Below are 55522 nucleotides of genomic sequence, written 5' to 3'. Positions count from 1 at the left end.
GCCTGCTGCGGATCGGGGCCGGAGTGTCGGGAGAGACGACGGGACGCGAGGGAGCGCTCCTCGTCACCGTGCACCGGCTGCTGACTGAGAGAGGGATCGCCTGCCTCTCGGAGGGAGCCTGCCCGGTGCCGCCGGAGCTGGGAGCGATGCTGCGCCTTCTCGCGCCGCGAGACACGCCGGTCGTCGTGATCGCGGCAGACGCGCAGCTGGCCGGCTGCGCATACTACCGGCTCGGGCTGGCGCTCGCCCCTCTGCGCGGGCGGGACGTGCTCATTGTGGGCGGGGCGCCGGCCGCCCCGGTGCACGGCACCGACGCGGCGGAAGCGGCCGCTTACGGCAGCACGGCGGCCAGGCTCGCGGGAGCGGCGCTGCCGACAGGCGGCTGGCTGCGGGAGCAGCTCGCGGGCTGGCGCCTGCAAGCGCTGTTCGACGGCTGCCGGCCCGTCTGCGCGGACACCGACCGTAGCGCCGACCCGCTCGCCTCCGCCGGGAGCGTTCACGACGCCGACCCGCACGCTTGCGCGGATAGCGTCCGCGGCACCGACACACTCGCCTCCGCTGGGAGCACAAGCAGCTCTGCCTCGCCCGCCTTTCCCGGTTTCACGCCGGCCGGCGTCTTCCTGCCGCCGCTCCTCTTCGCGATGGGAGCGGCGGACGACGCCCGGACGGCGACCCGGCATGGGCCGGAGAGGGAAGAGACGGAGGAGGCTGCCGAGCCGGCATGCTGGACGTTCGGCTGACGCAGCGACGGCCCATAGGACGAAAAAACGCCAACGCCACGGTCCCTTCCTGGACTCGCGGCGTTGGCGTAACGGAGCCAATGCCTTGGTGTATGCGGTTAGGCGGCACTTTATTTCTTGCTTACGGTGGAGGCGTGCTTCAGCATGCCGCAGGCAAGCCCCGCAAGCACGCCCAGCAGGGAAGTGAAGATCAGGGAAGGCCAGAAGCGATCCGGGAACACGTATAGCGCTAGGAAAATCCCTCCCACGATCCCGAGCACCAGCCCTAGCATGAGAAAGCCGGCGTAGTACAGGCCGATCGTTTCGTCGACGGCCGGATCCCGGTCCAGGTAATAGCGCATGTACTTATCCTGCAGATCGGCGGCCTGGTCGCTCTGGCTGTCGGAGGCCAGTGCTTGCTTGGCCAGACGCAGCGCTTCCTTCTCCGTATGCCCTTGCTCCATCAGATCGGCTACGTAATCGCTCATGTAAAGCGTCAGATCGTCTCTTGCTTCCATGGTCTGGTCGGACGTCAGCTTGAATTTGGCCATCTGTTTGAGGAGTTTCTCCTTCGTCTGCCCGCTTTTCCGGCCGAGCTGCTCGAAGTAGCTGAGCTCCGCGCTGCTGAGATGCCGACCCGCCTGCTCCCGGGCGAACCGGCGGATGCTGTCCTTCGTTTCTTCGCTAAAGTTCATTTTTCCCGCTCCCATCTTGTTTAAGATATTCAATGCGCTCTGAGAGAAACGCCCACTTCTCCCAGAAGAGCGCGAGCTCTTCCCTGCCTCTTTCGTTCAACGTATAGAATTTGCGCGGCGGTCCAAGCGCCGAGGGCTTCTTGGTGATTGTCACGAGCTTATTCTTCTCGATCCGCACCAGCACTGTATAGACGGTTCCTTCCACGATGCCGGTCAGCCCCAGGCCGTTCAGCCTCTTCACGATTTCATATCCGTAAATTTCTTCCTTGCTTATGATTTGCAGAATCATGCCCTCGAGGACACCCTTCAGCATCTCGCTTAGATTGTCGATTCCACTCACCGCCTGACTACTTAGCATAACTGAGTACAACTACATTGTATTACGAAGTACCGGAACATGCAAGCAGGCAAAAGGCTTTTTTTCGGGTTGTTGTCTTGAGCCTATAAAGCTATTTTCTCCGTCCCCCCGCGCCTTCCGCTTCCGACGGGCGGGCGGTTCGTATTACCTCCGGAGCAAGAATTTTTTCCCTTGTCAAGCACGAAGCCCCATGTTAGAATTTGACAAATTAGATGGAAGGGACTCTAGGGAGCCGACGGCGCATCCGCGTGATTCGCCGGTCGAACCGAGCGAGTCCGGGCGTTTGGCCTTGGGAGGCCGCCGTCACACCGTAGGGATAAAAGACCTGTGGCAAGTTCCGCCTTCACTGGGGAGCTCGCGGCAGGTCTTTTTCGCTTTAGCGGAATAACGGACGCCCGCTACTTTCGCTCCCGCCCATCCGACAACGAACCCGAAGGAGGAGAGACCATGACGGCGCTGACCGTGGAAGGATTGGCCAAACGCTTCGTGACGAAGCACAAGCAGGAAGGGCTGGCGGGGAGCATGAGAGCCCTCCTCCGCCCGCAAACGAAGGAGAAGATCGCGGTACATCCGATCGCCTTCACCGTGCAGGAAGGCGAGTCGGTCGCGTTCCTCGGTCCGAACGGAGCGGGCAAATCGACGACGATCAAGATGCTGACCGGCATCCTGCATCCTTCAGAGGGCTATGCCGAGGTGCTCGGCCTATGCCCGTGGAAGGAGCGCCAACGTCTCGCCTACGGGATCGGCTCCGTCTTCGGCCAGAAATCACAGCTGTGGTACCATCTGCCGGCGTCCGATTCGTTCGAGCTGATGAGCCGCATCTACGAGATGGGCCGCGAGGATTACCGCCGCCGCCGGAGCGAGCTCGTCGAGCGGTTCGGCATCGGCCCGTACCTGCACATGCCGGTCCGCCGGCTGTCGCTCGGCGAGCGGATGCGGTGCGAGATCGCGGCGGCGCTCCTTCACCGGCCGCGGGTCGTCTTCCTCGACGAGCCGACGATCGGCCTCGACGTCATCGCCAAGCAGACGATCCGCGAGGCGATTCTGGAGATGAACCGCGAGGAGGGGACGACGCTGTTCATCACGTCCCACGACTCGGGAGACGTCGAGCAGCTGTGCGACCGGGCGATCGTCATCAATTACGGCCGGATTATCCTCGACGACCCCGTGCCGGAGATGAAGCGGAAGTATCTCACCTACAAGCGCATCCGGCTCGAGCTCGAGGAACCGGCGGAGGAGATCGAGCTGCCGGGAGTCGAGGTACTGCGCGCAGGAGGCACGGCGCTTGAGCTCGGCGTCCGGACCGAGGAGGTCCGGATCGAAGAGGTGCTGGGCGCCATCGTCGGACGCTTCCGGGTGAAGGACGTGACGATCGAAGATCCGCCGATGGAGGAAGTCATCTCCTTCATCTACGGCAAGCTCGGAAAGGAGGGGGGCTAAGATGAGGGCGGACACATTCGGAGAGAGCCTGCTCTCCCGCAAATGGCACAAGTACGCGGCCGTCGGGCGTATAACGGTGAGCAGCCAGCTCGCCTATCTGGCGGATTTTTTCATCCGCACGCTGTTTCTGGTCGTCATTATCTACATCTTCATGCAGTTGTGGAAGGTGACGTATGAAGGCGTCGGAGAGACGACGATCGCCGGCTACGCCTACCGGGATCTCATCTGGTACCTGATCTTCGCCGAAGCGATCATCCTGGCTTCCCCTCGCGTCAATCTGACGGTGGAGGAGGAAGTGAAGAGCGGGGCCGTCGCCTACCGGCTGACCCGCCCGCTCAGCTATATCGGGTACCATTATGTCGCTTACCTCGGTGAGGCGGCGCTTCGGCTCGCGGTCAACCTCATCGTCGGCGGGCTGCTCGGGGTTCTCGCCTTCGGCGTCCCGTCGTTCGGCTGGGGATGGGGAGCGTTCGCAGCGATGCTGCTCGGCGCGCTCACGGTCAATTTTCTATTGCGAATGGCGCTGTCTCTATGCGCGTTTTGGGTGGAGGAAACGCAGGGTCTCGTGTTCGTCTACGACAAGCTGCTGTTCACGATCGGCGGCATGATGCTGCCGCTGGAGCTGTTCCCGGACCTTTTGCGCCGCGTCTGCGCCTGGCTGCCGTTCCAGACGGTTGTCTACTTCCCGAGCAAGACGATCGTCGCCTTCGACGCTGCGCAGTTTCCGCAGATGCTGCTTCTGCAGTGGGTATGGGTCATCCCTCTCGCGGCTCTCGTCGGCTGGATTTATGCGAAAGGAGTGAAGAAGCTCAATGTTAACGGAGGCTAACCAATCCCGCCTTCTCCCGCCTGCGGAGAGGCCGGTTCTCGCCCGAGCCACCGCGCTGGCCAGATTCGTCTGGACGTGCTGGAAGCTGAACCTGGCGGGAGCGATGGAATTCCGGATGAGCTTCCTGCTCACCGCCGGCATGATGATGGTCAACAATACGGTATGGATGTTCTTCTGGGCCGTGTACTTCCACCGCTTCCCGATCGTGAACGGCTGGGGACTGGAGGATGTCATGATGATGTGGGCCGTCAGCACGACGGGATTCGGCCTGTCGGCGACGCTGTTCGGCAACTGCTACCGGATCGCCGGGCTCGTCGCTTCCGGCCAGCTGGACGTGTACGCTGCCCAGCCCAAGCCCGTCCTGCTGCACGTGCTCATCACGCGCATGTCCGTCTCCGCAATCGGAGACGTGTTGTACGGGCTGCTGCTGTACGCCATATTTGGCGAGCATACGCTGCTCGGTGCCTGCAAATTTATCGCCGCGCTGCTTCTGGCAACCGCCATATTCGTATTCTACAACACACTGGTCCAGTCGCTCGCGTTCTACATCGGCAACGCCGAGGGGCTCGGGCTTCAGATGTTCAACATCGTGCTGACCTTCTCCACTTACCCGACGGACATCTTCCGAGGGTTCTCCAAGCTGCTGCTGTTCACGGTCGTGCCGGCTGCGTTCATCAGCTACCTGCCGATCGGCCTGCTGCGTGAGACGAACGGCCTGTTCCTGGCCGGTGCGCTCCTCATGGCGCTGGCGCTTGCGGCGGGAGGGACGCTGCTCTTTTACCGGGGACTGGCACGCTACACATCGGGCAACCAGATCGGCCTGCGGATGTAGCGGCGGCAAGCACGAATGCTGCCGGCAGCAACCACGAACCGAATCGCCTGGTCTTTGCCGACAACCGCCTTCGGGCGGTTTTTTTTTTCATTCTTGGGGCACTGCGTCGAGAGAATCATCTTCACAATCGGTTGCCGGAAGCCGATAAGTAAAAAGACAGTGTCCGCAGGACCAAAGACCGAGAAGCAAGCTGGGAAGAATTGTAGAATAATAGGTATCTTGTTCTACCGGTTTCGATTATAATACTCATAAAGTGCCAAAAAAAGGTAAAGTCAAGAGCGAAGGAAGGGTTCACAATGAAAGCCGAATACATAAATCCGTTCCTCGAGTCGGCGCGGTCCGTCATCGAGCAGCTGATTCAGGTGAAGCCGACGACCGGGAGCCTGGGAATCAAGGACATCAAATTCGTGGAAAGCTACCTGTGGATTCAGATCGGTCTCCGGGGAGAGATGAAGGGCGACATCGTGTTCGGCCTGCACGAGGATGTGGCGCTCAAGCTGGTGTCGGCGATGATGGGCGGTTTCGTGCTGACCGAGCTTGACGAAATCGGCAGAAGCGCCATCTCGGAGCTCGGCAACATGATCAGCGGCAATGCAAGCACGATGCTGTTCAACCAGGGCATTACGGTCGACATAACCCCTCCTGTCGTCCTGCATTCCGCCGAATCGGCCGGATTCGATCCGAAGCGGGCGCTCTCTATCCCGCTCAGCATGGACGGCATCGGGGAGCTGGACATCCAGGTGATCATCCAGTAGACTTCTCTCTCCATTCGCGGTATCGTACGGGTACAGTCCCTTCACGGACAAGTGCGGCGGAAGGAAGGCGATAAGCGATGCGGCTCGCCGGCAAGGTAGTGATCGTCACGGGAGCGTCCAGCGGAATCGGCGCCCTGCTGGCGGAGGAATTGGCGAAGCGGGAGGCGGTTCCCATCCTGTTCGCCCGATCGGAGGAGAAGCTGCGCCGGATCGCCGAGCGGGCGTCTGCTCCGATGGATTGGTACGCGGTCGACGTGACCTCGGACGAACAGGTAGAGGACGCGGTTCGGGCAGTGCTGCAGAAGCATGGACGGATCGATATTCTGGTGAACAACGCCGGCTTCGGCCTGTTCGAGCGCGTGGCCGCCACCCCGATGGACGCGTTCCGGGAGATGATGGACGTCAACTACTTCGGCACGGTCCGCTGCACGAAGGCAGTGCTTCCGGCCATGCTCGAGGCGGGCTCCGGCCAGATCGTCAATGTCGCCTCGATGGCGGGCAAGGTCGGCTCTGCGAAGTCGGCCGGCTACGCCGCGACGAAGCATGCGGTGCTCGGCTTTACGAACAGCCTGCGGCCGGAGCTTGCCGGAACGGGAATTCGCGTCTCGGCAGTCAACCCCGGTCCGGTGGATACGCCCTTCTTTGACCGCGCGGACCCGACAGGCCATTACGTGAAGAACGTCGGCTGGTTCCTGCTGCAGCCGGAGCGGGTCGTCCGGACGATAATCCGGGTGATCGAGAAGAGCAAGGCGGAGGCCGATCTGCCCTTCGCCGCCGCGTTCGCGACCAAGCTGTACCAGCTGTTCCCGCGGCTGCTCGACCGGATCGCCAACCGGCTGCTCAGCCGCAAGTAAGCGGGCGGGTGAGCAGGGAATTTTATTTAAATTGTTGAAAAATGATAGGCAAAATCGGCCATTTCCCGTATAATGAGAAAGGATTCACAAAAGAGAGAAAGGTGAGGGAACACGAACGACGCAGTATTCGAACAGGCCGTCGAGCGGCTGCTGGCGAAGTCCGGCAGCGGGGTGGAAGTGCTGGTGGAACCGAGATTTCCGGACGGACGGCTCGTTGGCGGCAAATATCATATGGCTACGCACACTGTTTACTTGTACAAGGAACCTTTGCAGCAGCAATGCTTCCAGCTGTTCGGCTCGACGGATCGCCTCGCCGACTATATCGAGCTGGTGCTGGCCCATGAGCTGGGTCACGCGCAGGACACGGAGCTCAGCCGGCTGTCCGACCTGCTGGACGAGGAGCTGCCGGAACGGGAGCGCCGGATGATCCAGCTCGAGATCGAAGAGAATGCCTGGCGGTACGCGGAAGCGCTGCTGCCTGAGATGGACCCATGGTTCAAGTCGGCGATCATCGACGAGTCGCTCGCGGCCTATCGGCGGGAGCAAGATGTGGAGCCGGTCAGTGCATAGGAACCGCATCAGAGGCTTGTCTCTCGTGCGAACATAGGAAGATGGCTGGGACAGAAGATGTCCTTACACATAGCAGGTACGGCGGCGGCCGTTCCTTGGCAGCAGGCCGGGGAGCGGCCGCTTTCGTCTGTCTCCGACCGGCTGCGGACGGCTAGGCATAAGCGGCGGTCGGGCGGCTAAGCACGGACTGCGGGCTTGTCTTTTCCCGGCGGCCGGGTAGGATAAGAGAGAGTAGAGACATTCGGCGGCTTATGCCGGCGAACGACCATAAGGAGGAGAACGATGAATACGACGTTTTTAGTGCTCGGCAGCCTGAACGCCTTCCTCGCCGTGGCGCTCGGCGCGTTCGGCGCCCACGGGCTCAAGGCGAAGCTGTCCGCGGACAAGCTGCAGGTTTACCAGACCGGCGTACAGTACCACAGCATGCACGCGCTGGGTCTGCTGCTCGTCGGGATGCTGGCGGGCGGGCTCGAGGCCGATTCTCTGCTGAACGCCGCAGGCTGGATATTGCAGATTGGCATCGTGCTGTTTTCGGGCAGCCTGTACGCGCTCAGCATCACCGGAATTCGCAAGCTGGGAGCCATCACGCCCATCGGCGGCGTCTGCTTCCTGGCTGCCTGGGTGCTGATTGGTCTGGCGGCCTGGCAGGGTTGAAGCGCCGGCAAGCCGAATCGCGGATTGACAGGACGGTCGGCTTGTAGTAGAGTTCATACAGGAGAGAGGCACAACATATTGTGTCTGATTTTCTCAAGTCAACTACATATCGTAGGAACAGGTGCTTGCGGGCTTACGCCCCAAGCTTAATAGGGAAGTTCGGTTCGAATCCGACGCGGTCCCGCCACTGTAGCAGAGGAGCCCCGATTCATACGCCACTGGTCATCTCGACCGGGAAGGCGGATCGGCGGCGAGGAGTCTGCGAGCCAGGAGACCTGCCTGTTCTGACGACACGGTTGGAAGCCCTACGGGAGATAGGGAGGTGTCGCATCCTCGAATGAATTGAGGCTTGTTTGTTCGTGTGAATGCAGAGCATGTCTACCCGTATGCGGTAGAGATGCTTTTTTTATTGCCTTCTTGTCGCCTTGAGGGGAAGAGGACGGCCTGGGCCGCGTGGATGCGGCCCGGACCGATAGGAGCGCTCGGGCGGCGAAGCCGGGAAATGGAGCGCTTCGCCGGAGGACGGGATATCCATCATGAGGGAGGAAGAGATCGATGCTGGTAACCAAACGGAACGGGAAGACGGAAGAGCTGGTCTTCGCCAAGCTGAAGAAAGTGATCGACTATGCATGTGCAGATTATCCGGCGTGCAAGCCGCTGGAGCTGGAGACGGCGCTGCTGCCGCTATTCCGCGACGGAATCGAGACGAAGGAGGTGCAGCGGGCGCTGATCCGCGTCGCCGCCGAGAAGACGACCGCCGAGGAGCCGGACTGGCAGTATGTGGCGGCCCGTCTTTTGGCCTACGACCTGTACAAGGAGGCGGGGCTGCACCGGCAGTACGAGTCGTTTGGCTACGGGGATTTTTACGGGCTCGTCGTTCGCCTGACCGGCCAGGGGCAGTACGGCCGCTATATCCTGGAGCATTACACTGAGCAAGAGGTTCGGGAGCTGGGCGCTTATCTGAAGACGGAGCGGGACAAGCTGTTCCATTATCTCGGCCTGCAGACCCTGGTCGACCGTTACCTGATCAAAGGCCCGAGCCATGAGGTACTTGAACTGCCGCAGGAGATGTTTATGGGCGTAGCGATGCACCTGGCGATGAAGGAGCAGGACCGGGTGCATTGGGCCAAGCAGTTTTACGATGTGCTGAGCCGGCTGGAGATGACGGTCGCGACGCCGACGCTGTCGAACGCCCGCAAGCCGTTCCATCAGCTGTCGAGCTGCTTCATCGACACGGTGCCGGACACGCTGTGGGGCATCTATAACAGCGACCAGAGCTTCGCCCAGGTATCCAAATTCGGCGGCGGCATGGGCATCTATCTCGGCAAGGTGCGCAGCCGGGGATCGTCGATCCGGGGCTACAAAGGGGCGGCAGGCGGCGTCATCCCGTGGATCAAGCAGTTCAACAACACCGCGGTGGCGGTGGATCAGCTCGGCGTCCGCTCGGGCGCGGTGGCCGTCTATCTGGACGTATGGCACCGCGACATTCTCGATTTCCTCAATGTGAAGACGAACAATGGGGACGACCGGATGAAGGCGCACGACATCTTCCCGGGCGTCTGCGTGCCGGACCTGTTCATGCGGCGGGTCGAAGAACGGGGCGTCTGGTATCTGTTCGACCCGCACGAGGTCCGGCAGGTCAAGGGCTACAGCCTGGAGGACAGCTGGGGCGAGGAGTGGGAGCGCCGGTATGAGGAGTGCGTCGCCGACCCGGCCCTCACCAAGCAGGAGCTGCCGGCCATCGACATCATGAAGCGGATACTCGCCAGCTCGTTCGAGACCGGCACCCCCTTCCTGTTCTTCCGCGATACGGTGAACCGCGCGAATCCGAACAAGCACGAAGGCATGATCTACTGCTCCAACCTGTGTACGGAAATTTGCCAGAACATGAGCCCGACCGAACTGATCACGACCGAGCATGAGGACGGGGTTATCACGACCCGGCAGCGCAGCGGCGACTTCGTCGTCTGCAACTTGTCGTCGCTCAATCTGGGGCGGGTCTCCACCAAGGAGGACATCGCGCGCGTCGTGCCCATCCAGATGCGGATGATGGACAATGTCATCGACCTCAACTACTATCCGGTACCGCAGGCGGCGATCACGAACCGGAAGTACCGGGCGGTCGGCCTCGGCACGAGCGGCTATCACCAGATGCTGGCGCAGGAAGGCGTCGCCTGGGAATCCGAGGAGCATCTGAAGCGTGCGGATGAGCTGTACGAATGGATCAACTACTGCGCGGTGAAGGCTTCGATGGAGCTGGCCCGGGAGAAGGGGGCCTATTCCCGGTTCGCGGGCAGCGAGTGGGAGAGCGGAGCCTACTTCGACAAGCGGGGCTACACGGGAGAGGACTGGCAGGCGCTTAAGGCGGATGTTGCCCAGCACGGCGTCCGCAACGGCTGGATGTTCGCGGTCGCGCCGACGGCGACGACCTCGCTCATCTCGGGCTCGACGGCGGGCATCGACCCGGTGTTCAGCCGGATGTATGTCGAGGAGAAGAAGAACCGGATCATTCCGCAGACGGTACCGAATCTGAATGAGCGGACGTACTGGTACTACAAGGAAGCCCACCAGATCGACCAGGCGTGGAGCATCCGGGCGGCGGGCTTGCGGCAGCGGCACGTCGACCAGGGGCAGTCGTTCAACCTCTACATTACGCCACAGATTTCGGCCAAGGAATTTATGGAGCTGTACTTGCAGGCATGGCGCGAAGGGCTGAAGACGATCTACTACTGCCGTAACCGGAGCCTGGACGTCGAGGAATGCGCCGCCTGCTCGGCGTAAGAAGCGGACCCGTAAGGCGTTAGGGATAGTAGAGCAAGGAAATCAAGCTGACTGGATAGATAACAGGTAGCGTGAAGGGACGGACGGCGGGAAAGATGGCGGGCTGCAGGCACATGAGCCGCCGCCCGGCAGTCGCAGCCGTCATCAGTCAAACGGCGAAAGCCTTCATGCACACGAGGAGGACAAGCCATTATGGAATTGACGAAGAAGAAACTGTTTAACGAGCACGGAGACCGCGATTGGGGAAAACGCCGGATGATCGGCGGCAATACCACGAATCTGATCGAGCTGAACAACGTGAAGTACGAGTGGGCGACCAAGCTGTACCGGACGATGATGAACAATTTCTGGATTCCGGAGGAGATCCCGCTCGCCCAGGATGCCAAAGGCTACCGGGAGCTGAACGAGCACGAGAGGCAGAGCTACGACAAGATCATCAGCTTCCTGATCTTCCTCGATTCGCTTCAGACCGCGAATTTGCCCAACATCAACGAGTACATCACTGCGCCCGAGGTGAATCTGTGCCTGACGGTTCAGACGTTCCAGGAGGCCGTTCACAGCCAGAGCTACTCTTACATCCTCGACAGTGTCTGCGCGGCGGAGGTCCGGGACCGGATCTACAACGAATGGCGAGACGATAAGCATCTGCTAACCCGCAACCGGTTCATCACCGACCTGTATGAGCGGTTCGTCGAGAACCCGTCCCCAGACAATCTGGTGCGGACGGTTATGGCCAACTATATTCTCGAGGGGCTGTATTTTTACAGCGGCTTCAGCTTCTTCTATGCGCTCGGACGGCAGGGCAAAATGCTTGGTACCGTCTCGGAGATCAAGTACATTCAGCGGGACGAGCTGACTCATCTGGCGCTGTTCCAGGGCATCTTCCGGGAGATTTGGCGCGAGAATCCCGAGCTGTTCACCGACGCCTTCGTAGAGGAGCTGCGGGAGATGATGCGGACCGCCGTCGAGCACGAGATCGCCTGGGGCCAGTACATCACGGCCAACCGGATCGCCGGACTCAGCAACGAGCTGATCGACCAGTACATCAAATATTTGAGCAACGAGCGGCTCAAGAAGCTCGGGCTCACCGTACTCTATCCCGAGATTGTCGAGCATCCGATGCGCTGGGTCGAGAGCTTCAGCAACATGAACGGAATGAAGACGGACTTCTTCGAGCAAAAGGTGACGAACTACAGCAAGTCCAGCAATCTGAACTGGGACGAGTTGTAAGAGCTTGACCCCCGGTCGACGGCAGTTGGAGGCGGGCCCCTTATCCGCGGCTGCACAAACGCCTCTTCCGGCGGCGCATTCCTCGCGGGGCCCGCTGATGCAGGCCGGACCGCCGTTCCAGTCCGGCCTGCGGTCCTCACCCTATCCAATTTATCCCATCCGGTTAAAGGACTTGCCCTTCGGGTATATCACTAGTGATAGATCCTTGATGCAGATCGGGGAACCGAGGAGGGACGGCGGATGAAATGGAAGGGTAGACAGGGAAGCTCGAACGTCGAGGATCGCAGAGGAATGAGCGGCAAGGGCATCGCGGGAATAGGCGGGGGCTTCGGCCTTATTCTCGTGCTGGTCGTGATGCTGCTCGGCGGAAATCCGTCCGATCTGCTGGGCGGCCTTCAAAATATGGGCGGGAGCAGCGCTCCCTACGAGGAAACGCAGCAGGAAAAGGAGCTCTCCGACTTCGTCTCGGTCGTGCTTGCGGATACGGAGAAGGTGTGGGGGGACGTCTTCCGGAAGGAAGGGAAGACCTACAAAAATCCGACGATGGTGCTCTATTCGGGGAGTGTGCAGTCCGCTTGCGGAACGGCCGGCTCCTCAGTCGGTCCCTTCTATTGTCCGGGCGACGCCAAGCTCTACATCGACCTGAGCTTCTATCAGGAGCTGCAGGACCGGTTCAAGGCGCCGGGCGATTTTGCGATGGCCTATGTCATCGCCCACGAGGTCGGCCATCACGTGCAGACGCTGCTCGGCACGACCGACAAGCTGGATTCGCTGCGGTCGAAGCTCAGCCAGAAGGAATACAACCAATACCAGGTCAGGTTTGAGCTGCAGGCAGACTATTTGGCCGGCGTATGGGCGCATTATGCGCAGGGTATGGACCTTCTGGAGGAGGGGGACCTGGAGGAGGCTCTGACTGCGGCCAGCGCTGTCGGCGACGACAAGATCCAGATGGAGGCGCAGGGCTACGTCGTGCCCGACAGCTTCACGCACGGGACGAGCGAGCAGCGGAAGCGCTGGTTCTACAAAGGGTTCGAGTCCGGCAACCTGCAGGATGGCGATACGTTCAGCGCGAATGCCCCGTGACCCCGCTCTGCCGTAGGGTAGCACTTTGCGGGACAAGCGGGAAGCCGGCAGGGCATAGGCCGTTTGCACCCGATGCGGAGGTCCGCGCAATCGGAAGCCGGTGGGCCGAAGCCTGGAGGCGTCCGAGGCGCAGAGTGGGAGGCCATCGCAATAGATCCGCAGCCGGAAGACCGAAGGAACGCGCTACGTCGAGCAAGCAAAAGAACCGCACCCGGAAGGGGCGGTTCTTTTGCGTGGTTCGAGCAGGCGCCGGCTCGCTGCTCGTATATAGGAGCTTCGTTTCCGAAAGAAAATGAGAACATTTGTTTTTAAGGATTGATTGTTAATAAATGGTATTTTAGTATAAGGTAAGCAACTAATGCATAAGGGGGTTAAAAGTTGTATCTACCATTCCTTAATAGAACAGAAACATTCGAACCTCTAATTTCGCACATTGAACAAACTCGAAGCGAAATTAACGCAACTGCGGCAGCCGTTGTTATTATTCAAAACGACCATATTGTTACGGAATGGTATTCTGGATTCCATCATGCTAAGTCAGGGGCATGCCCGGTGACTTCCGATTCTCAGTTTAATGTTTATTCGATTAGGAAAACACATATTGCACTTGCTCTAGCTTTCGCTGTTATAGAGGCAGGGCTCGAACTTGATTCCCCAATTCATCCTTACATTGACGATGTTCCATTTGAGGAAATAAGCACGGTTACGATAAGAAACGTCCTGACTAAAACAAAGCCTAAGTTTTTCGGACCGGAAAAAGTAGAAGGGGAAGGATTAGCAGCCAGAATCGTTAAGAAAGTTACAGGAAAAACAATTGCGCAAGTGATAACAGAGAAAATTCTTGATCCGCTTCAAATTACTAACACAGAATGGGCTGCTATACCTAAAAAAAGATTGGTATGTGATTTTACTGCTGGTGACGGATACGCGTCCGTTAGAATAGAGTCTGATGAGGGCCATGAGCGTAATTTGTATATGAGTGCAAAAGATCTTGCTTACTGGGGCTATATTTTTCTGAACAACGGAGTTGTAAACGGACAGCGGGTCATCCCGGAACCTGTGTTTGAACTGTTGGGGAGGCTAAGGACTTCGACTGGTCATGCTGCCAGTAGGTTTATGGGATGGTATTTCAGTGACGATTTATTTGAGGCATTTGGCGCTACTGGCTGCCATATAGCTGTTATCCCGAAACAGAATCTTGTTGCAGTCCGAATGTATAACAGATATGCGACAGAACATACGGAAACTCTCCTTAAATGTTTTTCTTAGTGCTTAGATTAGCAATCCATGAGAAAACGGGCCTGCTTTTGGATGATAAAATGCAGACAAAAGGAGGCTGCATATGGGACGTGTAATCCTGATGATGAATGTGACACTGGACGGTTGCTGTGACCACACGCAGGTGATTGCGGATGAGGAGCTCCACCAGTATACGGCGGACCTGATGGACCAGTCCGACGGTCTGCTTTTCGGACGTAAAATCTACCAGCTGATGGAAAGCGCTTGGCCAGCCATTGCCAGCAGCGGCGACGGACCTCCATTCTTGGTCGACTTCGCACGCAAGCTCGATCGGAAACCCAAGTACGTCTTCTCGCGGACGCTGAATCACGTGTCGTGGCAGAACTCTTTCTTGTTGAAGGGGCCTGTTTCCGAGGAGGTGCCACGGCTTACGGCAGAAGGGAAGAGTCTAGTCGTTAACGGCGGCCCCGGCCTCGGTTCCACCCTGGCACAACTAGGCTTGGTGGATGAGTATCATTTCCTGGTACAGCCAATCGTTGCCGGACGCGGCCCCCAATTATTGGGGGGAGTTCGTGATCGCCTGAATCTGAAGCTGACCGAGACCAAACCCTTCGGCTCCGGCGTCGTGGCGCTCCGCTACACGCCCGTTCGTTAACTGCTCGGCTGATCACGGCGGCTTGGCACTGCCAGACAAATGCATACGAGCACAAGATGCAGCCGGCAAACATTTGCCGGCTGCTTCTTTTCTATCACAAGGAGCCTCTCTGTCCAAACCAGGTAGGGTATAGGTAAGGTGGCGACAGCGCTACGACAAATAAACAGATTAAGCGAGATTTCCGGGAAACGCGAAGGGAGGACCCTGTGCACTAGGCTGCACTGGGCCCTCCCTATTCTTTATGGAAGCAATGCTTCCCACCCGCACCAGGTATGTTAAAATTTGTACGAGTTCGATTTGTTCGTCAGCTTTTGGTTCAGATCGCGTACTTCTTCGAACAGCTTGCGGATATCGGCCTTGCTGTCCGGATGGCTTTGGTTCCAGTGACTGGTCAGGGCAGGCATCGATTTATGTATATGGTTGTAAATGGACCAAATTTTTATTTTTTCGATCATCTCGGGATCGTTGCTGCCTGTAATCAATTCGCAGTATTTCTCTAGAAGCCCTTGAAATTGTTCGTCAAAACTAGGATTCATTCCATTCAGCCCTTTCCACTAGCGATTTACTTAACCATCAGTCTACCCCATTGGCGTCGCCACTGTCAAAAACGCGGGGTTGCCGGAAGCGAAAGGGGTAAAGATAGAGAGATCGAAAGACATGAGAACGAGACGGAGGCGGGTAGCATGGCGGACAGCGTGCAAACGCAGGAAGAGGTCGGCAGGGAGGCAAGGGAGTACCCGGGAATCGCAGAGAACGGGGAACGGTCGCAGGCAGGAAACGAGCTTCCGCAGGCAGGGGAAGAGCGCCGGGTAGCGGCACATGCAGAGGGCCTGCAGGCAGACGATGCGGAAGAGGAGGCTGCGGACGATACGGAAGAGACGGCAGTCGAGCAGGCCGAGGAGGAGGACCCGCTGCCTATCGACAAGGCGCAGCCTCTCACCGGCGAGCTCGTCGAGATGCGGGAGCCTCTGTTCCCACGGGACGGCGACATCGTCGAGAAGGTCCGCCTTGAGCATCCGGTCCGGTTCGTCACCGCCTACAAGGTGACGTACCTGAGCCAGGGGCTGCGAGTGAAGGGCTACCTCGTCCTGCCGCGGAAGCCGGAGCGCTGCCCGGGGCTGGTCTACTGCCGCGGGGGCATCGGCCGCGTCGGCATGGTCCGCCTCCCCCGGCTCGCCGCGCTCGCCAAGCTCGGCTACGCCGTCTTTGCGCCGTTCTACCGCGGCAACGACGGCGGCGAGGGCCGCGACCAGTTCGGCGGCGACGATACGCAGGACGTCTGCGCCGCCATCGCGCTTTTGCGCTCCCAGCCCGAAGTGCTCCCGCGCCCGGTGGCGCTCGTCGGCTTCTCCCGGGGAGCCGTCAATGCGCTTCAAGCGGCCCGCGACTGCCCCGACGCGGGACCTGTCGTCGTCTGGAGCGGCGTCAGCGACCTGCTCGAGACGTACGAAGAGCGCGTCGACATGAGGCGCATGCTGAAGCGTGTCGTCGGCCATCCGAAGAAAGACCCGGACGCCTATCTCGACCGGTCACCCGTCGCTTGGGCGGGCCGGATCCAGCCGCCGGTGCTGATACTGCACGGCACGGCCGACGCGAACGTCAGCCCCCGTCAGGCGGGGCTGCTCGCCGATGCGCTTGCGGCTGAGGGGCGGGACTGCACGGCCTTGCTGTTCGGGGGCGAAGCGCATGCATTCAGCAGGGAGGCGGAGCGTGAAGCGATGCGCTTCCTGGCCCGCTGGCTGGAAAACAAATGGACATCCTCCACATTTTGTCATGTATAATAGAAGAAAGCTTTTTCGCGCGTCTGCCGCCGCAGCCGGCCGTTGAACTAGCGGAAGCGATTCGCCCAAGTGTTGGAGGAATTTATGCCGAAACATCTGATTCTCATATTGACGAATGACTTTCCTTCCTTGCCCGAAGCGCTGCAGCAGGAAGTGTACCGGGAGTATTACCGGCTGGTCTACCCAGTCGTTTTTTTTATCATCAAGGATCATGCCGCGGTCGAGGATATCATTCAGGACTCGTTCCTGAGGGCCATTACGAAAGCCAGCCAAGTGGCCGATATGGAGAAGCTGGAAGGCTGGCTTAAGACGATCGCCCGGAATTCGGCGCTGAATTATGTGAAAAAATGGAAGAGAAACCGTGACGAACTGGATTTTGATGCTGTCTTTGTATATACAGAAGCTTCCCACTCGGGAACTGTCCCGCTTGAACAGGAAGTGGAGGCCAAGCTTCTGAAGGAGGCTGTCGTGCAGTATGTCGACCGTCTGAAGCCGGAATACCGGCAGCTGCTGGAGATGCGATGGATTCATCAGCTGTCCTACCGGGAAATGGCCGAGGCGATGAGTATGACCGAGGGTATGGTGCGGCAGAAGCTGTATCGCGCCAGAGAAGCGGTCAAACAAAAACTGCAGGAAGATTGGGGTATCCGCTGATGGACCAAAACAAATTCGACCAGTTGTTCGATGAGGCCTGGGAGGAAGGGCTGGAGGAATCGTATGCGCGCATCGAGATTCCGAACCCCGACGCATCCTGGCAGCGGATGCGGGAGAAGATGGCGCGTGCCAAGCGGCGGAGAGACCGCCGGCGGAGATGGCAGCTCATCGCGACGGCGGTCGCTTCCCTCCTGATCGGCTCCGTCGTGTTCGGTTCGCCGGTTATCACTAAGGCGTTCCAGCCGCTCAACCAGATCGTCGAGTCCTGGAAGGGCACTGTGCTGACCTTTATCAACCGGGAGGGAGACCAGGATACGTCGGGAGCCAAGACTGCACCGCCGCCCGATACCGCCTCGGAGAACAAGCCGAAGTATCCGAACGCTCCGGGAACGGGCGGACTGGTCAAAAAAGGTGACATGAAGGTAAGCATGGAGGAGGCGAAACGCCGGACCTTGTTCCCGATGTTGGAGCCTCAGCTCGTGCTGGACGGCTATACGCAGGATAACATCCAGCTGTCCGTGGACGAAGAAGGGCGGGCGATGCAGGCTTCGATCACGTACAAGAAACCGACGGGAGAGTTTTATCTGGTGGAGCAGAACCTGCTCGAGCCGAATACGATCATGTCCATGGGAATCGACGAGGAGAACGATACGGTCAGCGAAGTGGAAGCGCTCGGCATCAAGGGCAAGCTGATCAGCAACAAGGCGAACGGCATCCAGTTCCTCATCCTGCTCGGCAAGGAATCGGTCATCAAGGTATACGGCAAGATCAGCCAGGAGGACGCCATCCGGGTCGCCAATCATTTGAAGTAGGGGGCCCCCTGCATGTTCTTGAGCGGTTCTAAGCCCCCTTGTCCTATCCCCGTCATGTTGAAAGTTGAAAAGCCATCTAAGGCAACCGTTTTCCGGTACTCAACCGGAAGGCGGTTGCTTTGTTTTTGGGTATCCTTGGAAGGGTCATGATCCTATCAACCCTTTAATCCGACAAAACGCATAAGAATTATTGACAAAATCAGAATCCACCCGTATGATGAACAAAAAGTAAGTAAGATAACGCTTTCCAGCTTGTCTGTGGCAAAGCGAACGAGCGAGCGCCGGGACCGCCGTCCCGGCCAGCCCGACAACACGGAAACGAGAGGAAGGAGGACTGCCGTTGGCTTTCCGGTTCGATCATTTGGTTCATATCGTATGGCGTCCCGAGGAGACGGCGGAACAGCTGCGCGGGATCGGCCTCGCCGTCCGGCCGGGGGGCGAGCATGAGCGTTGGGGTACGTACAACGAGCTGAGCTATTTCGGTCTCAGCTATCTGGAGCTGCTGGGCGTGAGGCATCCTGCGCTGGCGGCCAAGACAAGAGACAACGATCTGGTCCGGCAGACGGTCGATGAGCTGCCGAGTGGGGAGAAGTTCGCCCGGCTTGCGCTTCGGACCGACCGGATTGAGGAGGAGGCGGAGCGCTTCCGCTCGCAAAGACTTCGGGTGACCGGTCCTTTCCCGGGAAGCCGCAGACGGGCCGACGGCTCGCTGCTCGCCTGGTCGATGCTGTTCCTCGAATGGCCGGACGGGCACGGCCCGCCTCTGCCCTTCGTTATTCAATGGGGGGAGAGCGACGAGGAGCGCCTTGGTCGCTTGAACCGGGAGGCGGAACAAGCGCCACACCTCGCTGGCGAGCTGAAGCTGACACAGGTGGCGTTCGCGGTGAGAGACGCTGGCGAGACGGCGGAGGAGTGGGCGCGGCTGTTCGGTTTGCAGGCCGGAGTGCCTGCCGCGGATCCGTCCCTCCGGGCCCACTGCCGGACGCTGGCCCTCCCGGGCGGAGAGCTGCTGTTCTGCTCGCCAGCTGGCACGGGCCAGGTTGCCGACGCGCTGAACCGGCACGGCGAGGGGCCGTTCCTCGTCCGGCTTGCCGGCGCCGGGGAGAAGAGCCGGCACGAGGTATCCGGCGGCATTTATGAATTCATCTAAATTTATTACATAGCAAAAGGAGTGCGAACAAGATGAGAGCAGCTTTGATCGTAGAGCATGGAGACCGCAGCAAGGTGGTGATCGGGGAGTACCCGACACCAGAGCTTCAGGAGGGAGAGGTGCTGCTTGCTGTCAAGGCGGTGGGCCTGAACCACCTCGATATATTCGTCCGCAGAGGCATACCGGGCCGGACGCTGGAGCTTCCGCATATCTCGGGCGGTGACATCGCAGGGGAAGTCGTTCAGGTGGCGCCGGGCGTCACCAGTGTGGCGGTCGGGGACCGGGTGCTGGTGGACCCGCTCGTACACGGCCAAGCGCTCGGCGAGGATCTGAGAGGGGGGCTGGCGGAATACGCAAGCGTGCCGGCTGCCAACTGCATTCCGCTGCCGGACGCGCTCTCCTACGAAGATGCGGCGGCGCTGCCGATCGCCTACGGGACGGCCTGGCGGATGCTCATCACGCGGGGACAGCTCCAAGCCGGCGAGACGATCCTCATCCTCGGCGCGAGCGGAGGCGTAGGTACGGCTGCCGTCCAGATCGCCAAATCCGTCGGCGCGGTCGTCATCGCGGCGGCCAGTTCTGAGAGTAAGCTCGAGAAGCTGAGAGAGCTGGGTGCGGACCACGTCATCAATTACTCGACGGACGATTTTTCGCGGGAAACGTGGCGCATCACGGGCAAGCGCGGCGCGGATGTCATCGTCGATTACACCGGCAAGGAGACGTGGCCGAAGAGCATTCGGGCGACCAAGGTCGGCGGCCGGATTCTCACTTGCGGCGCGACGACCGGCTTTGACGCCGTGACCGACCTGCGTTATGTCTGGACGCGTGAAATCAGCATTCTCGGCTCGAACGCCTGGGAGCGGACCGACCTTGAGAAGCTGGTCGAGCTCGTCAGCACCAAGCAGCTCGTTCCGGTCATCGACCGGGTGCTGCCGCTCGAGGACATTCGCGAAGCGCACCGCATTATCGAGGAGCGGGAGCTGTTCGGCAAGGTGATCATTACGCCGTGAAGCCGTTAACGAATAATTTTGGCGATTTGACGCATCGGGCTGTCCGGCTCCTGCCGGACAAACCGGCGGTCGTGGCGCCCGAGGCGACGCTCACCTACCGCGAGCTGGAGGAGCGGATGAACGTGGCGGGCGGCGTGTTCCGCCGGCTCGGGATCGAATTCGGCGACCGGGTCGCCCTCCTGTTCCCGAACGACTACCGGTTCGTGGAGCTGTGCTTCGGCCTCATGAGGATCGGCGCCGTGCCTCTGCCGCTGAACCGCAAGCTGAATGCCGAAACGCTGTCCTACATACTGGCGGACAGCGGGGCCAAGCTGCTGGTGGCGCACGAGTCGCTTCTCGCGGCAGCGCGGGAGCTGAGCTGGCCGACCCGCAGCGGACCACTGCTCGTCGTCGGGAAGAGCCAGGGCGCGAGTGAATCGAAGCCCGAAGGGAACCCGTTTCCCGGCGGACCCGACCCGGATGAGGTGCCGTACGAGGCGCTTGCCGCCGGTCAGGAGCCGATCGCCGAATCGGTAACGGTCCGGGACGACGATCTGTGCTTCCTTCTATACACGTCGGGCTCCACCGGCAGACCCAAAGGATGCATGCTGACCCACGGCGGCCAGTGGTGGAACGCCGAGACGAACCGCAGGGTGCTCCTGCTGGAGGAGAGCGACGTCGCGCTCGTCTCGGTGCCGCTCTATCACAAGAACGCGATGATCAACGCGGTTAAGCCTTGTCTCCTCCTGGGGGCGACGCTCGTCATCCTGCCGGGATTCGACCCGGCGGAGGTGATCGCGGCGGTCGAGACATACCGGGTAACGTACACAACCGGCGTGCCGGCGATGTACAAGATGATTCTGGCCCACCACAAGCAGCATCCGGGCCGCGACCTGTCGTCACTTCGGTTCCTCATTTGCGGCTCGTCGGAAGTTCCGCCCGAGCTCATGCGAGAACTGCAGGAGAGGTACGGGGTCGACGTCCTGGAGGCGTACGGGCTGACGGAGGGCGGCCCGCAGGTGCTCGTTTCCCCCCGGTGGGGCATCCGCCGACAGGGAGCCGCCGGTCTGCCTCTCCCCGGCTGTGACGTCAAGGTCGTCAGCACGGACGGCGCCGAGAGGGAGCTCGGTCCCGGCGAGATCGGGGAGCTCTGGGTCCGGAATCCGGGGGTCGCCATCGGCTACTGGAATCTGCCTGAGGTAACCAAGGCCCGTTTCACGGAGGACGGCTGGCTGAAGACCGGAGATCTCGCCCGGTTCGACGAAGACGGCTACGGCTACATCGCAGGGCGCAAGGACGATCTCATCATAATCGGCGGAGAGAACGCCTATCCGAAGGAGATCGAGGACGTCCTCATCCGCCATCCGGAGATCGACGACGTATGTGTCGTCGCCATGGCCCATCCGACCAAGGGCAAGGCGCCCGCCGCCTTCGTCGTCCGGCGGCCGGGCTCGTCGCTGAGCGAGAAGGAGCTACAGGCGTACTTCCTCGAACGGGGACCGGCTTATGCGCATCCGCGCCGGGTGGTGTTCCTGGAGAGCATGCCGCTCTCCGGCACCGGCAAGATTGACAAAGCCAGCCTGAGCGCCAGGCTGGAAGAGAAGGGATAGGAGAAATCGATGGCAGTTGACCGCGAGAGGCTGCTCCAGCTGCTGGAGCGGCCCCGGTATCATCAATTTTTGGGGCTCAAGCTGGAGAAGGCAGAGGAAGGCTTGGTTCAAATTCGTCTTCCGTTTCGCGAGGACTTCCTGGCGGACGAAGCGGATTCTTACGTACATGGCGGCGTCATCGCCGCACTGATCGATGTTGCGGGTGACTTCGCGCTCATCACGACACACGGGCGGGGGCTGCCGACCGTCGATCTGCGGGTCGATTACTTGCGGCCGGCTCGCAAGGAAGACCTGGTGGCGACGGCGACCGTTGTCAAGAACGGACGCACGCTCGGCATCGCCGACATCCGGGTCGAGAATCCGGACGGCAAGACGGTCGCCATCGGCCGGGGCTTGTACAGCACGGCAACCGGCTGAGCCGGGCCGCGATAAGACATCGGATCGTAAGCAACTATGGGGGAGGAAGAGAACATGAGAGGATCCAAACGGTGGGGAGCCGTGCTGGCGGCCGTACTCGGGGTTTCGCTTGTCGCGGCGGGCTGCGGCGGGCAAGGAGGAGGCAGCGCCTCGGGAGAAGGAGACATCACGATTGCCGTAGCCGGCCCGATGAGCGGAGACGGAGCGGAATACGGCAAGGCGTTCAAGGAAGGCGCCGAGCTGGCCGTCTCCCAATTCAACGACAAGGGCGGCTACAACGGCCGCAAGGTCAAGATCGTCTACGGGGACGACAAGAACGATCCGAAGGAGGCGGCGAACGTCGCCCAGAAGCTCGCCTCGGACAAAAACGTGCTGGCCGTTATCGGCCACTGGAGCTCGACGGCTACACTTGCGGGCATTCCGATCTACGAGCGCAACAAGGTGCCGATGATCACGCCGACGGCGTCGCACCCCGACCTGACAAGCGAGAGCACCAAATGGATCTTCCGCAGCTCGACGACGCAGGACATGGAGGGCAAGAACCTGGCGGATTTCGCGGTCAACAAGCTGAACAAGAAGAAGATCGCGATTCTTTACATCAATACGGACTGGGGCAAGTCGAACGCCTCCGCGTTCAAAAAATACGCCGAGCAGAACGGCGCGCAGGTGACGCTGTACGATTCCTATCCGCCTTCCCAGAGCATCGATTACTCGTCGGCGCTGACCAAGGTGAAGGGGACGAATCCCGATCTTCTCTATCTCGGCAGCTTGTACAGCGAAGGCCTCCTTCTCATCAAGCAGGCGAAGGATATGGGGCTCAAGGCCGACTTCATGGGCGCCTCGACCTTCGATTCCGAAGGCTTCCTGAAAGGGGGAGCCGCCGTCGAGGGCGTCTACCTCGACTCCCTGTTCTATCCGGAGGCCGATAACCCGCGGGTGAAGGCGTTTGTCGCGGACTTCAAGGCCAAGTACAGCCACGACGCCGGCTACTTCAACGCTCTTGCGCACGATTCCACGCTTGCCGTGCTCGAAGGCATCAAGCAGGGCGGCGCCACCCGCCAGGGCATCCGCGACGCGATGGAGAAGCTTAATGGCTTTCCGGTCGTGACGGGTGACATCAAATTCGATTCGAAGCGGGACGATACGAACAAGCCGTATTACAACCTCGTAGTGAAAGGCGGCAAGTTCGTTCCCTACCAGTAAACCAACCAATAACAGGCCGGCCGCCGCCGGCCTCATCCGACGTTAGAGAGTCCGCCCCGGTCTGGCGGGACGGACTCCCGCTTGTGAGGGGAGTGCTGCAGCATGCTGATACTTGAACAATGGATTAACGGGCTTGCCCTCGGAGGCGTCTATGCGTTGATCGCGCTTGGCTTCACGCTGATCTTCGGGGTGCTCAAACTGTTTCATATGGCGCACGGCGATGTGTTCATGTTCACCGGGTATATCGTCGTCTCTATCGTCGTATTCGCGTTTGGCGGGCTGCCATTCTTCGTCGTCCTGCTGATCGCCATGGCCGTCGCGTCCCTCCTCGGCATGGCCGTCGAGCGCGTCGCCTTCCGGCCGTACCGCCAATCGGACGAAATTATTCCGCTGATCAGCGGCATCGGCATGTCGCTTATTTTGCAGAATCTGGCGCTCTTGATCTGGGGGCCGGGGCAGATCAACTACAGCTTCAACGTAGGAATCGGCAACGTGTCGTTCGGCGGCATCCAGATTACCGGCATCCGGCTCGTCATCCTGGCAGCCAGCATCGTGATCGTCCTTATCTTCAATTACTGGCTGTACCGGACGCGGACCGGCCGTGCCGTACGGGCGACGGCTGCCGATCCCCAGACAGCGAGCATGATGGGCATCCGGCCGGAACTGATCATCCTCCTGACGTTCGGTGTCGGGTCGGCGCTCGCCGGAGCGGCCACCGCGCTCGTCGGGGCGCTCTACGGGGCGATCTACCCCGCACTAGGGTTTTCCATGGGGCTCAAGGCGTTCGCGGCCTCCATTCTCGGCGGGCTCGGCAACATGACCGGTGCCGTCGTCGGCGGCCTGCTGCTCGGCGTGCTCGAGGTGTTCACCGCCAGCTACATCAATGTCGCCTACCAGGACGCCATCGCGATGGGGATCATGATTCTTGTGCTGCTCATCAGGCCGAACGGCCTGCTCGGCAAAGCGGTGGAGGATAAGCTATGAATGCCCTCCGCAAATACGCACTGCCGCTTCTCGTCGTCCTGGCGCTGCTGTTCCCACTGGTCGTCACGAACGCCTACTACCAGCGCATCGGCGTCATGTCCTGCATCTTTGCGATTGTAGCCTCAAGCCTCGGGCTGCTGGTCGGCCAGGTCAAGCTGGTCTCGGCCGGGCATGCCGCCTTCTTCGGCATCGGCGCCTATACGTCCGCGCTCTTGACGACGAAGGCGGGCATGCCGTTTCTCGTCGGCTTCGCGGTGGCAATCGTGCTGTCGGGACTGGTCGGGTTCCTGTTCTCGGTCCCGGTGCTTCGGCTCAAAGGACACTATCTCTCCATGGCCACGCTCGCCTTCGGCATCGTCGCGCAGATGGTCATGCTCAACTGGGAGGGGCTGACCAACGGGCCGAACGGCGTGCCGGGCATCCCGTTCGCCTCCTTGTTTGCCTTTGAGCTGAACACCGACGTCCGCATGTTCTACTTTACCTTCGCCCTCCTGGCTCTTCTCCTCTGGGGGCTGTCCCGGCTGTACCGGTCGCCGGTCGGCCTGACGTTCCAGCTCATCCGGGAGGATGCGGTGGCGGCCGCCACGCTTGGGGTCAACGTCACCCGGTACAAGGTGACAGCGTTCACTCTCTCCGCGGGCATCGCGGGACTCGGAGGCAGCCTGTTCGCCCATTACATGGCCTACATCAACTACGATACGTTCTACCCGCTGGAGTCGTTCATGCTGCTCGCGATGGTCGTCGTCGGGGGCATGTACAGCCTGTTCGGACCGGTGCTGGGCGCGGTGCTGCTGACGGCCGTTCCGGAGCTGCTCCGGGGACTGGCGGATTACCGGATGCTCATCTATGGCGTCGTTCTCGTGTCGGTTCTGCTGCTCCGTCCTCAGGGCATTCTGTCGGGCAGGCCGAAGCATCTTGAGCTGCGTCCGAAGGAGGGAGCGAAGCGATGACGAAGATTGTATTAGCCGCCCGCGAGGTAAGGAAGCATTACGGAGGCGTCCGGGCCGTCGACGGCTTCTCCTGCGAGCTTCAGGAGGGGCGGCTCATCGGCCTTATCGGGCCTAACGGAGCGGGCAAGTCCACGCTCTTCAACCTGCTGAGCGGTGCGGTGAAGCCGACCTCCGGCAGCATCGAGCTCGCCGGCGAACCTGTTGCGGGCATGCGGCCCGACCAGTTCTCGCGGCGGGGAGCGGCGAGAACGTTCCAGAATATCCGGCTGTTCAAACGTCTTACCATTCTGGAAAATGTGCTCGCCGGGTTCCACCAGAGCTCCGACCTCAGCCTGCTGCGCGGCGTGCTGGGCCTCTCCTCGTATCAACGGGGCAGCGCAGACGTCCTCGAGCGGGCCGGAGCGCTGCTCGAAGCGTTCGGACTGTACGCCAAGCGCAACGAGCTGGCCGTCCATCTGTCGTACGGCGACCAGCGCCGGCTCGAGATCGCGCGGGCGATGGCGTCGCAGCCGCGTCTGCTCTTCCTCGACGAGCCGGCGGCCGGCATGAACGCGTACGAGGGCCAGCAGCTCGTGGAGCTGATCCGCCGGCTGTGGGAGGAGAACACGCAGCTGACCGTCTTCCTGATCGAGCACGACATGGACGTGGTGATGAAGCTGAGCCAGGAAATCTTCGTGCTCGATTCCGGCCGGCTGATCTTCCACGGCACGCCGGAGGAGGTCCGGGGCAGCGACGTGGTTCGCGAGGCTTATCTGGGAGGGGATCTGGATGCTTGAGCTGCACGATTTGACAATTCGATACGACGCAGGCGATGTCGTGCGGGACGTGAACATGACGATTCGCCAAGGCGAGATCGTCGGCCTGATCGGCTCGAACGGAGCCGGCAAGACGTCCATCATGAAGACGATCTCCGGGCTCGTGAAGCCGAGAAGTGGACGGATTCTGTTCGCGGGACAGGACATTACGGGAACGGCTCCATCTGCGGTGCCCCGCCTCGGCATCAGCCATGTCCCGGAGGGCCGGAGGATTTTTGGAGACCTGACCGTGGAGGAGAATCTGCTCGTCGGGGCTTACCGGCACGGAAGGGGAACCCATGCGGCCGAGCTGGAGAGGGTGTACGGCCTGTTCCCCATCTTGGCGGAGCGGAGAAAGCAGCGTGCCGGCAACATGAGCGGCGGCGAGCAGCAGATGCTGGCGATCGGCCGGGCGCTTATGGCGCGTCCGTCGTTCCTCATCCTCGACGAGCCGTCGCTCGGTCTCGCGCCGCTCGTCATCCGCAGCGTATTTCAGATGATCCGCGAGATTCACCGGGAGGGCATGACGATTCTGCTCGTGGAGCAGAATGTCGAGCTGGCGCTCCGCCATGTGGACCGCTCCTATGTCATCCAGTCGGGCGAGATCGTGCTCGAGGGCACGCCGGAGGAGCTGCGCGCCCGCGAAGGCATCATGGATGCGTATTTGGGCACCGGAGAGAAACACTAGGCGAGAAGCGGGGGATGCCACCCGGAGGAAACAGCCGGCGGCGAGGCGATCCCGGAATGGAACAGGAGGCGCATGACACATGACGACAACTAGCAAATCCGACCCGTTCATTCGAAATGGGCGGGAAGAGAGAATAGCGGCTCTCGCCGACCGGCTGGCGGCCAGGTTCGCGGAGCGGGCAGCCGAGCATGACCGGGTGGGGTCGTTTCCGTTCGAGAATTTCGAGGAGATGAAGCAGGAGGGGTATCTCGGGCTCCCGGTTCCGAAGGAATACGGCGGGGACGAGATGTCGCTGTACGAGCTGGTCCTGGCGCAGGAGCGGCTCGCCCGGGGAGACGGCTCCACCGCGCTTGCGGTCGGCTGGCATATGGGCATCGTGCTGAATGAGAGGTACGCCCACGCGTGGCCCGAGCGGCTTTTCGCCTCGTTCTGCGGAGACGTCGTCAACCGTGGAGCCATGATCAATTCATTCGCCAGCGAACGGGCGACGGGCAGCCCGAGCCGAGGCGGCCGGCCGCAGACCGAGGCGGTACCGGTAGAGGGCGGCTGGCTGCTGACAGGCCGAAAGACGTTCAGCACGCTGAGCCCGATTCTGCAGGAATTTATCGTGACGGCAGGCGTAACCGGAACGGAGGAAACCGGGGAGTTTTATGTAGAGCGGGGAGAGGGCGTGCGCGTCGAGGAGACCTGGAACACGCTCGGCATGAGGGCGACCGGCAGCCACGATCTTGTGCTGGAGCGGGTTTTTGTCCCGGAGGCCCATGTCCTCTCGATAACGGTGGGGGGCAAGCGTCCGCCGAGGAAGGAGACGGGCGACGGCTGGCTGCTGCACATTCCGGCCTGCTATCTCGGCATCGCCTATGCCGCCCGGCGCCACGCGCTCCGATTCGCTCTCTCCTACCGGCCGAACAGCCTCCCCGGCCCGATCGCCGAGTTGCCTTCGATCCGGCAGCACATCGCCGCCATGGAGGAGGAGTTCACCGTGGCGAGAGCTTATCTGTACGCAGCGGCGGACCGCTGGGACCGTGAGCCGGAGGCAAGAGCCGCGATGAAGCCGGAGCTCGGGCTCGCCAAGAAGCTCGCGACCAACGCGGCGCTGTCGGTCGTCGACAAAGCGATGCGCATCGTCGGCGGCTCCAGCCTGTCCCGCACCGCGCCGCTCGAGCGGCTGTACCGGGATGTCCGGGCGGGGCTGCACAATCCGCCGATGGACGACACGGTGATGAAGCTGCTCGCCGACCGGGCGCTGGATGAGGCGGGGAGAGAAGACAACTAGAGGAACCGAAGGGGGAAACGAGGATGGGGATTTTTGCGCCGGACGCCTTGGCGGGCAAGCATGCGCTGGTGACGGGAGCGACCGGCGGCATCGGCCGGGCCACTGCCCGCCTGCTGGCGGGCATGGGGGCGTCGCTCACCGTGACGGGACGGAACGAGACTCGGCTCGGCGAGATGGCGGAGGCGATCCGCAAGGAGACGCCGGGCGCGCGGATCGCGGCCGTACCGGCCGAGCTGACGGAGGAGGAGGACCGCAGACGCCTCGTGCGGGAGGCGGAGGGGACCTTCGGGCCGGTCGGCCTGCTCGTCAACAACGCGGGCATGTACCGGTACGGCACCGTCGAGACGGAGACCGACGCGTCCCTGTCGGAGATGCTGCAGGTTAATTTTACCGCGACCGTGCTGCTGACCCAGCTGCTCTATCCCGGCATGCGGGAGCTCGGGGGCGGGGCCGTGGTGAACGTGTCCTCGCTGTCGGGGCTTCGGGGCGGCGCCGGGCACACAGCGTACGCCGCCTCCAAATTCGCCTTGATCGGCTTCACGCACAGCTTTGCGCTGGAGGCGATCCGCCACAACATCCGGGTAAATGCGGTTTGTCCCGGGTACGTGGATACCCGGATGGGCTACCAGGTCATCGGCGAACAGGCGGCGGCAAGCGGAAGCACGCTGGATGAGCAGCTGGCGAGGACGCATGCCGGCATCCCGTCCGGTCGGATCACGACGCCGGACGAGGTCGCCCATACGATCGCCTTCCTGCTCACGGAGGCAGCAGGGAATATGGTCGGCGCATCCGTCAAGCTGTCGGGCGGCGCAGTGCTGTAGCCGTGACGCCGAGCGCAGCCGGGCCGGCACGGCCGGAACGAACAAAACCGCCTGAAGGCATAGCCTTCAGGCGGTTTGCTATTAAGAGGGGGAGCTGCCGGGCGGCGGCGGGCATTCAATTGATGAGGATGGAATCCGAGTATGTATAGCCGCTTTCGAAGGCCGTTCCTTGAATGATGAAATGGTAACCCCAAGCGCGATAGTAATAGCCTTTGGTCACGAGAGCGCTGTCCTGGCCGTATACGTTAGCGCTGTTCGAATTGGTGATCGTCGGAGTGGTGTAAAGCGTGTCCCAGCTGCTGCCGGTCCACCGCTGGATGCGGACCTCCAAGCCGACCGTGTCAACGATCTGGGTCGCGTACGTTTGGCCGATCATGCCGGCCTTGCCGCCTCCCCGGTCAACGAGCGAGGCATTGCCGCTCGACAGGTAGATCTGCCCCGGGTTGATGGCGTTCGGCTGCATGCTGCCTGTGGAGGAGGAGCGCTCGAGGATGAGGCCGGAGCCCTTCATGTCCGATTCCGGAGGAGGAGGGGTCTTGGCGCCGTTCGGATAGACGGCTGCGGCCGATTCGGAAGCTGCCTGGACGGCGGCGCCTCCCGCTTCGGCGGCGGCGGCGGAGGCGAAGACGGGAACGGTGAGCATGACGGCGAGAGGGACGGCGAGCCATTTTCTGAAGATTGGGGACAACGAACTACGAGTAAACATGGATGAATCCTCCTTTTAAGATGGAATTTGGACTTTCATCCTATAAGACAGCGCGAACCAGGGGAGTGTTTACCGATTTTCGAGAAAAATTTGTAAAAAATGTGAGAGTAAGGATGCCGATATGCCTGAAACCAGGAAAAAGCGGCAAGGTTCGAGTTTATCCGCCAACGGGTAAAGAACTAGTAACAGAGAGGAGTTGGATCCATGCAAATCGTCAAGCAGGCCATCCGCAGAGGCAAACGGCTGATCGCCCAGATGGAGGAGACCCGGGTTCCCGAGACGGGCGTCGCCGCCTGGCACCTGGGCCAGTCGGGAATGGCGCTGAAGAGGGGCGGCGTCGTCAGCTATCTCGATCCTTACCTGAGCGGCGATCCCGGCAAGCGGCAGTTCGACCCCCCCATGCTTCCCGACGAGGTGACGAACGCCAGCTATGTCTTTCTTACCCACGATCACAGCGACCATCTCGATCCGTTCACGCTGAACGGCATCGCCAAGAGCTCTTCGCAGGCCGTCTTCATCTGCCCGGCTCCCCATGCGGCCAAGCTTGAGAGCATCGGCATCGACAGCGGACGCATCGTGGCGGCGGTCGTTGGCGAGACCGTTACGCTGAACGGCGTCCGCTTCACAGCGATCCCGGCCAAGCACGAGGAATTCGAGCGGGATGCGGAAGGACGCCATTTGCATCTGGGCTATGTGCTGGACTTGGAAGGAATCAAGGTATACCATGCGGGAGACACGCTCGCTTATCCCGAGCTGCTGGAGACGCTCGTCCCCCATGAGATCGAGATCGCCTGCTTGCCCATCAACGGGCACGACTTCAAACGGTTCGGAGAGAACCTGATGGGCAACATGTCGTTCCGCGAGGCGGCGGATCTCGGGGCGATGCTCGGAGCCGATCTGATCGTGCCGATGCATTACGACCTGTTCGCGCATAATACCGAGAATCCGGCCTACTTTGTGGACTATCTGCACCGGGCGTATCCGGGCCAGCCTTACAAGCTGCCCGTCCCGGGCGAGCGGTTCGTCCACCTCTCCGGCCGGCTGGAGGACGCCTGAGTCCCGAACTGGCGGGAGGAGGGCGAATCCTCTATAATGGATGGACAAATCAGTCTATGGAAAAGAGGATTTCCCATGCAGCCCACATTTGACACACTTCCGATCGGTGAGGCCTGGCTTTCCCGCCTGCAGGCGCTCGGCATCCACGAGCCGACGCCGGTCCAGGCGGAGGCCATTCCGCTTCTGCACGCTAACAAGGACGTGATCGTCCAGTCCCAGACCGGAACAGGGAAGACGCTGGCCTACCTGCTGCCGCTGCTCGACCGGATTGATCCGGCCGAGAAGAAGGTGCAGGCGGTCGTGCTGGTGCCGACGCGGGAGCTCGGCATGCAGATCGTCGACGTGGCCGGCAAGCTGACGGAGGGCACCAGCATCCTGGCCCAGCCGCTCATCGGAGGGGCCTCGGTAGCCCGTCAGCTGGAGAAGCTGAAGCTTCATCCGCAGCTTGTCGTAGGAACGCCCGGACGGATCGCCGAGCTGCTCAAAACCCGCAAGCTGACGATGCACCACGTCCGGACGATCGTGCTCGACGAGGCCGATCAGGTGTTCCAGCTCAGCTCAGTGAAAGAGGTAGAGACGATTCTGAGCGGGGCGCTGCGGGACCGGCAGCTCGCCTTCTTCTCGGCGACAATTCCGGATGAGCTGATCGGGGTGGCCGACCGGTGGATGAACGAACCGGTCCGGCTGACGGCGGGTCCGCCCGAAGCTGCTCCTGCCAAAGTCGAGCATCTGTATCTCGTCTGCGAGGACCGGGACCGGATCGACACGCTGCGGCGCGCCATCCGGACGCTGCAGCCGAAGAAAGCGATCATCTTCATCACCGACACCGAGGTGGCGGCGGAGGTGGAGGGCAAGCTGCGCTACAGCGGCCTCCGGATCGGCTCGTTGTACGGGGATGCGGATAAGCTGGCGCGCTCCAAGGTGATCCGGCAGTTCCGCGAAGGCCGGCTGCCTCTCCTTCTGGCGACGGACGTCGCAGCGAGGGGACTGGACTTCCCCGACATCACCCACGTGTTCCACTTCGAGCCGGCGGCGGATGCCGATCATTACCTGCACCGGTCGGGCCGGACCGGCCGGATGGGACGCAGCGGCACCGTAGTGTCGCTTGTGACCGAGAAGGAGCGTTTCATTCTCGACAAATTCGCCAAACGGCTCGGCATCTCCTTCGAGCGCAAGCGGCTGTACGGGGGCGAGCTGACGGGTCCCGGTGAGCGCCGCGGCCGAGCTGCCGAGGAGCCGCGGAGCGGGCGCGCCGAGGCTGGGGCGCCGTCTGAGCCGGGCCGCCCGGCCGAGAGAGCGGGCCGTGGTTCCGCGCCGCAGAAGCCCGCAGGAGCCCGGCCGCCCAGCGGCGCCGGCCTGACGCGCGAAGACGCCGCCGGAGGGCCGTCGGCTGAGCGCGCGGCCGAGAGGCGCGCCCCGCTGGGCGGCGCGGCAGCCGGGAAGCCGGCGCGCAGCGGAGCCGAGCGGGCGGGCGAGCCCAGCGCGCGGACGTCGGCGGCCGGGCCGGCGCCCGGCAAGGCCAAGGCCGAGTTCAAGGAGGCGCGGCACCGCGACCGCAAGAACAAGGGCGCGCCCAAGTGGCTCAAAGAGAAGCGGGACCGGGAGAACTGACCGATGAAGCGCATCTTCGGGATCCTCTTCGTGCTTCTCCTGCTGCTGGCGGCGCTTGCCTACGGCCTAGTGCGGTTCGTGAGTCCGGAGCGGGAGCTTGACCTGTCCTATCCCCGCATCTCGATCCCGGACAAGGCGGCCCAGCTCCTGCTTGACCGGAAACCCGAGCTCGTGCTCACCGAGCAGGACATCAACACGCTGGCGAAGAGCGAGCTGAGCCGCCGGCCGCAGGTGCGGCCCGACGTCCGGGTGACGGGAGCGGACTTCCGACTGGATGGCAGCCTGCTGCTCGCCGACGTCAATCTACTATATAAGGACCAGCTGCCGGTTGGCGTCACCGCCGTCTACCGGCTAGCCTGGGAGGCCCCCGAGCTGGTCGCGTCGTTCGATCATGCGGAGATCAAAGGCCGGCGGCTGCCGGGCGGATGGCTCGATCCCGGCGAGCTGCGGGTCAATCTGGAGGAGCAGCTCCCCGGGTATGTCGGTATCGCGGGCGTCGAGTTCCCAGGCGACCAGGTGCGCGTCCGCTTCCACTTCGAATCCCCTCTGCGCTGAGCAGGAGGGGATTTTTTTCGTCGTTTTTCGCTGGGGGAAGACCTTCTCCCTTTCTCCTTGTTCCCGGAATGGGACGGACTGGTTTCCACCAGGGACAAGCCGATGGGGCGTTTTGTTTTGGCCGGATCCGTGCTAGAGTAGACGCAGAACCTATCCAGAATAAGGAGGCGCGTCCATGAAGATCGATCGGCTGCTGGCCATCACGATGCTGCTGCTCAACCGCCGGCGGGTGAGTGCCAAGGAGCTGGCCGACCGGTTCGAGGTCTCGATGCGTACGATCTACCGCGATCTCGAGACGATCAGCCTCGCCGGCATTCCCATCGTGTCGCACGCCGGTTCGGCCGGCGGCTACGAGATTATGGAGCAATACCGGATCGACCGGCAGTTTCTCTCGCTGGAGGAGCTGCAGTCGATCGTGGCGGCGCTCCGGGGGGTCCAGGCGTCGCTGGACGAGCAGGAGATCGGCAGTCTGCTGGACAAGGTGGGAGCGCTGGTCGCCCGCTCGGATCAGGAGGGGAGCTCGCTCGGGCAGCAGCTCGTGATCGACCTCAACTCATGGCACCGGGGAGATAAGGAAAAGGAGTGCCTGTCGGCGGTGCGCCAGGCGATTCGGGACCGCCGGGTGCTCGCGTTTCATTACACCAGCTCCGGCGGCGAGGATACCGAGCGGACATGCGAGCCGCTCGGCGTCGTGCTCAAAGGCTATACCTGGTACTTGAGTGCCTACTGCCGGCTGAGGCAGGACACGCGCATTTTCCGGCTGTCGCGGATCGACCGGCTATCGGTGCTCGAGGAGACGTTCGAGCCCCGGCCGCATACGCTCCAGTCGCTGACGTACCGGGGCTCGCGCACCGACCGGCCTGCGTTCATCCGGCTGGTGCTGCAGGTGCAGCCGCGGGCCAAGGCGCGCGTGCACGATCTGTTCGGCGGCTGTCCGATGCAGAAGCAGCCGGACGGCACGCTCCTCGTGACCGCGGAGCAGCCGGACGAGCCTTGGCTTTACGGGATGCTGCTCAGCTTTGGCATGGACGTTCGCGTGCTGGAGCCCGAGAGCGTAGCCGGCGCGCTCGCAGCCAAGGCCCGTGAGATTGCTCTGCAATATGAGGGAATACTGACATAATGGTGGCAAACGGGTTTGGTACGCTAGAGCCAGAGCAGCAAACCAACCGAAACCCGAGGAGGCATTCCCATGTTCGTAACCGTCAACCAATTCGTAAAAAGCTGGTCCCATGAAGCCGCCGCTACCCAGCGTGTTCTGGATATGCTGACCGATGATTCCCTCCGCCAGGAAATCGCGCCGCAATCCCGCACGCTCGGTCAGCTGGCGTGGCATCTGGTCGTGACCATTCCCGAGATGCTGGGCCGCACCGGTCTCGCCATTCCGTTCCCCGAGGGAGGCGAGAAGGCGCCCGCTTCGGCTTCCGTCATTGCGGAGGCGTACAAGCGCACCGGCCAGGCGATGCTCGAGATCGTCCAGTCGCAGTGGACGGACGACTCGCTGCAGCAGTCGAACGATATGTACGGGGAACAATGGCCGAACGGCCTGACGCTGCACGCGCTCATCCAGCACGAGATCCACCACCGCGGGCAGATGACCGTGCTGATGCGGCAGGCGGGACTCCGCGTGCCCGGCATCTACGGCCCGACGAGGGAAGACTGGATCGATCAGGGCCTGACGCCGCTCCTTTAATGCCGTTCCGGCTGCAGCCCGGTCTCCACCAGGAGATCGGGCTTTTTGGCGTCACCGTGGGGGCAGGACAGGGGTATAATGCGGCAGCGAAGGGGATTCTTAGTGGTATTGCCATAGGCAAGCCATTCCCTTCGAGAGGATGAACGAGCATGCTTGACGAACAAACGATCCGAATCGTGCAGGCAACTGCTCCCGTACTCAAGGAGCACAGCACGACGATCGGCAAGCGATTCTATGAACTCCTATTCGCCAAAGCCCCCCAGCTGAACAATCTATTCAACCAGACCAACCAAAAAAGAGGGTTGCAGCAGGAGGCGCTGGGCTACGCGGTCTACGCCGCGGGCGAGCATATCACCAACCTGGAGGCCATCCAGCCTGTCATCGAGCGGATCTCCCAGAAGCACCGGGCGATTGGCATCACGGCGGACCAGTATCCGGTCGTTGGAGAAACGCTGCTGGATGCCGTCAAGGACGTGCTGAAGGAGCAGGCGACCGAGGAGATCATTGGTGCCTGGGGACGGGCCTACGGAGCGATCGCCGACGCTTTTATCGAGCTGGAGAACAAGCTGTACGAGGAAACGAAGCGGCAGCCCGGCGGCTGGGAGGGATTCCGGGAATTTACAATCGACCGGAAGACCAAGGAGAGCGAAGAGGTGACCTCGTTTTATCTGAAGCCCCGCGACGGCCAGGCGATCGCGACGTACAAGGCGGGCCAGTATCTAACGGTCAAGCTGACCATTCCCGGGGAGCAATATACGCATTTGCGGCATTACAGCCTCTCGGACGCCCCGGGACATGATTATTACCGGATCAGCGTCAAGCGCGAGGATGCGCATGGGGAGACGCCGGAGGGATTGGTGTCGAACTACCTGCATGAGCGGATTCAGCAAGGGGATACGGTTATGGTCTCGGCACCGGCAGGGGACTTCGTGCTCGCGGAGGACCAGTCGCCGGTCGTGCTGATCAGCGGAGGCATCGGGATCACGCCGCTGCTCAGCATGCTGAATACGCTGGCGGCCGAGCAGCCCGGACGCGAGGTCGCGTTCGTTCATGCGACGATGAACGGCGGCACGCACGTCTTCAAGGAACATGTCGAGCAGCTGGCAGCGGCACACCCTTCCATCCGGTCGTATGTCTGCTACAACGCTCCGACGGAAGAGGACAAGCGCCAGAAGTCGTATGACAAGGAAGGGGTAGTCGATCTGCCGTTTTTGCAAGCCGCCGCTCCCGGCGGGGAGGCCCGGTATTATCTGTGCGGCTCGCTTTCCTTCATGGAGGCCGTCAACCGAATGCTGCGGGAGGGAGGAGTCCCCGCGGATCATATCTATTACGAGGCCTTCAGTCCCGTCGCCATTCTGGGCGAAGGGTAGCTAGCTGCCCATGCCCGCAGGACTATCGCAACGAAAAACACCCGGAGATCTTCTCCGGGTGCTTTGTGCTGCTGCGGCAGGGAGGTTACTTCTGGCCGGCCAGGTGATCGGCCAGCTGGTCGAACGTGCCGCCCAGGCCCTGCTGAACCATGGGCGCCATGCCGTTGAATGCCGCGAGTTCCTGCTCAGAGGCGTTGACCGGCCCGCCTTGCATCGTCAGCACGGTCTTGCCGTTCTCTTCGGCAAACGTCAGGATGTTGAGAATCTCAAGCGGCCAGTTCGGGTCAAACGGCGCCCGCACCGTATTGCCGTCCTCGTCCGAGAAGGACTGGAGGAACACGAGCTTATCCGGCGCGGCGACCTCCTGGTAGACGAATTTGCCCCACATGACATGCCCTTGGGGAGAATGCTGGCTGCCGAGAAACATGCCGCCGGGCCGTACGTCCATTTTGGCTACCTTCAGCGTAAAGCCCTTGGGCCCCCACCACTTGCCGAAATGCTCCGGATCCGTCCACATCTTGTAAACAAGCTCCCGGGGAGCGTCGTAAACACGGGACAAAACGATTCCTTGGGTTCCTTCTGCTTGATTCATAGTTCATCCTCCTAGATAAAGGTTAGGTGAAGCGAGGAAAAGCAGGGATAGCTAGGTACCGATAAAACGTTACTTGTTTTGTTCCTCCTGGAGCTGCTTCAGGTAATCGCCCAGCCGGTCGAGCTGTTCCTCCCACATGCTCCGGAATGTGTCCAGCCAGTCGTCCATTTGCCGGAAGGGCTCGGGACGAAGCTTGTAATACCGGCGGTTCGCGGAGGGAATCACTTCGACGATCTCCACCTCCTGGAGGACCTTCAGATGCTTGGATACTTGCGGCTGCCGCACTTGAAGCCGGTCGGCGAGCTCGCCAACGGTAAGAGGCCCTTCGCGCAGCAGCTCGACCATCTGGAATCGGTTGGGTTCGGCTAGCGCACTCAACGTTGCTGGATTCAATCTGCCCCCTCCGATCGTTGCCATTATAGCGAGTCGGATGCTTGAACTAACAGCCGGCTCAGCATGGCGTAGTCGGGCGAATCACCCTGGCGGATCTTCAGCCATTTCCGTTCGGGCGGTCCCTCGAATTCCTTCGGGACGTCCAGTCCGGTTGCGTTCATGATCATGAACGCAACGGCGTCCTTGGAGGGAGAGATGACGGCAGCATAATGTCCGTTCTTGAGAAAATGAGGCTTCTTATACTGGATTCGTTCCTCGACCTCCGGGATCGATTCGTGAACCATTTGGCGAAGCTGGCTGCAAAGCTCAGTCTGCCAGGGCTGTGCGAGTGCTTCCATATAGGCGGTTACTTCGGAATTCATTGGGTATAGCTCCTTTCCTGGAGAATGGGTGCACGCTCCTCGTGGCGACGAACGAAGTCGGAAGTGAGTCTGCTAGCAAACTGAGGCCGTGCCGGTGTCGGACTTGATGGTTATTTTTTCCATGTTTTATATATACCAGAGAAGGAATATTCCTGTCAAGGAATAATCGAAGAAAAAATTAGCGAGACTTGCAGAGATTTCGATAAACACGTTCTCAAAAAGCCAACCAGTCTGGTCTCCGTGCGGAGAACAGGCTGGTTGGCATGCCGATGGCGGCACAGCGTGGAATTGGAGGAGTCGGCTCGAATCGACAGCAGCAGGTCGGGCGTCTGTTGATGACCTTTACTATTCTCTTGTCCATACCGGCCAATATCACTTTCAAATTATTTTTCTTGTGAACAGTTGGTACACGCATTTCTCTGCTATCCTATATTTGAACGATACCCGGATAGTGCTCTTGAGTGCATATTCTTTTTCCAGAAACACTTTACCAAAGGCGTTCCGCTCGGTTCGATAAAAGGCTGAACGCGAAGGAGAGACTTGGACATGCACAAACCGAAATTTGTTGCCCACCGGGGGCTTAGCCTGCACGCGCCGGAAAATACGGTCGCTTCCTTTGAATTAGCGGGACGGTCGGGCTTCTGGGGGATCGAATGCGACACGTATTGCACGACCGACGGTCATTGGATCGTCCACCACGACCGCACGGTCGACCGAATGACGGACGGAACGGGAAAGACGAAGGATTTTGCGTTCGACGATATCCGCAAGTTGAACATCGTGTCCGGAGTGGACATAGAAGCGTATCCCGGTCTGCGCATCCCTACCTTGGGAGAAGTGCTCGACATTTGCAAAAAGTATGGGATGCATGCCTTTATCGAAATTGAGGAGTACCACCATGACGACAATCTTAAGGAGCTGGTGCGGCTGGTCGATCGCCACGGCATGCTGGGCAATAGCAGCTTTATCTGCTTTGACTCCGGCTCTCTGCACAAAGTGCGGGCGATCAACCGTCAAGTGCCGCTCGGCTATTTGACCGACAAGGCGCCGTCCGAGGCGGACGAGGCTCTGGCGGAACGGTTAAAGCCCGCGTTTCTGGACTACGATTATCGCTCGATTGCCCCCGAGGACGTGCGCAAGCTGGCTGCCAAGGGAATTGACGTATCGATTTGGACGGTCAATTCGCGGGAGGCTGCCGAGCCTTTTATCGAGTCGGGAGTAGGCTATATTACGACCGATACGTTGTTGATGGACAAGGAGTAAGGATTAGAACGTGCACAATGGGAGGTAACGACCCCGGGATGCCGTGAGCCGTTTTTGCAATAAGAAACAGCAGCCGCCAGGAAGGATGCGGGCCACAGTTCCAGGCGGTTGGCGGGCCTCGATTTCGGGTGGAGCTGCCGGCTAGATCGTCCGGTCCAGCTTCACCTCAAATTCTGGCTTGGTCACATACTCCATGTAAACCGGCTTCCCGTCGAATGCTAAATAAGCTTGATAGCGCGTACGGATCGCCGGGGCGGTCACCAGATCCAGCACGGTTTCCCTCTCCACCCAGCGGGATTCCGACGTTTCCTCGGATGTCCCTAGTGCTCCGCCGACAGGTTTGCATACAAAATCCAGCATCACCTTGGTGGGCACGTCGGTTACTCCGTCATGCCATTTGTGTACGCCCGTATTGGAAAAAACGCCAAACAAACAGGAGACCGTCACGTCGATTCCGCTTTCTTCTTTTATTTCCCTAATTAGCGCTTCGATCAGGTTTTCGCCGGCTTCGACCTGACCGCCGGGACATACCCAGCCGCCATGATGGGTCTTCACCAAAAGGATCTGTCCCAGCTCATTCTCGACGACGCCGCTTACCGCCACAATATGGGTGGGCATAGGCATGTGGATCCACCTCCCTTGTCCGGACTACGCGTTCCTGGCTTTGCCGTAAACGGCATGCCAATGCAGGTGCTTGGAATCCTGCGCCCGCTCAACACTTCCTCGCAGTAAAAATCGCTCGGCATCTGTTCTCCTCCTCCTATTCATCTCCATGCGCGGGAATAGCCGATGAGCCTAGTCTGTCGCCTCTTCCCCGGTACGGGCGACGAGCACCTGCGGGCCCCGAGCCGCCAAAGCCCGAACCGTCTCCTCGGGAGCCCGTTCGTCCGTAATGAGCAGGTTGAAGGCGTCGAGCGGCGCGGTGAACGCGAACAGGTCGAGGCCCAGCTTCTCGTGGGGAGCGAGACAGACGGCCTGCCTCGACCGTTCAAGCACGGTGCGGGCCAAGCTGGCGCCGTCCGCGGAACCGGTGCTGACTCCGCGTTCGGAAACCCCTCCTCCCGTCAGGAAGCACAGGTCGAACGAGAAGAGACGGAGCTGCTCCTGCGCGAACGCGTCCTTCAAGTTCCCGCTTGCAGCCGTCAGCCTGCCGCCGATCAGATACGCCTCGACGTTCGGGAAGCCCCTAAGCGCCTGGGCGACCTGGAGGGAATTGGTGACGACGGTAAACGGCATCTGCCGGGATAGATACTTGAGCATGCCGTACTGGATGCCGGCGCCGCCGAGGTAGACGGAATCGTTCTCTCGGATGCGCGAGGCCGCGAGACGGGAAACCGCGTTCTGGGTCGGCGAGCCCTCCCCATAGCGCTGCTCATCGGGCAGCGGCAGAACGCGGACCTTGGGGAGCGGCACGGCGCCGCCGTACGTCTTTTTAAGCAGGCCCTGCTCCTCCATCATCGTAAGATCGCGACGGATCGAATCAACGGAAAGCTGGAACTGGTCGGCGAGATCCTTGGCGATGACGCTTTTGTGTTGTTCTAGCAGCTCGAGAATGAGCTGTCGGCGTTCTTCGGCAAGCATGGCAAGCCTCCATTCTGGTTATTATTGGAAACTGTACTACTTCACATTATTCTGTTTTCTTCGGTTTTGTCAATCCATTTGCCTCTTATTTATTCCGGATTATTCGTCTTCTTTCTTTGGTTGTGGTTGGCCTTTCCCTGTGCTGATCCTTTCCCAAGCGCTGCCTTTACAGTCGGGCCGTGGAGAAAGAACAGCGATGCGGAATACCGCTGGCTGGATAAGAAAAAAGACAGGAGGGGAAGGAGCATGAAGCTAACCGGGGAACACCGTTATTTGCTGCAATCGGTCAAGGACTGGTTCGGGCAGCCGAAGCAGGTCGCCCATTACGAAGCCGAGCTCGAGCAGGGGCCGACGGAGGCCGAGCGGGCGCTGCTGGATCGGCTCCCTGCGGGGGCCGCCGTCCTGGACGTCGGCTGCGGGGCGGGTAGAATCAGCTTGGCGCTCGCTCGCCGGGGCTGCACGGTTACCGGCGTCGACGTCAGCGGGCTGCTGCTTGCGGCCGCCTCCGCCAAAGCGGAAGGGGTCCGGGGCGTTCAATTCCGCCAGGTCGAAGGCGCGGAGCTGCCGCATGGCGAGGCCGTCTACGACGCGGCGCTGCTGTTCAAGGTGTACGGCTACCTGCCGACCCGGGAGCTGCGCGCCGACTACCTGCGGAGGCTCTGCACGCTCGTCAAGCCGGGCGGAGTTTGCCTGCTCACACAGCATGTCGTGCCGGAAGACGCCATGGGCGACGCGCGGGACGAGACGTTCACGGAGAACCCCGCCTCCCGCTTTCGTATCCTGGAGGAGGGCGATACGTTTCCCGGCGGAACCGGGTATATACGGTGGTTCACGGAACGGGAGCTCCTCCAGGAGCTGTCCGCCTCGGACTATGTGCTGGAACGGTTCGCGAGCGACGAGCCGCATGGCGGAGCGGGCCTCCTCCGTCTGGCGGTTCTCGCGAAATCCGCCGGCGATGGATACGGCCTATCCTCGGGCCTGTCTCCATGATAGAATGGGGATAAGAGAGAGGTGCGAGAGAGCGGGCCGTCCTGCCGGGGCGGCTGTCTTTTCGCAGCCGGTCGGGAAGGTGTCTGCAGATGAGGTTTAGACCATGTATCGATATCCATCAGGGAAAAGTCAAGCAGATCGTCGGAGAAACGCTGGGCGCGGGCGCCGGAGAAGGCAGCGGCGTTGTGGAGAATTTCGTCTCCGAGCACGGTCCTGCCTATTATGCGGATCGGTTCCGACGGGACGGGTTGACCGGCGGGCACGTCATCATGCTCGGACCGGGGAACGAAGCGGCGGCGCGGGAAGCGCTGCAGGCTTACCCGGGCGGCCTGCAGATTGGCGGAGGCATTACGGCGGACAACGCCGCAGCCTATCTTGAAGCGGGGGCGTCCCATGTCATTGTGACGTCGTATATTTTTCGCGACGGGGCGCTCGACCGGGACCGGCTCGAGGCGATCGTCTCCGCCGTGGGACGGGAGCGGCTGGTCATCGATTTGAGCTGCAAGGAGAAGGACGGCCGCTGGTTCGTCGTGACGAACCAGTGGAAGACATTCAGCAGCTTCCAGATCGATGAAGCGAGCATTCGAGAGCTCGAAGGCTTCTGCGACGAATTCCTCATCCACGCGGTGGATGTGGAAGGCAAGCGGACGGGCATCCAGGAGAAGCTCGTGCGCGACCTCGCCCGCTGGGTGACCATCCCGACGACCTATGCGGGCGGTGCCCGCTCGCTTGACGACCTGGCCCTGTTCCGGGAGCTGACCGGCGGCCGGCTGGACATTACGATCGGCAGCGCGCTCGATCTGTTCGGCGGCACGCTGCCCTACCGCGACGTCGTGGCCGCCTGCTCCGAGCGGTAACGCTTCGCGTTCCGCGGGCGGCGCCTCGTCCGCACTTGTTATCCAATCACAGACGGCATAGACTGCTCGAACCCACCACGACCCGGCCTACCTTGAGGAGCAACAGGAGGCCGGGTCTTTTTTGCTGTCTTCCCGATTGCCGAGGGAGTTGGCAATCCCGTTGAGCATGAAGTCGGAGGCAGTAGTAGAGGAAGCAGTAGAGGCTAGTTGCTGAGGCAGTAGCAAAGGCAAATAGCGGGGACAAGCAGCAGAGGGTCAGGATAATAACAAGCGGCAACTCTTTCCGCTGCCGATAAGAGAGGAGGAGGCGGATGGCCAAACGGATCCATATTCTCGGGGCGGCCGGCTCGGGCACGACGACGCTCGGACGGGCACTGGCCGAAGCGCTGCCCCATGTCCACCTGGATACGGACGACTTCTATTGGGAAGATCCGGGCGTCTATACGGCCAAGCGTCCTATTCCGGAGCGGCTTGAACGGCTCTCCGCCGCGTGCGGGGAAGCGGGGCAATGGGTGCTGACCGGTTCGCTGTGCGGTTGGGGCGACCCGCTCATCCCCACTTTCGACCTCGTCGTCTTCCTGGTCATTCCGCAGCAGGTCCGGCTTATGCGGCTGGAGGAGAGGGAGCGCGAGCGTTATGGCCGGGACGTTCTGCCGGGCGGGACCCGGCACGGCCATATGGAGGCGTTCCTCTCGTGGGCCGCCCGCTATGAGACCGGCGGCCCCGAGGTGCGCAGCCGCGCGCTGCATGAGGCATGGCTGGCCGGGCTGACCTGTCCGGTTGTGCGGATCGAAGGCGATACGACGGTCGAGCAGCGGGTGGAGGCGGTGTTGGCGGCTTCGGGCCGTGAGGCCGCGGGAGAAGGGTGACGCCTCGCTTTGTTAAGGCTCCCCAGGTCTAGTTTGACGAACATAGGTTTTGAAACGAAAGAGGGGAGGAACCAGGCATGAACGAACTTGGCAAGCCTCATAGCGAGCCGCTTCGCATCATCATCGGCGCCTCGTCGCAGACTTACCCCGGCTGGACGCCGACCCAGGAGGAGGAGTTGAACCTGCTGAGGCCGGACGACTGGAAGCGGCGGTTCGGCAGCCGGAGGCTGCGCGCCGTACTGGCGGAGCACGTTTGGGAGCACTTGACGTACGAGGAAGGGGTAGCCGCTGCGCGGCTGTGTGCCGAGTACCTCGAGCCGGGGGGCTACATCCGGTGCGCGGTGCCGGACGGATACTTTCCGGATGAGGCGTATCAGCGGATCGTGCAGGTCGGGGGGCCAGGCCCGGCGGATCATCCCGCGGCCAGCCACCGGATCGTGCATACGTACCGTACGCTGTCCAGAATGTTCGAGGAGGCGGGGCTTCGGGTCCGGCTTCTCGAATACTGCGACGAGCAGGGAGTGTTCCACGCGGAGGACTGGGAACCCGAGGACGGCTTCATCTACCGTTCCCTCCGCTTCGATCACCGCAACCGGGACGGCCGGCTCGGCTTCGTGTCGCTCATCGCGGACGCGATCAAGCTGTAGAGGAGACGCTCCCCTATTCCATTTCGCAAAGGAGGCCTGGCATCTTGATCCCTGCCGCCCGCTATTATCCGCCGCCCGAATCGGAGGGCGGCTGGCGAACGCTTGCCCGCAAGGAGGATGCGCGGGCTCTTGGACTGGACCCGGACGAGCTGGCGGCTTTCGCCGACTGGAACCTGTCCATTGGGAATGAGCCGGGGGAACCGCCATCCCCGGTCGGTTTCCTGGCCATCAAGGACGGTTGGCTGGTCCATGAGGCTTACGACCGGCCGGAGACCAGGGACCGCCTGCTGTGGATCGCCTCCATCGGGAAGAGCATCACCTCCTGCCTGTTCGGCAGGTGGCTCGAGGAGGGGCGGCGAGGCAAGCTTCCGTTCCGGCTTGAGCTGGACGATCTGGTCTACGATCCCCGGTATTTGCCCGAGGGGTTTCCGCTGTCGGACGAACGCAAGACCGCCATCACGTTTCGCCACGTGCTGACGCATACGTCAGGGTTGCCGGCGAGCCGGTTCGTAGGAGGGGAGGGCTTCTCCTTCGTGGAGTATACGCTGGGGCGTTCCGCCGCTTATCCGGATACCGTCCGGCTGCTGGACGCGCCGGGTGCCGGCTACGCGTACAGCAACGTCGGCTATAACCATTTCTCCATCCTCGCTCCCCATGTGAGCGGCCGCATGTACCGGGACAGCGTGGAGCGGGAGCTGTTCCGTCCGCTCGGCATCGGGCGCACGGACTGGTTCGGCGAAGGCCCAAGCTATACATACCTCAGCCGCCTGTACGAACCGTCCAACGCGGGTCCGGACATGACCGCGCGCGATCTCGCCCGATATGCGTATCTGCTCCTGAGCGGAGGAGAATGGGAGGGGAGGGTGCTCGTGCCGGCCTCGTATCTGGAGGAGGCCAAGCAGGTGCACCGCATCAATGGCCGACAGCCTGCGGATTACGGGCTGGGCATGCGCACGAACGCCGAGGGCGGGATCTCCGCCTTCTGGTCTCGCCTCATGTTCGCCTTGGTGGGGAAGGGTCTGAACGTTGCGCTCCTCGTCCCGGAGCTGGACCTGCTTCTCGTGCGTACCAGCCAGGTGCAGAGCGAAGGCCGGCCGCCCTTCCTGCCGGAGTTCGCGAGGCGGGCCGAGCGGCTGCTCCTATAGCGGTCGGTGCGGCTGCCGGGCGGAGCCGGGACCGGCCCCGTCACCCCGGACGGCACCAGTATGTCGCCTGGACGGTCGCCGTCACCGTCAGCTCGCCCGGCTGCAGCGGGACGGCCGGCGCCCCCGCCGCGAACGCCGCCTTGAGCGGCACGGGCTCCCCGGGGCCCCGCACCTCGCGGATGCTCGCGGGCAGGGAAGCCAGCACCGCGCCGAGCTCCCGGGCGACCGTCCGGGCCTTCGTCCGGGCGTCCCGGACGGCCTCCGCCAGCGCCCGGTTCGCAAGCGCCTCGGGGTGTGCGGCGGCGAACCGGACGCCCTGGACGACGTTCGCGCCCGCGGCGACGGCCGCATCGACGAGCCGGCCGGCGAGATCGATTGGCTCGGCCGTCACCTCGAGCAGATGGGTAACCTGGTAGCCGCGGAACAGCCGCCTGCCCTCCTCATAGTCGTAGCGGGGCTCGATCCGGTACTCGGTCGTCTGAATCCGCTCCTGCGGAACGCCGAGGGCCCGGAGCGTCTCCACGATGCGGGCGACGGCGGCATTGTTTTCTTGCTCTGCGGTTTGCAGCGAAACGTCCTCGGTCTCCGTCCCGAGGACCAGAATGGCCCGGTCGGGCGTCCCCGACGCCGTGCCGGTTCCGTAGACCTCGATGCGGCACAGCCCCCCGTCCGGCGGCATGGAGGAGCGGGGCGAATAGGCATACGGCATGATGTGGTCTCCTTTCGGCTTGCCGAAGCCGGCATTATGCCCTAATGTATGGGGAAGCAGGCGGTCCGATGCGCGAATCCCCGGGAGCGCATAAAAAAAGCAGCCTATTCGCTTTCGCGAAGGCTGCTTGAAAAGCCGCACGGCCGGTTAAGAGAACAGGCGCACGAGGAAGCCGAGCAGGCCCGCGAAGAAGCCGGGCCGCTTCGCTTCGCCGCCGGAGCCGCTCGCAGTGGGCTCCGCTTCGGCGGTTGTGACGGCTTGGGCGCTGCCCGCCGCGGGCTCTGTCCAGGCTGCCGCCTGCCTGCTTCCGCCGGCCGTAGTCACGAGCACGGTCCGACTCGGGTTGTCCCAGTCCACCTTGCCGCCGAACGCCTCTCCGACGAAGCGGGCCGGCGCCATCGTGCTGCCGGCGACCAGCTCGGCGGCCGCCTCGAGCACGACCGGCTTGCCGTTCTTCTCCACCGTCCGGTCGCCGATCCGGAAGCGGATGACGGTGCCGTCCTTGCGCCCGGTGGCGGTGAGCGTCGCCTGGTCCCACGTCACCTCGGCCCCGAGCGCCTCGAAGATCGCGCGCATCGGCACCAGCGTCGAGCCGTTGCGGATGTACGCGGGCACCTCGGGGCGCAGCTCCTTGCCGTCGACGGCGACCGTCACTTCCGAGGACAGGGAGAGGGTCTTGGCGATCGCCTGCTGGCCGGCGCGGTTATAGATGCGTACCTCCAGCCTCGAGCCCGGCGGGACGCTGGCCGCATCCAGCTGGACGAAGTAAGGAGCGGCCTTTTGCGATTTGACGACGGAGCCGTTCAGCACGTAATCCACCTGCCCGATATCCACCTCGGGAATGCGGATATACGGCACAATCCTCACCTGCTTGCGGAAGGAGGCGCTCCCCTCGCCCTTGGCGTAGCCGGCGGCTGTCGCCGGCTTGACCCCCGTCGCGACCTGATCGAGGTAGAACGGCTGCGCGATGATGGAGCGGTAGGCGGCCATCATGGCGGGATCGTCGCGCAGCGAATAGTCGTTAAGCGATTCCCTGGTCGTCATATTGACGTTGAAGTAGGTGATCGCCTTCACGCGCGGATATTTCTTCGGCAGAACCTCGTACAGCCGGTCCAGGTTCGCGACCGCCCAGGAGGAGTGGGACTTGCCGTCGCGATTCGTCTTGTGCGCGATTCCCGTTTCGCTTAGCATGATCGGCTTCCGGTCCGCGTACAGCTTGTACACTTCGTCGAGACGCTCGATCGGACTCGTGCCGAATTGCGGCAGCGACGGCTGGCCGTCGCCGTACGGCATCGTGTACATGTTGAGGCCGACCCAGTCGACCGCGTCGTCTCCCGGGTAATAGGCGGCCATCGAGTAGCGGGGCACGTCTCCGGGACTCCAGACCATTGCGACGTTCGGTGCTTCTTCCTTCATTACTTTGGCGAGCAGCCGGAACTTCTCGATATACTTCTGGGGATCGCCGTGCCAGACGACCCAGGAGCCGTTCATTTCACTCGCGAAGCGCAGGAAGATGGGGATGCCGGTTGCCTTGGCGTCCCGTGCCCACTTGCGCAAATGCGCGTCGTCCTTCACCTCGTCCAGCCCGTTCGCCGGCTCCAGCGCGATCTGCAGGGCGATGTTCTTGCCCGCCTTCTTCACGTTGTCCGCGTAGCGCTTCGGGAAGTCTCCCGCGTATGGAGAGTAAGCCAGATAGATGGCGTGCTGTTTGCCGTACAGCTTGCTCGACAAGTTGAAGTTGTTGCCCATGTCGGGATCCTGCTCCGAATAGAGGCCGAGGTACAAGCCCGACTCAGGCTCGAATTTGGCGAGCGGCACCTGCTTGGGAGCAGCGGCCCGCCGGATGGCGTCGGCGTCGTCGGTCGAGACGTACAGGTCGAGCACCGGCCGGAGCTCCTGCGCGCGTGCCCAATCCTGGGCTCCCCAGTCCTTGCCGGCCTTGAGCCAATAGTCGTTCTCCAGCTCGTAATACCGGACGGCCTGCGTATAGTCCCGGACGGATTCGTAGTATTGGCCGAGCCGCTTCGCATAGAGGGCGGCGTTCGTCCAGCCGCCGACCGTGCCCTGAGTGGCGTAATGGTCGACCAGCCGTGCCCAAGACGGGGCGGCCTCGGCCGGACGGCCGCTGTCGGCGGCCTTGTTCGCCCGGACCTCCAGGTCCCACCAGCTGTCTGCGGACGCGGGGGAGGGGAGCGAAGCAAGAGCGAGAGAAGCGGCGAGCACGAGGGACAGGGCTCGCGTGCCGCGGAAGGTAGGATGCGGATTCTTGGTAGTCGGCTGCCTCATGAACAATCGGGTCATCCTTTCTTATGGCAAGGACGCATCCGGCATCGCCGGACAGGCCCCCCTGGTTGGTGTGATAGGGTTGTCCTACTAGTATCGGCAGGAAGAAGTGCGGATTAAACCGGAGCGGCGGAAGGGGACAAAATGGCGGCACAGCAAAACCCCCGCTGCTATCGCAAGGACGGCCAGCGGGGGAGGAAAGACTTAGGAAGGACTTGTAAAATAAGAAAGCATATGATAGAATATCATACGCCATTCGTTTATATTTATCATAAATATAGCAAAGTCGAATAATATTGTCAAGAGAAATATGATGAATTTGGGAAAGGGAGGGAGCGGATGAGAGTGGACGATCAAGATAGAGTAGAAACCGACGCTGGCTCTCACGACCGGCAGGAGGATGGCTTTGCCGCAGACTACGATCTGCTGCTGCCTGCCGGGATGAGAACGGACGATCCCGTCCGAATGTATTTGAAGGAAATCGGTCGCGTTCCGCTTCTTTCCTCCGAAGAAGAGATTGCTCTCGCCAAACGGGTACAGCAAGGCGACGAGAAAGCCAAGCAGCGGCTCGCGGAAGCGAACCTGCGGCTGGTCGTCAGCATAGCGAGGCGATATGCGGGCCGGGGGATGATGTTCCTCGACCTGATACAGGAAGGCAATATGGGGCTCATGAAGGCCGTCGAGAAATTCGACTATTCCAAGGGGTTCAAATTCAGCACGTACGCAACGTGGTGGATCCGGCAGGCGATTACCCGCGCCATCGCCGATCAGGCGAGAACGATCCGGGTACCGGTCCACATGGTCGAAACGATCAACAAGCTGAACCGCGTCACGCGGCAGCTTCATCAGGAAATGGGCCGGGAGCCTACGCCCGAGGAGCTGGCCAAAGAGATGGATCTCACCGTCGAGAAGGTGCGCGAGGTGATGAAAGCGGCGCAGGAGCCCGTCTCCCTCGAGACGCCGGTCGGTGAGGAGAACGACTCCAACCTCGGGGACTTCATCGAGGATCAGGAGGTGCTGGCACCGGCCGACGCGGCCGCGTACCAGCTGCTCAAGGAGCAGCTGAACGACGTGCTGGATACGCTGTCGGAACGGGAGGAGAACGTGCTCCGTCTCCGGTTCGGTCTGGTCGACGGACAGTTCCATACGCTAGAGGAAGTGGGCCAGAGCTTCGGGGTGACGCGCGAGAGAATCCGCCAGATTGAAGCGAAGGCGCTGCGCAAGCTGCGGCATCCGAGCCGGAGCAAGCAGCTGAAGGACTTTTTGGAATAATGCAGCTTGCCCTAGCGGCAGAGGGAGGACGCCATGAAAGCCGGATTTGTCATTCGTTGTCTGAACTGCGGGACGGAACACACGGTCCAGCCCGGGCCGCGCGCCTACCGGCAGGAGGCGATCGTCTTCGGAACGGATAATTACGGAGCCGATCATATCTCCTGCGAATGCGGGAATGTGCTCGAAGAAAACAGCCGGTACGAAGGCAAGCCGTTCGAGAGCGAGTTTCGCGTCGAATGGCGGTCGCTGTCCAAATAAGCGGAGCGTCTGCTCGCCGCATCGGCTTGCCAAGGCTGGCCGCCGGCAAACAGGAGGGTGGGGACCGATGCTTCACGCCACCATCCGGGTGGGCTCGGCCGGCCCTGCCGCTCGAACGACAGCTCAAGCCCCGGACGGTCACCGATCGTCCGGGCATGAGCTTCCTGCCCGCAGAACCACCCCTGCACACACAAACAGCCCCATTCGGAATGAATCCGAATGGGGCTGTTTGTTGTATGTGCCCGGCTTGTGTCCTGGCCATCAAAGGCTGTGGGACTGGAGACCGGACAGACTAGCTTATTTGCGGGTCTTCACATAGCTTGGGTAGACGATCTCGCCCGCGTCGAGCTTGCGGAGCTCTTCCTCGGACCAGCCGGCGACCTTGTTGTTCCCCGTGACGCCCGTCAGCTTGATCTGGTACTTGCTCTCCAGATAGGCGTGCAGCGCCGGCCAGTCGGCGTCGGTCAGCTCGCGCAGCTTCTTCTTGCCCTGCAGCTGGCCGAGGATGACGCCGATCGATTCGGCGGCCAGCGCCGTGTTCGGCTGAATCCGGGCGCTGCCGTAAGCAAGCGCGGAGGAGCCGACGTTTTTGCCGGCCATGATCACGTTCTCGTAATTCTTTAAGAGGAAGCTGCGCAGCGGCATGCCGTACTTGTCCGGCCGCCCCATCTCGATGCCCCATTTGTTGGCGCTCGTCCCCTGCAGGTCGAGCGGGTAGCCGCCGATGCTGACGTTGTCGGGATACATCTTGGCCCCGAGCAAGTCGGACACCTTCAGCACGTGGTCGGTTTCGTAATGATTGTATTCGCGGATGTACAGATAGGACGGGAACCCGTTCAGCTGCGCGTTCTGCCAGCCGGGCAGCGTCTTGCGGAAGTGCTCCAGGATGAGCGGAATTTCCTTTTTCCCGAGCTCCATCGCTTCCTGCACCGACTCCGGCTTGGACGGGTCGACCGTGTAGATCAGGAAGGCGTTGATGATGACCTCGCCGTCCCGCTGGCTGACGGCATTCAGGCCACGCAGGAATACCCGGTCGTTCGTCGCTTTGTAGCGGTTGGTTGCGTTCGTGAGGCCAATCGCGAAGCTGCTGTTCACAGCTGTCGACGATTCGTCGAACGTCTTCCAGTCCACGTTCTTGAACTTCATCATCATGCCGGCGCTCATATATTCGATCTCCGAGCCGCCGTAAAAGGCCTCTAGCCCCGGCAGGCGCGTCACCTTGAGCCGGGAAGCGAGCGCTGCATAGTCGGTGTTCTCCACCCAGTAGGAGGCGGCGACTTTTTTCTTGGCGCCGTCCTTGTCCGTATAGACGATCGACTGGAGAGCCTCGGTGCCGTTCACGCCCCCGCCGGTCGCGATCTTGTCGATCCGAATGCCGGATTCGATCGGAATGTCCTTCGCGAGCTTGTCGTTGTAGTACGTGGTGAACTCGGACAGCTTGCGGATCTTGCCGCTGCGGAAGCCGTCGAACAGCTCCTTGGCCCGGCCCTGCACGAGCAGGCGACCTTGCTCGTCCCTCGTCTCGTCGAGGAACAGCATCTCGCCCTGCAGCAGCTGCCCTCCGACCTTGTCTCGCGGATCGAGCACGATGACCTTGAGTCCTTCGTCCTTGGCGGCACGGGCCAGGTACATGCCCTCCATCTCCGAGCCGATGACCGCGACATCGTAGGTTTGGGCGGGCGGATCGGTTTCCTTGGGCGTGGGGGCAGGCGAAGCTCCGCCGGACCCGTTCGTCGCCGCGGTGCTTGGCTGCGGGCTTCCGCCGCCCTGGGCCGCCCGGTCGCTGGAGCGGAGCAGGCCTATGGCGCCGACTACGACGAGTGCGAGCAGAGCAAGCGCCGCGAGCGGCATCCATTTTTTGCTACGTTTCATGAATCGGTTTCGTCCTCCTTCATAACTAGTCACTGTGCCTAGTCTATCATTTTTCCGTTAACCCCCTCAAATGATTTTGGTGCGGCGAACCATGTTATGGAAAAGGCACCTTGCCTTCCTTTGTTGGTCCGGACCCGACAAACACCAAACGAAAAGAAAAGGGAGTGCATTTCGAATGAAAACATCTTCTTTCCGCAAGGTCATGATCGGCGGCCTGACGATGGCGATGGTAATCGGCGGCTCCGCCTCCGCATTTGCCGACGGCAAAAAAGGAAACGAAAACGGCAACGGCAAGAACAATGGCAAAGGCAATCAGCTGGAATGGCGCTGGTCGGGCTATGACAAGCCGGGCAATGGCGGCAAAGTTCCTTACAATACTCTTGTAAACGGCAACATTAACATTATCTTCAATTTCCACGACGTGAAGGGCGGCGACGTCGAGTGGGTAACCCGCAACCTGGCGAGCCTGGCTCCGCTGCGCGTGTTCGAGGGCTATGAGGACGGCTCGTTCCAGCCGCGCAAAACCGTAACCCGCATCGAAGCGATCACGGCGGCCGTCCGCCTGATGGGGCTGCGCGAGCAGGCCGAGTCCAAGGAAGAAATGAGCACGGAGCTTAATTTCAAGGACGCCGACAAGATCGCCAAGAAATATCCGTGGGCGGTCGGGTATGTAGCGGTTGCGGCGGAGAACGATCTGTTCACCGAGACCGACCAGACGGTTAACCCGGAAGCGCCGGCAAGCCGCCTGTGGGCAACTACGCTGCTTGTGAAGGCGATGAAGCTCGAAGGCGAAGCCAAAGCCAAGATGAACACAAAGCTGGACTTCCGCGATGCGAACTCGATTCCGGCCGGCTCCGTCGGCTATGTAGCGGTTGCGCTCGAGAGAGGCCTCATCGACGGCTACGAGAACAACACTTTCCGTCCGGACAAGCCGGTGACGCGCGCCGAGCTGGCTGCGCTGCTTGACCGTACGGGCGATCAGCTTCCGGGCGTCGGACAATCGACCGTAGCCGGAGTAGTTCAGGGAGCCGTCAGCGACAACAAGCTGACCGTGAAGAAGGGCAATGAGCTGGTCCAGGTGAACGTCGACCCGAATGCCTTTGTCTTCAAGGACGGCAAGCAGGTAACCGCAGCGGATATCCAGAAGGGCGACGTAGTCAAGGTGCGTCTGTACAACAATACCGCGATCTTCATCGAAGTGGTGAAGTCGGGTGCGGACCAGAACCAGTTCGTCGTGAACGGCCTGTTCGACTCGCTCAAGCTTGACGAGACTGGCCGCATCTCGTCCATTACGGTAACTCAAGGCACGTACGGCAATAACGATACGGTAACCGGAGACGCCTATGACGACAACGTGACGAAGGCAACCTACAACGTCTCCAAGGAACTGCGGATTATCGGCGACTCCTCCAAGCTCGTGAAGGGCCAGCCGGTTACACTGTCCGGCAAGGACAAGCTCGTCGAATTGATCCAGATTCATAACGTAACCCGTTAAGCTACTTGCAAGACTTGGCGCGCAAGGGAAAGAGAGGCACGGCTCCGGGCGGCCCAGCGCCGTCCGGACCCTCTGTCCCAAACAAAAACAGCCCCGTTCCGAGCGGCAGCTCGAGACGGGGCTTTTGCCGATCGGAGAGAGAGGAGCCGCGGCCCCTTTCCGATATCGAACGGTGGAGCCTTCTAGCCCGCGGGGCTGTGAGCGGTGCGTGCACTCTCCCGGATGCGGGGTTGCTCGGTCCGCCTTTCGCGCTATAATTAAGGGCAGAGAGGGGTGGAGCCGTGAGTTACCGCTTGGTCGTTCAGTTCACGCCGCTGGACGAGCTGTTCAGCAGCCTGCATACTTATATTTGCCGCAAATCCCATAAGAAGATCGACCTCTCCCCTTCCTGGCCCAAGGAAACCCGCCAGCGCCTGACGCCCGCGTTCGCATCGGAGCTGGACGAGCTGCAGGTGGATGCCGACTGGCGCCTAACGATGCTGCTCGTCCATCTCTGTCCAGGGGAGACACCGGAAGCCTTCCTCGCCTGGCTGGATGGCCTGACGCCGGGCGGCATGTACGAGCTGATGGCCGAGTACGGCCATCAATTCCCCGGGCAGATGAGCGAATACCGCTCGCGGACGCTATCGCACTTCGAGCAGTGGAACGAACAGTACTTTCGAAAGATTGACCCGGCTATCCTCGAAGGGCTGGAGCGGGAGCGTGACAAGCGGCTCGGCGTGCTGGCGGGGATGCCGCCGGACTTGTTCGTGGACGAGACGACGAACGGACTGGCGTTCAAGCCGGTAGCGGGACTGGAGGAGCTTGTGCTCGTCCCGCAGTACCATTTTCAGCCGGTGAACATTATCGGATCGTACGGCCCGCTGACGATCTGTTATTATTCCGCCCGTTTCTATATCGGCGATGACGCGTTCTTGACGCCGCACGAATATCGGATGATCCGCAGTCTGGGGGAAAAGAGCCGGCTGATCATCCTCAAATATCTTCACAAGGGGCCGCGGAGCTTCATCGAGATTGCCCGCCATCTCGGCTTGTCCAAGGGCATCGCTCACGACCATATCTCCAAGCTGAGGCAGGCCGGGCTGATTTATGCCCATTTTGAGGGAGAGACCGTCACCGAATACAGCCTCCGGCCCAAGGCACTCAAGGAGATCGAGAGCCGGCTGACCGCCTATATCGAGCAGGACTAACGGGACGGGAACGCCAAGAACAAACGGCAAAACGCACCTTTTTTCCGAGAGGAAGAGGGCGCGTTTTTTTTGTATGCAGTTCTCTCTTTACAGAACCGTCATACGTTTCTATAATAGGCATAACGATCAAAACACACCTGATTAGTCGGAATTATCCGCGACCATATCGTCGCCTGCCATTTGGTCTAGCCTAGAGAGACAGAGAAGAGAGAGATGAGGGGACGCCATGGAAGCAGTCAAGCTGCCGCAGCCGTACGGCCTGCGGCTGGAGATGATTCGAGCGAAAGGGTATACGAGTGAGCAGATCGTCGCTCTGCTTGGGAAGGATAGCGCGGAGGCCCTGCGGGAGCAAGTCGGGCAGGAAGGTAATTGGGACGGCTTCCTCGATTATGTGCGCGAACACAGAGGAGAAGTGGAGACGGCGCTGACGACCGGATACCGGTTCAAGTTCCTGACGATCGGAGGCGTCCGGAGTCTGCTGACCATCCGATTCGGCAAGGAAGAGGGCAAGGATTTCCGGTTCGGCGGCATGTTCTTGGAGGATGTCCGCCTGTGCCCGGAGGAGCTGGCGGAGCTGAGAGAGCTCGTGCCGCGGCATTGGGCGTTCGTGGAGGAGCCGGGCGGGCAGGGAACGGAGCCGGCACCGATTCGGATTCAGCTTGCGGACTAGCCACGGCGACACGTTAGCACTTGGTTGGAATGGATGGGCAGGGTACGATAATCTGTTCATTGATCAGCAAGCCTAAAGAGGGTCATCTACACGACAAGTGTAATTGACCCTCTTTATGTTTCTATTTGTTATTTGTCCCCATTATTTTAACAATGCCTCTACCTGTGGTTTAAAGAGTCATTTCGTCTTGACGCATTACAACATAATGGTTAACATTACCATAACGTTTGTGAAATGGGGTAAATAAATGTATAATTTGATTTTGAGACAACCTCATCATCATGAGAGGCGTTAACACATTCCTAAAAGATTAGGGATGGGTTAACGCTCTTCGCGCTTCCCATCCTGCGATATGCAACGCGCAGGACCCATGGGTCCTGCGCGTTTTTTGTTTCAGCATATAAGAAAAGGGAGGGCTAAAGAAATGACAATCATGACAGATGCGAAAGGGAATATTTTTTTAGAATTCTTAGAAATCGAGGAAAATCAACTTGATGTTACCGCACTCGATGCACCACTAACCCATGCATTAATTGTAGTGGAATGCCAGGGGAAGTACCTGTTCATGCATAATAAATGGAGAAACAGTTGGGAATTGCCCGGAGGTATTATCGAAGAAGGAGAAACTGCCAGGCAATGTGTAATTAGGGAATTATTTGAGGAAACCAATCAAAAAATAGATGAAGTTGCCTTCAAAGGTTTAATGAAATTTAGACTTCAACCAAGTTTTCATGGTCCTGAAAGGACAGAGTATGGCGTTTTATTTTCAGGTCAACTATGCCAACTTGATGATTTTGTTGAGAATGATGAAGCTAGGGCAATTATTCTGTGGGACGGTATATCGAAAATTGGACAGATTGATGAGATAGATAAGAAATTGATTGAGTTCACCTGATTTATCATAACTTTAAATAAAGGGAGAAATTTTTTTGTACAGGCAGATGAGTTAGCTGACGATGATGTCTTATAAACGACAGTGTCTTACACTGCCTTAAATAAAGCATAAATAGCCCATTGCCCTACAAATTGGAAATTAAGGAGCTTCCAAATTTCGGTGATGGGCTCATTGAATTTTGATAAGCACTACACTACATTAGACTGAGAAAATAAAGTTAGACCGGACACTGTGGATTAAGCTAAACCAGCTAATAGCTTGTCAAGATTTTTCAATAAATGTTTTAGAAGATGATGTTATACTTAGATCTGTGCATGCCAAATAACCCTCCAATCTGTGACTGGAAGGTTTTTCATATCGCTGGTCTT

General features: G+C 60.9%; 57 protein-coding genes and 1 riboswitch (1 of these 58 cut by a window edge). Of the genes, 45 read left to right on the top strand and 12 right to left on the bottom strand.

Features of this window, described 5'->3' with window-relative positions; translation table 11 throughout:
* Positions 1-740: the 3' portion of a class III extradiol ring-cleavage dioxygenase family protein gene (locus KJS47_RS22345; RefSeq protein ID WP_213527896.1), read on the top strand. It extends 151 nt beyond the left edge of the window; only the last 740 of its 891 coding nucleotides appear in the window; the start codon falls outside the window, past its left edge; the stop codon is at positions 738-740.
* Positions 741-850: 110 nt separating this feature from the next.
* On the opposite strand, the gene KJS47_RS22340 is transcribed toward KJS47_RS22345, so the two are convergent.
* Positions 851-1414 carry a hypothetical protein gene (locus KJS47_RS22340; protein ID WP_213527894.1) on the bottom strand — a complete coding sequence of 188 codons (564 nt, stop codon included), beginning with the start codon at positions 1412-1414 and terminating at the stop codon, positions 851-853.
* Positions 1404-1745: a PadR family transcriptional regulator gene (locus KJS47_RS22335; RefSeq protein WP_213527966.1), complete on the bottom strand. Its 342-nt coding sequence runs from the start codon at positions 1743-1745 to the stop codon at positions 1404-1406. Before KJS47_RS22335 ends, KJS47_RS22340 begins: the two co-directional genes overlap by 11 nt.
* Positions 1746-2219: 474 nt before the next feature.
* On the opposite strand from KJS47_RS22335, the gene KJS47_RS22330 reads away from it, so the two are divergent.
* From KJS47_RS22330 to KJS47_RS22275, 12 genes are all read left to right on the top strand, one after another.
* On the top strand, positions 2220-3212 hold the full coding sequence (locus tag KJS47_RS22330) for an ABC transporter ATP-binding protein (protein ID WP_213527892.1): 993 nt from the start codon (positions 2220-2222) through the stop codon (positions 3210-3212).
* 1 nt (position 3213) lies between these two features.
* Entirely contained in the window at positions 3214-4041 is an 828-nt protein-coding gene (locus KJS47_RS22325; RefSeq protein WP_213527890.1) for an ABC transporter permease, read from the top strand.
* A complete protein-coding gene (locus KJS47_RS22320) occupies positions 4025-4873 on the top strand; it encodes an ABC transporter permease (RefSeq protein WP_213527888.1) in 849 nt (282 codons plus the stop codon). The genes KJS47_RS22325 and KJS47_RS22320 overlap by 17 nt, the downstream gene beginning before the upstream one ends.
* 296 nt (positions 4874-5169) lie before the next feature.
* Positions 5170-5628, top strand: a complete 459-nt coding sequence (locus KJS47_RS22315; RefSeq protein WP_213527886.1) for a chemotaxis protein CheX — start codon at positions 5170-5172, stop codon at positions 5626-5628.
* A 77-nt stretch (positions 5629-5705) separates the two neighbouring features.
* Positions 5706-6482, top strand: coding sequence for an SDR family NAD(P)-dependent oxidoreductase (locus KJS47_RS22310; RefSeq protein WP_213527884.1), 777 nt, complete (start codon positions 5706-5708; stop codon positions 6480-6482).
* Positions 6483-6665: 183 nt separating this feature from the next.
* Positions 6666-7052, top strand: coding sequence for a hypothetical protein (locus KJS47_RS22305; protein WP_249716657.1), 387 nt, complete (start codon positions 6666-6668; stop codon positions 7050-7052).
* Between the two features lie 282 nt (positions 7053-7334).
* Positions 7335-7706, top strand: a complete 372-nt coding sequence (locus KJS47_RS22300) for a DUF423 domain-containing protein (protein ID WP_213527882.1) — start codon at positions 7335-7337, stop codon at positions 7704-7706.
* 102 nt (positions 7707-7808) lie between these two features.
* Positions 7809-8003: riboswitch (cobalamin riboswitch) on the top strand.
* 258 nt (positions 8004-8261) lie between these two features.
* Complete coding sequence (locus tag KJS47_RS22295; RefSeq protein ID WP_213527880.1) at positions 8262-10487, top strand: ribonucleoside-diphosphate reductase subunit alpha; 2226 nt, start codon at positions 8262-8264, stop codon at positions 10485-10487.
* A gap of 192 nt (positions 10488-10679) precedes the next feature.
* Positions 10680-11717 carry a ribonucleotide-diphosphate reductase subunit beta gene (locus KJS47_RS22290; RefSeq protein WP_213527878.1) on the top strand — a complete coding sequence of 346 codons (1038 nt, stop codon included), beginning with the start codon at positions 10680-10682 and terminating at the stop codon, positions 11715-11717.
* A 240-nt stretch (positions 11718-11957) separates the two neighbouring features.
* Positions 11958-12800 carry a KPN_02809 family neutral zinc metallopeptidase gene (gene ypfJ, locus KJS47_RS22285; protein WP_213527876.1) on the top strand — a complete coding sequence of 281 codons (843 nt, stop codon included), beginning with the start codon at positions 11958-11960 and terminating at the stop codon, positions 12798-12800.
* Positions 12801-13178: 378 nt separating this feature from the next.
* Positions 13179-14069, top strand: a complete 891-nt coding sequence (locus KJS47_RS22280; RefSeq protein WP_213527874.1) for a serine hydrolase domain-containing protein — start codon at positions 13179-13181, stop codon at positions 14067-14069.
* Between the two features lie 73 nt (positions 14070-14142).
* Entirely contained in the window at positions 14143-14694 is a 552-nt protein-coding gene (locus KJS47_RS22275; RefSeq protein WP_213527872.1) for a dihydrofolate reductase family protein, read from the top strand.
* Between the two features lie 275 nt (positions 14695-14969).
* Here KJS47_RS22275 and KJS47_RS22270 read toward each other — a convergent pair whose 3' ends face one another.
* The gene (locus KJS47_RS22270) at positions 14970-15230 is read right to left on the bottom strand and encodes a YusU family protein (protein WP_213527870.1); all 261 of its coding nucleotides are present in this window, start codon (positions 15228-15230) and stop codon (positions 14970-14972) included.
* A 147-nt stretch (positions 15231-15377) separates the two neighbouring features.
* On the opposite strand from KJS47_RS22270, the gene KJS47_RS22265 reads away from it, so the two are divergent.
* The 14 genes from KJS47_RS22265 (at position 15378) to KJS47_RS22200 (ending at position 28823) form a co-directional block, all read left to right on the top strand.
* Entirely contained in the window at positions 15378-16475 is a 1098-nt protein-coding gene (locus KJS47_RS22265) for an alpha/beta hydrolase family protein (RefSeq protein WP_249716655.1), read from the top strand.
* Between the two features lie 84 nt (positions 16476-16559).
* Entirely contained in the window at positions 16560-17129 is a 570-nt protein-coding gene (locus KJS47_RS22260; protein ID WP_213527868.1) for an RNA polymerase sigma factor, read from the top strand.
* Complete coding sequence (locus KJS47_RS22255) at positions 17129-17941, top strand: DUF4367 domain-containing protein (protein WP_213527866.1); 813 nt, start codon at positions 17129-17131, stop codon at positions 17939-17941. The genes KJS47_RS22260 and KJS47_RS22255 overlap by 1 nt, the downstream gene beginning before the upstream one ends.
* Before the next feature lie 340 nt (positions 17942-18281).
* Positions 18282-19091: a VOC family protein gene (locus KJS47_RS22250; protein WP_213527864.1), complete on the top strand. Its 810-nt coding sequence runs from the start codon at positions 18282-18284 to the stop codon at positions 19089-19091.
* 32 nt (positions 19092-19123) lie between these two features.
* Positions 19124-20101: a zinc-binding dehydrogenase gene (locus KJS47_RS22245; protein ID WP_213527862.1), complete on the top strand. Its 978-nt coding sequence runs from the start codon at positions 19124-19126 to the stop codon at positions 20099-20101.
* Positions 20098-21690, top strand: a complete 1593-nt coding sequence (locus KJS47_RS22240; RefSeq protein ID WP_213527861.1) for a class I adenylate-forming enzyme family protein — start codon at positions 20098-20100, stop codon at positions 21688-21690. Before KJS47_RS22245 ends, KJS47_RS22240 begins: the two co-directional genes overlap by 4 nt.
* Positions 21691-21699: 9 nt before the next feature.
* Positions 21700-22107 (top strand): PaaI family thioesterase, encoded by a 408-nt coding sequence (locus tag KJS47_RS22235; RefSeq protein WP_213527859.1) that lies wholly within the window; start codon positions 21700-21702, stop codon positions 22105-22107.
* Positions 22108-22161: 54 nt separating this feature from the next.
* Positions 22162-23310: an ABC transporter substrate-binding protein gene (locus KJS47_RS22230; RefSeq protein WP_213527857.1), complete on the top strand. Its 1149-nt coding sequence runs from the start codon at positions 22162-22164 to the stop codon at positions 23308-23310.
* Between the two features lie 102 nt (positions 23311-23412).
* The gene (locus KJS47_RS22225) at positions 23413-24294 is read left to right on the top strand and encodes a branched-chain amino acid ABC transporter permease (RefSeq protein WP_213527855.1); all 882 of its coding nucleotides are present in this window, start codon (positions 23413-23415) and stop codon (positions 24292-24294) included.
* Positions 24291-25244: a branched-chain amino acid ABC transporter permease gene (locus KJS47_RS22220; RefSeq protein WP_213527853.1), complete on the top strand. Its 954-nt coding sequence runs from the start codon at positions 24291-24293 to the stop codon at positions 25242-25244. The genes KJS47_RS22225 and KJS47_RS22220 overlap by 4 nt, the downstream gene beginning before the upstream one ends.
* On the top strand, positions 25241-26020 hold the full coding sequence (locus KJS47_RS22215; protein WP_213527851.1) for an ABC transporter ATP-binding protein: 780 nt from the start codon (positions 25241-25243) through the stop codon (positions 26018-26020). Before KJS47_RS22220 ends, KJS47_RS22215 begins: the two co-directional genes overlap by 4 nt.
* The gene (locus tag KJS47_RS22210) at positions 26013-26726 is read left to right on the top strand and encodes an ABC transporter ATP-binding protein (RefSeq protein ID WP_213527849.1); all 714 of its coding nucleotides are present in this window, start codon (positions 26013-26015) and stop codon (positions 26724-26726) included. The genes KJS47_RS22215 and KJS47_RS22210 overlap by 8 nt, the downstream gene beginning before the upstream one ends.
* Before the next feature lie 79 nt (positions 26727-26805).
* Positions 26806-28002, top strand: coding sequence for an acyl-CoA dehydrogenase family protein (locus KJS47_RS22205; RefSeq protein ID WP_213527847.1), 1197 nt, complete (start codon positions 26806-26808; stop codon positions 28000-28002).
* Between the two features lie 23 nt (positions 28003-28025).
* Positions 28026-28823: an SDR family NAD(P)-dependent oxidoreductase gene (locus KJS47_RS22200; protein ID WP_213527845.1), complete on the top strand. Its 798-nt coding sequence runs from the start codon at positions 28026-28028 to the stop codon at positions 28821-28823.
* 115 nt (positions 28824-28938) lie between these two features.
* Here KJS47_RS22200 and KJS47_RS22195 read toward each other — a convergent pair whose 3' ends face one another.
* Positions 28939-29529 carry a DUF6147 family protein gene (locus tag KJS47_RS22195; protein ID WP_213527843.1) on the bottom strand — a complete coding sequence of 197 codons (591 nt, stop codon included), beginning with the start codon at positions 29527-29529 and terminating at the stop codon, positions 28939-28941.
* Positions 29530-29733: 204 nt separating this feature from the next.
* Between KJS47_RS22195 and KJS47_RS22190 the strand changes: the two genes are divergently transcribed.
* From KJS47_RS22190 to hmpA, 6 genes are all read left to right on the top strand, one after another.
* Entirely contained in the window at positions 29734-30585 is an 852-nt protein-coding gene (locus KJS47_RS22190) for an MBL fold metallo-hydrolase (RefSeq protein WP_213527842.1), read from the top strand.
* A 75-nt stretch (positions 30586-30660) separates the two neighbouring features.
* The gene (locus KJS47_RS22185) at positions 30661-32196 is read left to right on the top strand and encodes a DEAD/DEAH box helicase (RefSeq protein ID WP_213527840.1); all 1536 of its coding nucleotides are present in this window, start codon (positions 30661-30663) and stop codon (positions 32194-32196) included.
* Between the two features lie 3 nt (positions 32197-32199).
* The gene (locus KJS47_RS22180; protein WP_213527838.1) at positions 32200-32751 is read left to right on the top strand and encodes a hypothetical protein; all 552 of its coding nucleotides are present in this window, start codon (positions 32200-32202) and stop codon (positions 32749-32751) included.
* A 175-nt stretch (positions 32752-32926) separates the two neighbouring features.
* Positions 32927-33871, top strand: a complete 945-nt coding sequence (locus tag KJS47_RS22175) for a helix-turn-helix transcriptional regulator (RefSeq protein WP_213527836.1) — start codon at positions 32927-32929, stop codon at positions 33869-33871.
* A 69-nt stretch (positions 33872-33940) separates the two neighbouring features.
* Positions 33941-34441: a DinB family protein gene (locus tag KJS47_RS22170; RefSeq protein WP_213527834.1), complete on the top strand. Its 501-nt coding sequence runs from the start codon at positions 33941-33943 to the stop codon at positions 34439-34441.
* Positions 34442-34590: 149 nt separating this feature from the next.
* Positions 34591-35811 (top strand): NO-inducible flavohemoprotein, encoded by a 1221-nt coding sequence (hmpA, locus tag KJS47_RS22165; RefSeq protein ID WP_213527832.1) that lies wholly within the window; start codon positions 34591-34593, stop codon positions 35809-35811.
* An 85-nt stretch (positions 35812-35896) separates the two neighbouring features.
* Here the strand turns inward: hmpA and KJS47_RS22160 are convergent, their stop codons facing one another.
* The 3 genes from KJS47_RS22160 to KJS47_RS22150 form a co-directional block, all read right to left on the bottom strand.
* Positions 35897-36403 carry an SRPBCC family protein gene (locus KJS47_RS22160; protein ID WP_213527830.1) on the bottom strand — a complete coding sequence of 169 codons (507 nt, stop codon included), beginning with the start codon at positions 36401-36403 and terminating at the stop codon, positions 35897-35899.
* 69 nt (positions 36404-36472) lie between these two features.
* Positions 36473-36796 (bottom strand): ArsR/SmtB family transcription factor, encoded by a 324-nt coding sequence (locus KJS47_RS22155; RefSeq protein ID WP_374707063.1) that lies wholly within the window; start codon positions 36794-36796, stop codon positions 36473-36475.
* A 23-nt stretch (positions 36797-36819) separates the two neighbouring features.
* Entirely contained in the window at positions 36820-37158 is a 339-nt protein-coding gene (locus KJS47_RS22150; protein WP_213527826.1) for a DUF1801 domain-containing protein, read from the bottom strand.
* A 546-nt stretch (positions 37159-37704) separates the two neighbouring features.
* Here KJS47_RS22150 and KJS47_RS22145 point away from each other — a divergent pair.
* Entirely contained in the window at positions 37705-38421 is a 717-nt protein-coding gene (locus tag KJS47_RS22145) for a glycerophosphodiester phosphodiesterase (protein WP_213527824.1), read from the top strand.
* A 141-nt stretch (positions 38422-38562) separates the two neighbouring features.
* On the opposite strand, the gene KJS47_RS22140 is transcribed toward KJS47_RS22145, so the two are convergent.
* Positions 38563-39045 (bottom strand): NUDIX hydrolase, encoded by a 483-nt coding sequence (locus KJS47_RS22140; protein WP_213527822.1) that lies wholly within the window; start codon positions 39043-39045, stop codon positions 38563-38565.
* Between the two features lie 171 nt (positions 39046-39216).
* Positions 39217-40002, bottom strand: coding sequence for a DeoR/GlpR family DNA-binding transcription regulator (locus KJS47_RS22135; RefSeq protein ID WP_213527820.1), 786 nt, complete (start codon positions 40000-40002; stop codon positions 39217-39219).
* A gap of 246 nt (positions 40003-40248) precedes the next feature.
* On the opposite strand from KJS47_RS22135, the gene KJS47_RS22130 reads away from it, so the two are divergent.
* The 5 genes from KJS47_RS22130 to KJS47_RS22110 all read left to right on the top strand — a co-directional run bounded on the left by KJS47_RS22130 (position 40249) and on the right by KJS47_RS22110 (position 44510).
* On the top strand, positions 40249-40992 hold the full coding sequence (locus tag KJS47_RS22130) for a class I SAM-dependent methyltransferase (RefSeq protein WP_213527818.1): 744 nt from the start codon (positions 40249-40251) through the stop codon (positions 40990-40992).
* Between the two features lie 89 nt (positions 40993-41081).
* A complete protein-coding gene (hisA, locus tag KJS47_RS22125; RefSeq protein WP_213527816.1) occupies positions 41082-41849 on the top strand; it encodes a phosphoribosylformimino-5-aminoimidazole carboxamide ribotide isomerase in 768 nt (255 codons plus the stop codon).
* Positions 41850-42160: 311 nt separating this feature from the next.
* On the top strand, positions 42161-42718 hold the full coding sequence (locus tag KJS47_RS22120; protein ID WP_213527814.1) for an AAA family ATPase: 558 nt from the start codon (positions 42161-42163) through the stop codon (positions 42716-42718).
* A 77-nt stretch (positions 42719-42795) separates the two neighbouring features.
* Positions 42796-43365: a class I SAM-dependent methyltransferase gene (locus tag KJS47_RS22115; protein WP_213527812.1), complete on the top strand. Its 570-nt coding sequence runs from the start codon at positions 42796-42798 to the stop codon at positions 43363-43365.
* 44 nt (positions 43366-43409) lie between these two features.
* Positions 43410-44510 carry a serine hydrolase domain-containing protein gene (locus KJS47_RS22110; protein ID WP_213527810.1) on the top strand — a complete coding sequence of 367 codons (1101 nt, stop codon included), beginning with the start codon at positions 43410-43412 and terminating at the stop codon, positions 44508-44510.
* Positions 44511-44550: 40 nt separating this feature from the next.
* On the opposite strand, the gene KJS47_RS22105 is transcribed toward KJS47_RS22110, so the two are convergent.
* The gene (locus tag KJS47_RS22105) at positions 44551-45219 is read right to left on the bottom strand and encodes an SIMPL domain-containing protein (RefSeq protein ID WP_213527808.1); all 669 of its coding nucleotides are present in this window, start codon (positions 45217-45219) and stop codon (positions 44551-44553) included.
* Between the two features lie 147 nt (positions 45220-45366).
* The gene (locus KJS47_RS22100; protein WP_213527806.1) at positions 45367-47505 is read right to left on the bottom strand and encodes a stalk domain-containing protein; all 2139 of its coding nucleotides are present in this window, start codon (positions 47503-47505) and stop codon (positions 45367-45369) included.
* A 336-nt stretch (positions 47506-47841) separates the two neighbouring features.
* On the opposite strand from KJS47_RS22100, the gene rpoD reads away from it, so the two are divergent.
* Together rpoD and KJS47_RS22090 are read left to right on the top strand one after the other, a co-directional pair.
* Complete coding sequence (gene rpoD / locus KJS47_RS22095; RefSeq protein ID WP_213527804.1) at positions 47842-48774, top strand: RNA polymerase sigma factor RpoD; 933 nt, start codon at positions 47842-47844, stop codon at positions 48772-48774.
* A gap of 33 nt (positions 48775-48807) precedes the next feature.
* Positions 48808-49032, top strand: a complete 225-nt coding sequence (locus tag KJS47_RS22090) for a hypothetical protein (RefSeq protein WP_213527802.1) — start codon at positions 48808-48810, stop codon at positions 49030-49032.
* Positions 49033-49329: 297 nt separating this feature from the next.
* Here KJS47_RS22090 and KJS47_RS22085 read toward each other — a convergent pair whose 3' ends face one another.
* The gene (locus KJS47_RS22085; protein WP_213527800.1) at positions 49330-50904 is read right to left on the bottom strand and encodes an FAD-dependent oxidoreductase; all 1575 of its coding nucleotides are present in this window, start codon (positions 50902-50904) and stop codon (positions 49330-49332) included.
* Between the two features lie 175 nt (positions 50905-51079).
* Here KJS47_RS22085 and KJS47_RS22080 point away from each other — a divergent pair, with 175 nt between their 5' ends.
* The 4 genes from KJS47_RS22080 to KJS47_RS22065 all read left to right on the top strand — a co-directional run bounded on the left by KJS47_RS22080 (position 51080) and on the right by KJS47_RS22065 (position 55154).
* Complete coding sequence (locus KJS47_RS22080) at positions 51080-52399, top strand: S-layer homology domain-containing protein (RefSeq protein WP_213527798.1); 1320 nt, start codon at positions 51080-51082, stop codon at positions 52397-52399.
* Between the two features lie 281 nt (positions 52400-52680).
* Positions 52681-53589, top strand: coding sequence for a winged helix-turn-helix domain-containing protein (locus tag KJS47_RS22075; RefSeq protein WP_213527796.1), 909 nt, complete (start codon positions 52681-52683; stop codon positions 53587-53589).
* A gap of 226 nt (positions 53590-53815) precedes the next feature.
* Positions 53816-54259, top strand: a complete 444-nt coding sequence (locus KJS47_RS22070) for a hypothetical protein (RefSeq protein ID WP_213527794.1) — start codon at positions 53816-53818, stop codon at positions 54257-54259.
* Positions 54260-54683: 424 nt separating this feature from the next.
* Positions 54684-55154 carry an NUDIX domain-containing protein gene (locus tag KJS47_RS22065; protein WP_213527792.1) on the top strand — a complete coding sequence of 157 codons (471 nt, stop codon included), beginning with the start codon at positions 54684-54686 and terminating at the stop codon, positions 55152-55154.
* The last annotated feature ends 368 nt before the right edge of the window (positions 55155-55522 follow it).

Origin of the sequence: Paenibacillus sp. J31TS4, assembly GCF_018403265.1 — a bacterium.
GTDB lineage: Bacteria > Bacillota > Bacilli > Paenibacillales > NBRC-103111 > J31TS4.
The sequence above is the reverse complement of the archived record's forward strand: the minus strand, read 5'-3'. Positions and strand labels throughout refer to the sequence as shown.

What these genes read in the sequence shown, in the direction of transcription:
- KJS47_RS22325 (WP_213527890.1), top strand. Translation starts at nt 3,214, where the DNA reads ATGAGGGCGGACACATTCGGAGAGAGCCTGCTCTCCCGCAAATGGCAC.
- KJS47_RS22215 (WP_213527851.1), top strand. Translation starts at nt 25,241, where the DNA reads ATGACGAAGATTGTATTAGCCGCCCGCGAGGTAAGGAAGCATTACGGA.
- KJS47_RS22225 (WP_213527855.1), top strand. Translation starts at nt 23,413, where the DNA reads ATGCTGATACTTGAACAATGGATTAACGGGCTTGCCCTCGGAGGCGTC.
- KJS47_RS22115 (WP_213527812.1), top strand. Translation starts at nt 42,796, where the DNA reads ATGAACGAACTTGGCAAGCCTCATAGCGAGCCGCTTCGCATCATCATC.
- KJS47_RS22235 (WP_213527859.1), top strand. Translation starts at nt 21,700, where the DNA reads ATGGCAGTTGACCGCGAGAGGCTGCTCCAGCTGCTGGAGCGGCCCCGG.
- KJS47_RS22260 (WP_213527868.1), top strand. Translation starts at nt 16,560, where the DNA reads ATGCCGAAACATCTGATTCTCATATTGACGAATGACTTTCCTTCCTTG.
- KJS47_RS22185 (WP_213527840.1), top strand. Translation starts at nt 30,661, where the DNA reads ATGCAGCCCACATTTGACACACTTCCGATCGGTGAGGCCTGGCTTTCC.
- KJS47_RS22315 (WP_213527886.1), top strand. Translation starts at nt 5,170, where the DNA reads ATGAAAGCCGAATACATAAATCCGTTCCTCGAGTCGGCGCGGTCCGTC.
- KJS47_RS22175 (WP_213527836.1), top strand. Translation starts at nt 32,927, where the DNA reads ATGAAGATCGATCGGCTGCTGGCCATCACGATGCTGCTGCTCAACCGC.
- KJS47_RS22105 (WP_213527808.1), bottom strand. Translation starts at nt 45,219, where the DNA reads ATGCCGTATGCCTATTCGCCCCGCTCCTCCATGCCGCCGGACGGGGGG.
- KJS47_RS22200 (WP_213527845.1), top strand. Translation starts at nt 28,026, where the DNA reads ATGGGGATTTTTGCGCCGGACGCCTTGGCGGGCAAGCATGCGCTGGTG.
- KJS47_RS22330 (WP_213527892.1), top strand. Translation starts at nt 2,220, where the DNA reads ATGACGGCGCTGACCGTGGAAGGATTGGCCAAACGCTTCGTGACGAAG.
- KJS47_RS22195 (WP_213527843.1), bottom strand. Translation starts at nt 29,529, where the DNA reads ATGTTTACTCGTAGTTCGTTGTCCCCAATCTTCAGAAAATGGCTCGCC.
- KJS47_RS22150 (WP_213527826.1), bottom strand. Translation starts at nt 37,158, where the DNA reads ATGAATTCCGAAGTAACCGCCTATATGGAAGCACTCGCACAGCCCTGG.
- KJS47_RS22130 (WP_213527818.1), top strand. Translation starts at nt 40,249, where the DNA reads ATGAAGCTAACCGGGGAACACCGTTATTTGCTGCAATCGGTCAAGGAC.
- KJS47_RS22065 (WP_213527792.1), top strand. Translation starts at nt 54,684, where the DNA reads ATGACAATCATGACAGATGCGAAAGGGAATATTTTTTTAGAATTCTTA.
- KJS47_RS22270 (WP_213527870.1), bottom strand. Translation starts at nt 15,230, where the DNA reads ATGAATCCTAGTTTTGACGAACAATTTCAAGGGCTTCTAGAGAAATAC.
- KJS47_RS22320 (WP_213527888.1), top strand. Translation starts at nt 4,025, where the DNA reads ATGTTAACGGAGGCTAACCAATCCCGCCTTCTCCCGCCTGCGGAGAGG.
- KJS47_RS22295 (WP_213527880.1), top strand. Translation starts at nt 8,262, where the DNA reads ATGCTGGTAACCAAACGGAACGGGAAGACGGAAGAGCTGGTCTTCGCC.
- KJS47_RS22340 (WP_213527894.1), bottom strand. Translation starts at nt 1,414, where the DNA reads ATGAACTTTAGCGAAGAAACGAAGGACAGCATCCGCCGGTTCGCCCGG.
- rpoD (WP_213527804.1), top strand. Translation starts at nt 47,842, where the DNA reads ATGAGAGTGGACGATCAAGATAGAGTAGAAACCGACGCTGGCTCTCAC.
- KJS47_RS22100 (WP_213527806.1), bottom strand. Translation starts at nt 47,505, where the DNA reads ATGAGGCAGCCGACTACCAAGAATCCGCATCCTACCTTCCGCGGCACG.
- KJS47_RS22210 (WP_213527849.1), top strand. Translation starts at nt 26,013, where the DNA reads ATGCTTGAGCTGCACGATTTGACAATTCGATACGACGCAGGCGATGTC.
- KJS47_RS22170 (WP_213527834.1), top strand. Translation starts at nt 33,941, where the DNA reads ATGTTCGTAACCGTCAACCAATTCGTAAAAAGCTGGTCCCATGAAGCC.
- hisA (WP_213527816.1), top strand. Translation starts at nt 41,082, where the DNA reads ATGAGGTTTAGACCATGTATCGATATCCATCAGGGAAAAGTCAAGCAG.
- hmpA (WP_213527832.1), top strand. Translation starts at nt 34,591, where the DNA reads ATGCTTGACGAACAAACGATCCGAATCGTGCAGGCAACTGCTCCCGTA.
- KJS47_RS22070 (WP_213527794.1), top strand. Translation starts at nt 53,816, where the DNA reads ATGGAAGCAGTCAAGCTGCCGCAGCCGTACGGCCTGCGGCTGGAGATG.
- KJS47_RS22290 (WP_213527878.1), top strand. Translation starts at nt 10,680, where the DNA reads ATGGAATTGACGAAGAAGAAACTGTTTAACGAGCACGGAGACCGCGAT.
- KJS47_RS22180 (WP_213527838.1), top strand. Translation starts at nt 32,200, where the DNA reads ATGAAGCGCATCTTCGGGATCCTCTTCGTGCTTCTCCTGCTGCTGGCG.
- ypfJ (WP_213527876.1), top strand. Translation starts at nt 11,958, where the DNA reads ATGAAATGGAAGGGTAGACAGGGAAGCTCGAACGTCGAGGATCGCAGA.
- KJS47_RS22275 (WP_213527872.1), top strand. Translation starts at nt 14,143, where the DNA reads ATGGGACGTGTAATCCTGATGATGAATGTGACACTGGACGGTTGCTGT.
- KJS47_RS22140 (WP_213527822.1), bottom strand. Translation starts at nt 39,045, where the DNA reads ATGCCTATGCCCACCCATATTGTGGCGGTAAGCGGCGTCGTCGAGAAT.
- KJS47_RS22080 (WP_213527798.1), top strand. Translation starts at nt 51,080, where the DNA reads ATGAAAACATCTTCTTTCCGCAAGGTCATGATCGGCGGCCTGACGATG.
- KJS47_RS22090 (WP_213527802.1), top strand. Translation starts at nt 48,808, where the DNA reads ATGAAAGCCGGATTTGTCATTCGTTGTCTGAACTGCGGGACGGAACAC.
- KJS47_RS22230 (WP_213527857.1), top strand. Translation starts at nt 22,162, where the DNA reads ATGAGAGGATCCAAACGGTGGGGAGCCGTGCTGGCGGCCGTACTCGGG.
- KJS47_RS22205 (WP_213527847.1), top strand. Translation starts at nt 26,806, where the DNA reads ATGACGACAACTAGCAAATCCGACCCGTTCATTCGAAATGGGCGGGAA.
- KJS47_RS22135 (WP_213527820.1), bottom strand. Translation starts at nt 40,002, where the DNA reads ATGCTTGCCGAAGAACGCCGACAGCTCATTCTCGAGCTGCTAGAACAA.
- KJS47_RS22265 (WP_249716655.1), top strand. Translation starts at nt 15,378, where the DNA reads ATGGCGGACAGCGTGCAAACGCAGGAAGAGGTCGGCAGGGAGGCAAGG.
- KJS47_RS22300 (WP_213527882.1), top strand. Translation starts at nt 7,335, where the DNA reads ATGAATACGACGTTTTTAGTGCTCGGCAGCCTGAACGCCTTCCTCGCC.
- KJS47_RS22255 (WP_213527866.1), top strand. Translation starts at nt 17,129, where the DNA reads ATGGACCAAAACAAATTCGACCAGTTGTTCGATGAGGCCTGGGAGGAA.
- KJS47_RS22190 (WP_213527842.1), top strand. Translation starts at nt 29,734, where the DNA reads ATGCAAATCGTCAAGCAGGCCATCCGCAGAGGCAAACGGCTGATCGCC.
- KJS47_RS22085 (WP_213527800.1), bottom strand. Translation starts at nt 50,904, where the DNA reads ATGAAACGTAGCAAAAAATGGATGCCGCTCGCGGCGCTTGCTCTGCTC.
- KJS47_RS22120 (WP_213527814.1), top strand. Translation starts at nt 42,161, where the DNA reads ATGGCCAAACGGATCCATATTCTCGGGGCGGCCGGCTCGGGCACGACG.
- KJS47_RS22160 (WP_213527830.1), bottom strand. Translation starts at nt 36,403, where the DNA reads ATGAATCAAGCAGAAGGAACCCAAGGAATCGTTTTGTCCCGTGTTTAC.
- KJS47_RS22245 (WP_213527862.1), top strand. Translation starts at nt 19,124, where the DNA reads ATGAGAGCAGCTTTGATCGTAGAGCATGGAGACCGCAGCAAGGTGGTG.
- KJS47_RS22310 (WP_213527884.1), top strand. Translation starts at nt 5,706, where the DNA reads ATGCGGCTCGCCGGCAAGGTAGTGATCGTCACGGGAGCGTCCAGCGGA.
- KJS47_RS22145 (WP_213527824.1), top strand. Translation starts at nt 37,705, where the DNA reads ATGCACAAACCGAAATTTGTTGCCCACCGGGGGCTTAGCCTGCACGCG.
- KJS47_RS22220 (WP_213527853.1), top strand. Translation starts at nt 24,291, where the DNA reads ATGAATGCCCTCCGCAAATACGCACTGCCGCTTCTCGTCGTCCTGGCG.